General features: G+C 63.7%; 56 protein-coding genes and 1 other RNA gene (2 of these 57 cut by a window edge). 24 read left to right on the top strand and 33 right to left on the bottom strand.

The window, feature by feature from the left end:
- Positions 1-2328: the 5' portion of a DEAD/DEAH box helicase gene (locus tag OVA24_RS00545; RefSeq protein WP_267672437.1), read on the bottom strand. 222 nt of this gene lie to the left of the window's left edge; only the first 2328 of its 2550 coding nucleotides appear in the window; its start codon is at positions 2326-2328; the stop codon falls past the left edge of the window.
- A gap of 95 nt (positions 2329-2423) precedes the next feature.
- On the opposite strand from OVA24_RS00545, the gene rsfS reads away from it, so the two are divergent.
- The gene (gene rsfS / locus OVA24_RS00540; protein WP_267672435.1) at positions 2424-2780 is read left to right on the top strand and encodes a ribosome silencing factor; all 357 of its coding nucleotides are present in this window, start codon (positions 2424-2426) and stop codon (positions 2778-2780) included.
- 142 nt (positions 2781-2922) lie between these two features.
- Here the strand turns inward: rsfS and OVA24_RS00535 are convergent, their stop codons facing one another.
- Positions 2923-4353 (bottom strand): Gfo/Idh/MocA family protein, encoded by a 1431-nt coding sequence (locus tag OVA24_RS00535; protein WP_267672433.1) that lies wholly within the window; start codon positions 4351-4353, stop codon positions 2923-2925.
- A gap of 36 nt (positions 4354-4389) precedes the next feature.
- A complete protein-coding gene (locus OVA24_RS00530) occupies positions 4390-5244 on the bottom strand; it encodes a DUF6807 domain-containing protein (protein ID WP_267672431.1) in 855 nt (284 codons plus the stop codon).
- Between the two features lie 186 nt (positions 5245-5430).
- Here OVA24_RS00530 and OVA24_RS00525 point away from each other — a divergent pair, with 186 nt between their 5' ends.
- Together OVA24_RS00525 and OVA24_RS00520 are read left to right on the top strand one after the other, a co-directional pair.
- Positions 5431-5979: an RNA polymerase sigma factor gene (locus OVA24_RS00525; protein WP_267672429.1), complete on the top strand. Its 549-nt coding sequence runs from the start codon at positions 5431-5433 to the stop codon at positions 5977-5979.
- On the top strand, positions 5972-6877 hold the full coding sequence (locus tag OVA24_RS00520) for a hypothetical protein (RefSeq protein WP_267672427.1): 906 nt from the start codon (positions 5972-5974) through the stop codon (positions 6875-6877). The genes OVA24_RS00525 and OVA24_RS00520 overlap by 8 nt, the downstream gene beginning before the upstream one ends.
- Before the next feature lie 16 nt (positions 6878-6893).
- On the opposite strand, the gene OVA24_RS00515 is transcribed toward OVA24_RS00520, so the two are convergent.
- On the bottom strand, positions 6894-7184 hold the full coding sequence (locus OVA24_RS00515; protein WP_267672425.1) for a ribonuclease III domain-containing protein: 291 nt from the start codon (positions 7182-7184) through the stop codon (positions 6894-6896).
- A gap of 16 nt (positions 7185-7200) precedes the next feature.
- Positions 7201-7779 (bottom strand): RbsD/FucU domain-containing protein, encoded by a 579-nt coding sequence (locus OVA24_RS00510; protein ID WP_267672423.1) that lies wholly within the window; start codon positions 7777-7779, stop codon positions 7201-7203.
- 97 nt (positions 7780-7876) lie between these two features.
- On the opposite strand from OVA24_RS00510, the gene OVA24_RS00505 reads away from it, so the two are divergent.
- The 5 genes from OVA24_RS00505 (at position 7877) to ald (ending at position 12589) form a co-directional block, all read left to right on the top strand.
- A complete protein-coding gene (locus OVA24_RS00505) occupies positions 7877-9016 on the top strand; it encodes an MlaE family ABC transporter permease (RefSeq protein ID WP_267672422.1) in 1140 nt (379 codons plus the stop codon).
- Between the two features lie 3 nt (positions 9017-9019).
- Positions 9020-9793 (top strand): ABC transporter ATP-binding protein, encoded by a 774-nt coding sequence (locus OVA24_RS00500; RefSeq protein WP_267672421.1) that lies wholly within the window; start codon positions 9020-9022, stop codon positions 9791-9793.
- On the top strand, positions 9790-10797 hold the full coding sequence (locus tag OVA24_RS00495; protein WP_267672420.1) for an MlaD family protein: 1008 nt from the start codon (positions 9790-9792) through the stop codon (positions 10795-10797). The genes OVA24_RS00500 and OVA24_RS00495 overlap by 4 nt, the downstream gene beginning before the upstream one ends.
- A 27-nt stretch (positions 10798-10824) precedes the next feature.
- Positions 10825-11403 (top strand): PqiC family protein, encoded by a 579-nt coding sequence (locus OVA24_RS00490; protein ID WP_267672419.1) that lies wholly within the window; start codon positions 10825-10827, stop codon positions 11401-11403.
- 82 nt (positions 11404-11485) lie between these two features.
- A complete protein-coding gene (gene ald / locus OVA24_RS00485) occupies positions 11486-12589 on the top strand; it encodes an alanine dehydrogenase (RefSeq protein WP_267672417.1) in 1104 nt (367 codons plus the stop codon).
- Here the strand turns inward: ald and OVA24_RS00480 are convergent.
- From OVA24_RS00480 to OVA24_RS00415, 14 genes are all read right to left on the bottom strand, one after another.
- Positions 12574-13080 (bottom strand): hypothetical protein, encoded by a 507-nt coding sequence (locus tag OVA24_RS00480; RefSeq protein WP_267672415.1) that lies wholly within the window; start codon positions 13078-13080, stop codon positions 12574-12576. The two genes, ald and OVA24_RS00480, sit on opposite strands and share 16 nt — an antisense overlap.
- Positions 12987-14462: a M48 family metallopeptidase gene (locus OVA24_RS00475; RefSeq protein ID WP_267672413.1), complete on the bottom strand. Its 1476-nt coding sequence runs from the start codon at positions 14460-14462 to the stop codon at positions 12987-12989. The genes OVA24_RS00480 and OVA24_RS00475 overlap by 94 nt, the downstream gene beginning before the upstream one ends.
- Positions 14463-14580: 118 nt before the next feature.
- Positions 14581-15348 (bottom strand): hypothetical protein, encoded by a 768-nt coding sequence (locus OVA24_RS00470; protein WP_267672411.1) that lies wholly within the window; start codon positions 15346-15348, stop codon positions 14581-14583.
- Positions 15349-15509: 161 nt separating this feature from the next.
- Positions 15510-17039 (bottom strand): PhoH family protein, encoded by a 1530-nt coding sequence (locus OVA24_RS00465; RefSeq protein ID WP_267672410.1) that lies wholly within the window; start codon positions 17037-17039, stop codon positions 15510-15512.
- A gap of 152 nt (positions 17040-17191) precedes the next feature.
- Positions 17192-18310 carry an AMP-binding protein gene (locus OVA24_RS00460; protein ID WP_267672407.1) on the bottom strand — a complete coding sequence of 373 codons (1119 nt, stop codon included), beginning with the start codon at positions 18308-18310 and terminating at the stop codon, positions 17192-17194.
- On the bottom strand, positions 18292-19260 hold the full coding sequence (locus OVA24_RS00455) for an enolase C-terminal domain-like protein (protein WP_267672405.1): 969 nt from the start codon (positions 19258-19260) through the stop codon (positions 18292-18294). Before OVA24_RS00455 ends, OVA24_RS00460 begins: the two co-directional genes overlap by 19 nt.
- On the bottom strand, positions 19257-20171 hold the full coding sequence (gene menA / locus OVA24_RS00450) for a 1,4-dihydroxy-2-naphthoate octaprenyltransferase (RefSeq protein WP_267672403.1): 915 nt from the start codon (positions 20169-20171) through the stop codon (positions 19257-19259). The genes OVA24_RS00455 and menA overlap by 4 nt, the downstream gene beginning before the upstream one ends.
- A gap of 127 nt (positions 20172-20298) precedes the next feature.
- Positions 20299-21060 carry a hypothetical protein gene (locus OVA24_RS00445; protein ID WP_267672402.1) on the bottom strand — a complete coding sequence of 254 codons (762 nt, stop codon included), beginning with the start codon at positions 21058-21060 and terminating at the stop codon, positions 20299-20301.
- Positions 21060-21971, bottom strand: coding sequence for a HipA domain-containing protein (locus tag OVA24_RS00440; protein WP_267672400.1), 912 nt, complete (start codon positions 21969-21971; stop codon positions 21060-21062). The genes OVA24_RS00445 and OVA24_RS00440 overlap by 1 nt, the downstream gene beginning before the upstream one ends.
- A 93-nt stretch (positions 21972-22064) precedes the next feature.
- On the bottom strand, positions 22065-22880 hold the full coding sequence (menB, locus tag OVA24_RS00435; protein WP_267672398.1) for a 1,4-dihydroxy-2-naphthoyl-CoA synthase: 816 nt from the start codon (positions 22878-22880) through the stop codon (positions 22065-22067).
- A 41-nt stretch (positions 22881-22921) separates the two neighbouring features.
- Positions 22922-23503, bottom strand: a complete 582-nt coding sequence (locus tag OVA24_RS00430) for a hypothetical protein (RefSeq protein ID WP_267672396.1) — start codon at positions 23501-23503, stop codon at positions 22922-22924.
- A 7-nt stretch (positions 23504-23510) separates the two neighbouring features.
- Entirely contained in the window at positions 23511-24290 is a 780-nt protein-coding gene (locus tag OVA24_RS00425) for an alpha/beta fold hydrolase (protein ID WP_267672394.1), read from the bottom strand.
- A complete protein-coding gene (locus OVA24_RS00420) occupies positions 24287-25045 on the bottom strand; it encodes a GYF domain-containing protein (RefSeq protein ID WP_267672392.1) in 759 nt (252 codons plus the stop codon). The genes OVA24_RS00425 and OVA24_RS00420 overlap by 4 nt, the downstream gene beginning before the upstream one ends.
- Positions 25042-25611, bottom strand: a complete 570-nt coding sequence (locus tag OVA24_RS00415; protein ID WP_267672390.1) for a tetratricopeptide repeat protein — start codon at positions 25609-25611, stop codon at positions 25042-25044. Before OVA24_RS00415 ends, OVA24_RS00420 begins: the two co-directional genes overlap by 4 nt.
- A 178-nt stretch (positions 25612-25789) precedes the next feature.
- Here OVA24_RS00415 and OVA24_RS00410 point away from each other — a divergent pair, with 178 nt between their 5' ends.
- Positions 25790-27184, top strand: coding sequence for an efflux transporter outer membrane subunit (locus OVA24_RS00410; RefSeq protein WP_267672388.1), 1395 nt, complete (start codon positions 25790-25792; stop codon positions 27182-27184).
- 122 nt (positions 27185-27306) lie between these two features.
- On the opposite strand, the gene lpxD is transcribed toward OVA24_RS00410, so the two are convergent.
- Together lpxD and OVA24_RS00400 are read right to left on the bottom strand one after the other, a co-directional pair.
- On the bottom strand, positions 27307-28341 hold the full coding sequence (gene lpxD, locus OVA24_RS00405; protein ID WP_267672385.1) for a UDP-3-O-(3-hydroxymyristoyl)glucosamine N-acyltransferase: 1035 nt from the start codon (positions 28339-28341) through the stop codon (positions 27307-27309).
- A 32-nt stretch (positions 28342-28373) separates the two neighbouring features.
- Positions 28374-29030, bottom strand: a complete 657-nt coding sequence (locus OVA24_RS00400; RefSeq protein ID WP_267672383.1) for an OmpH/Skp family outer membrane protein — start codon at positions 29028-29030, stop codon at positions 28374-28376.
- 201 nt (positions 29031-29231) lie between these two features.
- On the opposite strand from OVA24_RS00400, the gene OVA24_RS00395 reads away from it, so the two are divergent.
- From OVA24_RS00395 to OVA24_RS00360, 8 genes are all read left to right on the top strand, one after another.
- Complete coding sequence (locus OVA24_RS00395; RefSeq protein ID WP_267672381.1) at positions 29232-29354, top strand: hypothetical protein; 123 nt, start codon at positions 29232-29234, stop codon at positions 29352-29354.
- Positions 29355-29427: 73 nt separating this feature from the next.
- Positions 29428-29586 (top strand): hypothetical protein, encoded by a 159-nt coding sequence (locus OVA24_RS00390; RefSeq protein ID WP_267672379.1) that lies wholly within the window; start codon positions 29428-29430, stop codon positions 29584-29586.
- A 205-nt stretch (positions 29587-29791) separates the two neighbouring features.
- Positions 29792-29941: a hypothetical protein gene (locus OVA24_RS00385; protein ID WP_267672377.1), complete on the top strand. Its 150-nt coding sequence runs from the start codon at positions 29792-29794 to the stop codon at positions 29939-29941.
- A 90-nt stretch (positions 29942-30031) separates the two neighbouring features.
- A complete protein-coding gene (gene leuC / locus OVA24_RS00380) occupies positions 30032-31456 on the top strand; it encodes a 3-isopropylmalate dehydratase large subunit (protein WP_267672375.1) in 1425 nt (474 codons plus the stop codon).
- A gap of 38 nt (positions 31457-31494) precedes the next feature.
- On the top strand, positions 31495-32436 hold the full coding sequence (locus tag OVA24_RS00375) for a TraB/GumN family protein (RefSeq protein WP_267672373.1): 942 nt from the start codon (positions 31495-31497) through the stop codon (positions 32434-32436).
- 14 nt (positions 32437-32450) lie between these two features.
- Entirely contained in the window at positions 32451-33050 is a 600-nt protein-coding gene (gene leuD, locus OVA24_RS00370) for a 3-isopropylmalate dehydratase small subunit (protein WP_267672371.1), read from the top strand.
- Positions 33051-33279: 229 nt separating this feature from the next.
- Complete coding sequence (locus OVA24_RS00365) at positions 33280-34029, top strand: HAD family hydrolase (protein WP_267672369.1); 750 nt, start codon at positions 33280-33282, stop codon at positions 34027-34029.
- A gap of 285 nt (positions 34030-34314) precedes the next feature.
- Positions 34315-35709 carry a hypothetical protein gene (locus OVA24_RS00360; RefSeq protein ID WP_267672366.1) on the top strand — a complete coding sequence of 465 codons (1395 nt, stop codon included), beginning with the start codon at positions 34315-34317 and terminating at the stop codon, positions 35707-35709.
- Between the two features lie 131 nt (positions 35710-35840).
- On the opposite strand, the gene OVA24_RS00355 is transcribed toward OVA24_RS00360, so the two are convergent.
- The 4 genes from OVA24_RS00355 to pyrE all read right to left on the bottom strand — a co-directional run bounded on the left by OVA24_RS00355 (position 35841) and on the right by pyrE (position 39906).
- Complete coding sequence (locus OVA24_RS00355) at positions 35841-37535, bottom strand: hypothetical protein (RefSeq protein WP_267672365.1); 1695 nt, start codon at positions 37533-37535, stop codon at positions 35841-35843.
- Positions 37528-39060 carry a hypothetical protein gene (locus OVA24_RS00350; protein WP_267672363.1) on the bottom strand — a complete coding sequence of 511 codons (1533 nt, stop codon included), beginning with the start codon at positions 39058-39060 and terminating at the stop codon, positions 37528-37530. Before OVA24_RS00350 ends, OVA24_RS00355 begins: the two co-directional genes overlap by 8 nt.
- A 123-nt stretch (positions 39061-39183) precedes the next feature.
- An RNA gene (gene ffs, locus OVA24_RS00345) (signal recognition particle sRNA small type) lies at positions 39184-39279 on the bottom strand.
- A gap of 60 nt (positions 39280-39339) precedes the next feature.
- Positions 39340-39906, bottom strand: a complete 567-nt coding sequence (pyrE, locus tag OVA24_RS00340) for an orotate phosphoribosyltransferase (protein WP_267672362.1) — start codon at positions 39904-39906, stop codon at positions 39340-39342.
- 112 nt (positions 39907-40018) lie between these two features.
- On the opposite strand from pyrE, the gene OVA24_RS00335 reads away from it, so the two are divergent.
- Genes OVA24_RS00335 through rsmI form a run of 7 tightly spaced genes read left to right on the top strand, consistent with a single transcriptional unit; the run spans position 40019 to position 44555 of the window.
- Complete coding sequence (locus tag OVA24_RS00335; RefSeq protein WP_267675265.1) at positions 40019-40711, top strand: MotA/TolQ/ExbB proton channel family protein; 693 nt, start codon at positions 40019-40021, stop codon at positions 40709-40711.
- The gene (locus tag OVA24_RS00330) at positions 40708-41145 is read left to right on the top strand and encodes an ExbD/TolR family protein (protein ID WP_267672361.1); all 438 of its coding nucleotides are present in this window, start codon (positions 40708-40710) and stop codon (positions 41143-41145) included. Before OVA24_RS00335 ends, OVA24_RS00330 begins: the two co-directional genes overlap by 4 nt.
- Entirely contained in the window at positions 41142-41939 is a 798-nt protein-coding gene (locus OVA24_RS00325; protein WP_267672360.1) for a hypothetical protein, read from the top strand. Before OVA24_RS00330 ends, OVA24_RS00325 begins: the two co-directional genes overlap by 4 nt.
- The gene (locus tag OVA24_RS00320; RefSeq protein WP_267672358.1) at positions 41920-42159 is read left to right on the top strand and encodes a hypothetical protein; all 240 of its coding nucleotides are present in this window, start codon (positions 41920-41922) and stop codon (positions 42157-42159) included. The genes OVA24_RS00325 and OVA24_RS00320 overlap by 20 nt, the downstream gene beginning before the upstream one ends.
- 56 nt (positions 42160-42215) lie before the next feature.
- Positions 42216-43463 (top strand): beta-ketoacyl-ACP synthase II, encoded by a 1248-nt coding sequence (gene fabF / locus OVA24_RS00315; protein ID WP_267672356.1) that lies wholly within the window; start codon positions 42216-42218, stop codon positions 43461-43463.
- Positions 43463-43867, top strand: a complete 405-nt coding sequence (locus OVA24_RS00310; protein ID WP_267672355.1) for an acyl-CoA thioesterase — start codon at positions 43463-43465, stop codon at positions 43865-43867. Before fabF ends, OVA24_RS00310 begins: the two co-directional genes overlap by 1 nt.
- Positions 43868-43874: 7 nt before the next feature.
- Entirely contained in the window at positions 43875-44555 is a 681-nt protein-coding gene (gene rsmI, locus OVA24_RS00305) for a 16S rRNA (cytidine(1402)-2'-O)-methyltransferase (RefSeq protein WP_267672354.1), read from the top strand.
- Between the two features lie 238 nt (positions 44556-44793).
- Here rsmI and OVA24_RS00300 read toward each other — a convergent pair whose 3' ends face one another.
- The 8 genes from OVA24_RS00300 to OVA24_RS00265 all read right to left on the bottom strand — a co-directional run.
- Positions 44794-46056, bottom strand: coding sequence for a DUF1552 domain-containing protein (locus tag OVA24_RS00300; RefSeq protein ID WP_267672353.1), 1263 nt, complete (start codon positions 46054-46056; stop codon positions 44794-44796).
- A 4-nt stretch (positions 46057-46060) separates the two neighbouring features.
- Positions 46061-48391 (bottom strand): DUF1592 domain-containing protein, encoded by a 2331-nt coding sequence (locus tag OVA24_RS00295; RefSeq protein ID WP_267672351.1) that lies wholly within the window; start codon positions 48389-48391, stop codon positions 46061-46063.
- A gap of 64 nt (positions 48392-48455) precedes the next feature.
- The gene (locus OVA24_RS00290; RefSeq protein ID WP_267672349.1) at positions 48456-49214 is read right to left on the bottom strand and encodes an exodeoxyribonuclease III; all 759 of its coding nucleotides are present in this window, start codon (positions 49212-49214) and stop codon (positions 48456-48458) included.
- A gap of 27 nt (positions 49215-49241) precedes the next feature.
- The gene (gene queA / locus OVA24_RS00285; protein WP_345783431.1) at positions 49242-50225 is read right to left on the bottom strand and encodes a tRNA preQ1(34) S-adenosylmethionine ribosyltransferase-isomerase QueA; all 984 of its coding nucleotides are present in this window, start codon (positions 50223-50225) and stop codon (positions 49242-49244) included.
- 2 nt (positions 50226-50227) lie between these two features.
- A complete protein-coding gene (locus OVA24_RS00280) occupies positions 50228-52315 on the bottom strand; it encodes a glycosyltransferase (RefSeq protein WP_267672346.1) in 2088 nt (695 codons plus the stop codon).
- Between the two features lie 57 nt (positions 52316-52372).
- Entirely contained in the window at positions 52373-53458 is a 1086-nt protein-coding gene (locus OVA24_RS00275; RefSeq protein WP_267672344.1) for a glycosyltransferase family 4 protein, read from the bottom strand.
- Between the two features lie 13 nt (positions 53459-53471).
- On the bottom strand, positions 53472-54266 hold the full coding sequence (locus OVA24_RS00270) for a glycosyltransferase family 2 protein (RefSeq protein WP_267672343.1): 795 nt from the start codon (positions 54264-54266) through the stop codon (positions 53472-53474).
- Positions 54263-54356, bottom strand: the 3' end of a protein-coding gene (locus OVA24_RS00265) for a glycosyltransferase family 4 protein (protein WP_267672341.1). 1028 nt of this gene lie beyond the right edge of the window; only the last 94 of its 1122 coding nucleotides appear in the window; the start codon falls outside the window, past its right edge; it ends in the stop codon at positions 54263-54265. Before OVA24_RS00265 ends, OVA24_RS00270 begins: the two co-directional genes overlap by 4 nt.

Here is a 54356-nt window from a genome sequence, read left to right as displayed (position 1 = left end):
CAGGCGCAGCAGCCTTTCATTGGTCCACGGCTTGCCATCGGAGTCGGCCGGTTCCACCAGGGAGAGGGCGGTCTCCGTCTGGTAGCGGGCCAGGGCGGTGACCAGTGTGAGGAGGTGGTTGCGGAGCTGGCGGCTGAAGGCGGGCTGGTCCTTCGTGTAGGGGATCTTCGCCTTGAACGCGCGGAGCTTTTCCTCCGCCGCGGAGTGGTCCTGCACGGCTTCCGGGTTTTTCAGCGTTTCCCATTCGTCCAGCAGGCTGGAGTCGGTGTGCCGGACGATGAGTTCGAGGAAGGACTCCACCTCATGCAGCGCCTCCGTCTTCAGGTGGTCCGGGACGGTCTGGGACAGCACCTTGTAGACTTCGGAAAGGTGGCGCAGCAGCACCGCTTCCGTGCGCTCCAGCTTGTAGGTCTTCACGTAGTCCTCGAAGGATTGGTAGTTCGCCACCATCTCGCGGGCCACGCACTTCGGACGGACGTTCTCGTTGGCCAGATAGGGGTGCCGGAGCTTGAATTCGTTGAAGGTGGCGTAGATGAACTCCTTCCCGGGCTTCGGCCATTCCACTTCCTCCAGCCGGGCGATGCGGTCGTCGTATTCCACGCCCTCGTCCTTCAGTTGGGCCATGAGTTCCGTCTTCAGCAGGTCCACCTGCTTGCGGAGGACGGCGTCCGGGTTCTCAAGGATGGCCTCGATCAGGGAAAGGACGTCCAGCGCGTAGTCGTCGGATTCGCGGTCGAGCTGCGGGATGGCATCCAGCAGCCACAGGCCGAGCGCGTGGTTGATGGAGAAGTCCTCCGGCAGGTCGATGTCCAGGATGACCTTGCGCGGGCCGGTGCGCTTCGCCGGAGGCAGGATGTGCAGGATCTTCGCGCCGACGAGACCCCGGAAAAGGGTGAACGCCTGCTTCCGCAGCGCGCGCTGGCGGGACGGGGTTTCATGGGAATCCGTGATGAGCTTTTTCAACGCGGCGCATCCATCCTCCTCCGTCCGTGACAGCACGTTCAGCAGGATGCCGTGGTTGATGTTGAAGCGGGAGACCAGCGGCTCCGGTGGCGAGGTGATGAGCTTGCGGAATGTGGCCTCCTCCCAGTGGACGTAGCCTTTCTCCGGCGGCTTCCGTTTGACGAAGGACTTCTTCTTGTTCGGGTTCGCGTTGGCCTTCTCCTCCAGCTTCAGGTTCTCGATGACGTGCTCCGGGGCCTGGCAGACCACGTAACCGATGTCGTCGAAGCCACGCCTGCCGGCGCGCCCCGCGATCTGGCGGAAATCCCGCACGGCCAGGATCTTCGTGCCGCGTCCGTCATACTTGCACAGGCCGGTCAGCATGACCGTGCGGATGGGGACGTTCACCCCCACGCCCAGGGTGTCCGTGCCGCAGACCACCTTCAGCAGGCCGCGTGCGGTCAGCTTCTCCACCAGCAGGCGGTACTTCGGCAGCAACCCGGCGTGGTGGATGCCCACGCCATGGCGCAGGATCTTGGAAAGCTCCCGGCCATAGGGACTGCGGAAGTCCGCCGCATCCAGCGCGCGGGCGATGGCGGTTTTCTCCTCCTTCGTGCAGAAGTTGGTGGAGAGCAGGTTGCGGGCGGTCTCCGCGCACGCGTTCTGGGTGAAGTGGACCAGATAGACCGGCGCGCGGCCGCCGTCCACCAGCTCCGCCACCATCTCCTCCAGCGGGGTGGTGGAGTAGGTGAACTCCAGCGGCACCGGCCGTTGGTCGGACTGCACCAGCACCGTGGGTGCGCCGGTCAGGTCCGTGAGCTGCTTTGAGAAAAACGAGGAGTCGCCCAGCGTCGCGGACATCAGCAGGAAGCGCGCCTTTGGCAGCGTCAGCAGCGGGATCTGCCATGCGGCCCCGCGGCTGTGGTCCGCGTAGTAGTGGAACTCGTCCATGATGACGTCGTCCACATGCGCCGCCGCCCCGTCCCGGAGGGCGATGTTCGAGAGGATCTCCGCCGTGCAGCAGAGGACGGGCGCCTTCGGGTTCACGGTGGAGTCCCCGGTCAGCAGCCCCACGTTCTCCGGACCCAGCACGTTGCACAGCGACAGGAACTTCTCGTTCGCCAACGCCTTGATCGGCACCGTGTAGTACGACCGCCTGCCCTGCGCCAACGACTTGAACTGCATGGCCAGCGCGACGAGGGATTTCCCGGATCCGGTGGGTGTGTCGAGGATCACATTCTTGTCCTGGAACAGCTCCAGGATGGCCTCCTCCTGGTGGGCATAGGGCTCCGTTCCGGTCCCCGCGAGAAAGTCGAGGAAGGCGTTCAGGATGTCATCCGGGGACGGATTCTCCGGGAGATCTGCGGTGGAAAGGGCGGACGGCATGAGGAGGCGCTGGGGCGGCCGTCTTCCGACGGGCCGTTTTTAGGGTGGTGCGCGGGACATCGTTGGCTATGGTGGCCGTCCCGCGAAGGGAAATTATGGCGATCCACGGAGAAGAATTGGCATTGGCGTGTGCGAAGGCGGCTGACGGCATCCAGGCGGAGAACATCCGCGTCTGGGACATGCGCGGCGTATCCAACCTGACGGACTACATGATCGTCTGCTCCGGCAACTCCATGCCCCACCTGCGTGCGGTCATCCGGGACATCGCCTCCGTGGTGGAGGAAAACAACGGCAACACCCCGTCCTTCACCGAAGGCAAGGCCGACACCCGCTGGGTCGTCCTCGACTACGTCGATGTCATGGTCCACGTCATGCACCAGGAAATGCGCGACTTCTACGCCCTCGAGGAGCTCTGGGCGGACGCGAAGGAAGTGGACTGGAAGTCCCGCTGATCCGCCGTCAACGCGGCGGCATCAGGAGGGGCGGCTGCTCTCCCCCGCTTTCCGGTGGCGGAGGCCCTCTTCCCCAAGCGACCCCAAAGAAAAAAGCGGACCGGTTGCCCGGCCCGCTTTTCCTGTGAATCCGTGAACCGTCTCAGGAAACCAGCTCGAAGCCCTTGCGGTAGCTGCCCTTGAGCAGGGCGTTGGCTTCCTCCGCGCCGGTGCCGTTGAATTTCTCGTTCGCGGTGTCCAGCGTCAGGGACTTGCCGACGGACAGCGGGGTCTTGGCGAGGTCCACGCCGTTGGCTTCCAGGTGGGTCACCATGCGGTCGAAGGCATCCTTCGCCGCCGGGTTGGTGAAGCCCGCATCCCCTTCCTTCAGGCCGCCCTTGGCGCCCAGCTTCCAGGAAATGTTGCCGATGTGGGCCAGCGCGGCGGAGAGGTGGCCGGACTCGACCTGGCGCTCCTTCGCGATCTTCCCGGAGTGGATGGAGTCGATGAAGTTCTGCATGTGCGGGGACGCGCCGTTGAACTCCTTGATCTTCTTGCCGTCCTTGTCGAACGCCGCGCAGGAACCACCGTGGCCGCCGGCGAGCCAGCCGCCTTCGCACTCGATGATATTGCCGAGATCGACACCCTTGTACTTGTCCATGCCGCCTTCCCAGTTGAGGCCCTTGGCCGGCAGGCCGCGGACTTCGAACAGGATCGGCGCCGGAGCGTAGTCCAGCCAGACGATCTGGGTGTTCGCCCAGTCACCGTCGTCCTCATAGCCGAGGCGGCCGCCTGCGGAGATCACCGACGCCGGAAGGAGCTCCGGATCCCCGATGAACATGCGGCAGACGTCGAGCTGGTGCGGGCCCTGGTTGCCCAGGTCGCCGTTGCCGTAAGGTTGCTGCCAGTGCCAGTCGTAGTGGAACCTTTCCCGGGAAACCTGGGCGATTTCACGCGGGCCGCACCAGAGGTCGTAGTTCACGTTGGACGGAGGAGCCTTCGGTGCGGCGACCTTGCCGATCGCCTTGCGCGGCTTGTAGCAGAAGCCGCGGGCGAGGGTCACCTTGCCGATGCCGCCTTCCTTCACCCACGCGGCGGCGTCCAGCCAGCCGGTCTCCGAGCGGCGCTGGAACCCGTGCTGGATGATGACCTTGTGCTTCTCCGCGGCGAGCGCGAGCTGGCGGCCTTCCCAGACGTTGTGGGAAACGGGCTTCTCCACATAGACGTGCTTGCCGTTGGCGGCGGCGGTGGAGGCGATGAGGGCGTGGGTGTGGTTCGGCGTGGCGATGACCACCGCGTCGATGTCCTTCGACTCGCAGCACTTCCGGTAGTCGTCGAACTTGGTGACCTTGACGCCCTTCTTGTCGAGCGCGTCGGCGGTCTTGTCGAGGACGCCGGAATCGACGTCGCAGAGGGCGACGACGCGGGCGCCCTTCGCCTTGAGAACTTGCTCAAGGAGCGCCTTGCCCCGGCCGTTGAAGCCGATGATGGCGACGCGGGCATCCCCGTTCGCGCCCTGGGCGCGGGCCAGCGGGGAGAGGAGCGAGAAGGTTCCGGCGAACGCGGAAGTGCTGATGAAACGGCGGCGGTTCATGGATGTGCGGGTTTGGTGGGTTTGTGAGCGTTGGGTTCAGTTTTTCGAGAAGGATTCCCAGAGTTTGCCGAGCTCGGCGGACTTCAGGTCCCCGTGGTGGACGACGATGCTGTAGCGGAAGGTCATGGATTCGCCCTTCTTCAGCGCGTGGTCGCCCAGGGTGGGCTGGTCCTTCTTGCCTTCGAAGTCGTGGATGCCGAAGGGGTTGGCGGAAACGAGACCGTAGTCCCGCACGTGCCAGTAGGTCGGGTAGCGGAAGTTCTTCGGGTGGTCGAACAGGGCGGCGACGACGGGTTCACCCTTCTCGTCCGGGCCGTGGTAGGCCACCCAGTCGGCGCGTTTGCCCCAGGTATCGGCGTCGGTGACACCCTTGCTGTCGATGATGTGGGCTTTCGCCTGCTTGCCCTTCAGGCGGAGCGTCCGGTCCATGCGGAACGCGAACATGCCTTCCTTCGTGTCGCCGAAGGTGACGTCCTCCGCGGCGGTCAGCGCGCAGGTGAACTCCAGCGCACTGGTGGTGGCGTTGATCTTGCGGACGGTGATGGTGCGCTTCTCGTCGATCAGCTTTTTCCCGTGTGCCTGCCATTCCAGGTCCGCGGTGAAGGTGACGCTGTCGGCGGCGGTCTTCGTCTCCGCTTCGAATCCCTTGTGGATGATGGTCGGGTTGCCCTCGCCCTTCATCGCCCAGAAGTCCGCGCCGTTGACCGCGCCGTGGCCCATCCACACGGATCGGTGGTGGGGGTGGTCGGTCGCTTCCTCCGCGATGCCTTCCTTCGTCGGCCAGTGGCGGGTCAGGTTCGCGCCGGAGGGCGAAAGAAGCGGATAAAGATAGGGGACCTTCCAGTCCGTGCGGTACTCGGTGATGAGCTTCCCATCATCGGTGACCTTCATCGAACCTTCCGATTTTTCGAGCTTCAGGTCGGCGTAAGAAGAGGCCGAGCATGCGAGAAAAATTGTAAGCAATCTTTTCATGAGTTTCCTGATACGTAGGGGTTGGGTGGAAATCATGCGAGAAAAGAGATGTTTTTCAGCGGAGATTTCCGGAATAGTTTCAGGAGTGGAGCGTCCCAACAGTCGATGAGTGAGTTCGCGGAATTGGTAGATTCCTATTATCAGGCGTTGTTCCGGTTCGGAATGTCGCTGACGCGCAACGCCGACCGCGCCGCGGATCTGGTGCAGGAGACCTTCTGCATCTGGGCGGAAAAAGGCGACCAGCTCCGGGACCGCTCGAAGGCGAAGACCTGGCTTTTCACCACGCTGCACCGGGAATTTCTCAGCCAGCGGCGCCACGCCGCGAAGTTTTCCGACACCGAGCTGAACGAGGAGATCATCTGCGAGGCGGAAGCCCCCCAAGGGGACGCGGAGCGGCAGATGGATGGTTCCCGCGCGCTGGAGATCCTCGGCACGCTGGATGAAACCTACCGCGCCCCGGTGGCGCTTTTCTACCTCCAGCAGCACAGCTACAAGGAAATCGCGGCGATCCTGGAGATCCCCATCGGCACGGTCATGTCCCGGCTTTCCCGGGGGAAGGAAATGCTCCGCAAGCAGATGACCGCGGAGCCGGCGAGCGCGCCGAAGAACATCCTGCAACTCGAACCGGAGGCGCTGGGCAAACGCCATGGATAAGGACGAGGCAAAATTCCTGCTGGGCAGCTTCCGGCCTGATGGTGCGGACGCGGGGGATGAGGACTTCGCCGCCGCCCTCCAACTCGCCGCGGAAGACCGTGAGCTGGGTGAGTGGCTGGCCGGTGAACGGTCGATGGATGCCGCCTTCGCGGCGGCCCTCGGCTCGGTCGCGCCGCCCGCTTCACTCAGGGACGATATCCTCGGCCTGGAGACCACCGGATTCGGCGGTATCCCGCAGGCGGAAACCGGGCTCGACGCCTGGATGATCGGCAGTCTGGCGTCCATGGCCGCCCCGGAGGGTCTCCGTGGACGGGTGCTGGCTTCGATGGCGACCACCGCGCAACCCCGCCAGCCGGGTGCCGGTTGGTGGCGGAAGGCGGCATGGCCTGTGGCGGCTGCCGCAGGTGTGGCACTGGCATTTCTCTTCACCATCGACCGGAGTGTCGATCCGCTGCCGACCGCGGCGATCATCCCGGCCTCCACGACGGTGCCGGTGGATGTGGTCCAGGCGAGTTTCATCCGGACTTTCGAGTCCCCCTTGTTCGGCTTCGACGAGCACCGGCAGCCTCATGGCGAGCTGGTCGAGATCCTGGAGAAAAAGAAGCTGCCCTGCGCGAGGCGCCTGCCCCCGGGATTGGTCGGCGTGCAGTGCGAGGGCTGCCGTGAAATGGTGATCGACGGGAAGCGCGGTTCGCTCGTCTGCTTTGATGATCCGGTCAACGGCCGGGTCCACCTCGTCATCTTCAAGCGGTCCGACGTCTGCGGCGAGCTGCCGACGAGGGACAATCCCGCACTGTCCCAAAATGGCCCGTGGGCGGTCGCCCGCTGGATCGACGGGGACCAGGTCTACGTCTTGCTGGGCTCCCGCCCGCTGGAAAAGCTGGCCACCCTGTTCTGAGGGTCGGCCTGGGAAATCACGGGCGCTTGGCGATCTGGCGGCGGAACAGAGGCACCAGCTCCGCGTCCATCCAGGCGAAGGCCGCATCCAGCCCGCCTTCCAGGAACAGCTTGCCGATGGAGGCTTCCACCCGTGTCGGGTTGCCGAAGGCGCTGAGGAACTCGTTGGACGTCATGCGGGTGAACCATTCGCCATCCATCATGTTCCGCTCCCGCAGGACGAACTGGCGGGCGAAAAGGGCCAGCACCGCATCACCGATCCAGGCATTGGCGCGTTCCAGGCGGATTTCTTCGTCTTTGCTGCTCACGCGGGAAGAATGCCGCTCAAGGAACGGGCCGCGAGATTTTTCGCATCCTTTCCGCATTCATGCGGTCCCGCAGGCGGGATTCGGAATCCGCGTCCCAATACCCCGGCTGGAGCTCGAGAAAAACCGAGGAATAGGGAAGGGCCGTCTGGGTGCGGATGACCAGCACGTCGAAGCTGCGGCTGGCATCCTCCAGCAGGGTCAGCAGGGACTGCTGCTCCAGTTCCGTGGTTTCGTGGCCATGGAGGGCCTCCTTCGTCCGTTTCCGCATCTCCTCGATGCCCGGCGCGAAGTCGTTTTCGACCGACCGCTGTTCCCTCGGCAAGTAGACCTGGGGCCGGACGTGCTGGGTCTGCTCCATCGCATTCAGCACATAGTCAACGGCTTCGGGGATCTCCACATCCGCCGTCACCTGACGGAAGCCATGACGGCTGTGGGCGGGGAACGAAGCCTCCGCGATAATGATCCAGTTCCGGTAGCCGAGCTGGCCCACCTGGCGGTTCACCGCGTCCTTCCACGTCGGTTGCTTCGGATACAACCCGCAGCCCAGTGATGAGAAAGCCATCACGCAGGTCAGGATCCATCGGCAGGCGCGCATCGGGAAGCAGTTAAGTCCCTCTCCGCAGGACTGTCAATGTATGGACCATGGGGTTTCTTGCTCCGGAGGATTCTTCCGGCTTTGTTTTGGCAGGAAAATGAACCAAGATGGCGGGACGATGGCCGCCAGTGATCCGAGGAAACCCACAGCCGTCTGGAAGGGCGGCGGGGTTCTGGAACTGGCTGGGGATTGGACCCGGAACGGACCGCCCGCCGAGGTTTCCGGAGAGGCTCCGGAAAGCGCTCCCGCTTCGTACGACACTTCCTCCCTGGGACGGTATGATTCCATGCTGCCTGCTTTCCTGTTCGCCCTTTACCGGGGGCTTCCAGAGGGTGCATCGCAGGAAAAACCTCCGCTCGATGGTCTGCCGGACGACCTCCGGGGCTTGATGGAACTCGCCCTCGCCGTTCCGGAACGGAGTGAGGCGAAGTCATCCGGGCGGGAGGAGTCGGAGATCGTCAAGCTGGGCAGGGTTTCGCTCAACATCGCCCGGGGCATCGGGTGCCTGACTGACTTTGTCGGGGAATCCGTACTGGCGCTGGGACGCTTCTTCACGGGCCGGGCGCGGTTCCGCTGGAGGGATTTCTGGGTAGTCGTCCAGCAGTGCGGGGCACAGGCCCTGCCGATCGTCTCCCTCATCAGCTTCCTCATCGGCCTGATCCTCGCGTTCGTTGGGAATGTCCAGTTGGCGAATTTCGGCGCGAACCTCTACGTGGCGGACCTTGTCGGGATCGCCATGGTGCGGGAGATGGGCGTGGTGATGACCGCCATCATCATGAGCGGGCGGACCGGCGCCGCCTTCGCCGCCAACATCGGAAGCATGAAGGCGAACGAGGAGATCGACGCGCTGAAGACCTTCGGCTTCGACCCGTTCGATTTCCTGGTGCTGCCCCGGCTGCTCGCGCTCATCATCATGATGCCCATCCTCACGGTCTACGCGAACGTGGTGGGCATCCTCGGCGGCATGCTGGTGGGGGCTGCGGTGGGCATCCCTCCCATCCTCTACTGGCATGAGACGCTCACGGCGGTCACCATCACCACCGCCTCCCTCGGCGTGTTCAAGAGCTTCTTCTTCGGTGCGGCCATCGCCATCGCCGGTTGCCTCCACGGCATGCGTGCCGGGAATTCCTCCGCGGCCGTCGGGGAGGCGACGACCAAGGCGGTGGTGGCGGGCATCACCGCGGTCATCGTCCTGGATTCCGCCTTCGCCGCCATTTTCACCCTTCTCGAAATCTGACCCATGGAGGCTCCCAACGCGAAAATATCCGTCCGCGGCCTGACCATGGCTTATGGTTCCTTCGTCGTGATGAAGGACCTCAACTTCGACATCAAAGACAAGGACATCTTCATCATCATGGGGGGGTCCGGTTGCGGGAAAAGCACCTTGCTGCGCCACCTCATCGGCCTGCGGGAACCTGCGGAAGGTGAGGTTTTCTATGACGGGAAGAACTTCACGCGGACCGATCCCTCGGAGCGCGGCGCGTTCATCAACCGCTTCGGCGTGATGTACCAGTCCGGCGCGCTGTGGTCGTCCATGACGCTGGCGGAGAACATCGCCATGCCCATCGAGGAGAACACGGACCTCGATCCGAAGTCGGTCGCGGATCTGGTTTCCTACAAGCTCGCGCTGGTGGGTTTGTCCGGTTACGAGGACTACTACCCGTCCCAGGTGAGCGGCGGGATGAACAAGCGCGCGGGCATCGCGCGGGCGATGGCGCTGGATCCGGACATCCTGTTCCTGGACGAGCCGGGGGCCGGTCTGGATCCGCTCAGCTCCCGCCGGCTGGATGACCTCATCCTGCGTCTGCGGGACAGCCTGGGGTCCACCATCGTCATCGTGACCCATGAGCTGGCCAGCATTTTCGCCGTAGCCAACAACTCCATTTTCCTCGATACTGCGACAAGGACACAAGGCGCCACCGGGAATCCGCGGGAACTCCGCGACCATTCCGACAACCCGGCCGTCCGTGTGTTCCTCAACCGCGGCGACGATCCAGAAGCCAGCAAGCCATGAGCAAGAAAGCCAATCCCACGGTCATCGGAGCGTTCACCCTCATCGGGTTGATCCTCGCGGGTTTCGCCGTCGTCGCCTTCGGTGCCGGGAAATACTTCGAGCGGACCCACGACATCCTCATCTTCTTCGAGAAGAGCGCGAACGGCCTGCTGGTCGGCTCGGATGTACGGTTCGGCGGTGTCCGCATCGGAAGTGTGAAGCGCATCAGCGTGCTGGTGGACTCCGACAACAACCGCAAGATCATCCCGGTGGTGGTGGAGCTGACGGACAAGGCCATCCGCGACATCGGCACCACCAGCGGCAGGCCCATCGACTTCTCGGATCCGGAACGGGTGGAGGACGCCGTGAAACGCGGTCTCCGCGCGGGGATGAAGCAGCAGAGCCTGCTGACCGGCCAACTCTATGTGGAGTTCGACATGCTGCCGGACTCGGAGGGATTCACCTACCAGCCGCGGAGGGATCCGGGGATGCCCATCGTTCCCAGCGTGGGCACGGAAATGGACGAACTCATCGCTGGCATCTCCAGCGGTCTGGAAAAGTTCAACTCCCTGGACCTGGAAGGCATCATCAAGGATCTCCGTGACACCATCGTGGTGGCGAAGCAGCAGGTGGCGGCGCTGAACATGAAGGAGATCAATGACAACGTCGTGGCCATCACCAAGGACATCCAGGCGATCACCGGCAACGACAAACTCAACAGCGCCATCGACAGCCTCGACGCGTCGCTCAAGGAGATCAACGAGCTCACCGCGAAGGTCAACGCGGGCATCGACCCGATGATGGCGGACTTTTCCGCCGTGCTGAAGCGGGCGGACGAGAGCCTGCAGAAAATCAACGAGACCGCGGCGGAGCTCAGCCATGTCAGCAATCCGCGCGCGCCGGTACTCATGCGCTTCCAGAACGTGCTGGAGGAGACCGAGCGCGCCTCCAGGGCCATCAAGGAGCTGGCGAACGACCTGAAGCGGAACCCGAACGCGCTGATCTCCGGCAAGGAGAACGAATAACGGGACAGCGCACGACCACCAATCATCATGAAAGCCCTCCTCTGCCTCCTCCCGTTCCTTCTTTTTTCCTGCAACGTGCTCCAGCCGGTGAAGGACACCTCCGTCACCTACCTGCTGGATCCTGCCATTCCGGATAGGACGCCGTCGGCTTCCACGCCGGCGGTGGCCATCAACCGGCCATCGCTGCCGAGCTATCTGGACCGCCAGCAGATCGTCACCCGGGTGAAGGCGGGGGAGCTGAAGATGAGCAGCTACCACCTGTGGGCGGAGCCGCTCGACACCGGCATCGCCCGTGTGGTCTCCATGAACCTGACCCGCCTCACCGGGTCAACGAACATCCAGCCGATCAACAACTTCGTCACCCTGGAATACACCTCGCTGGTGGAGCTACGCATCTCCCAGTTCGAGCCTGCCGACGGTGACCGGGTGGTGCTTGCCTGCACCTGGAAGGTCCAGCCCGTGCATGGCCGTCCGCTGCAACCCCGCAACTTCCGCACGGAGGTTCCGTTCACTCCGTCCGCGGACAAATTGGATCTCGCTCCAAGGATCGCGGCGATGAACGAGGCCCTCGCCCGTCTTTCACGGGTGATCGGGGGATCCCTCTGAAAGGGAGACCATCCTCCGGATCGTCACTCTTCAATCTTACCTCACCAACCCTTGGCAATTCGGAGAATTGCCTTCCTTTCCCATGAACATCGGCGTTCCCACTGAGATCAAGGCACAGGAAAACCGCGTGGCCATGACCCCCGGGTCGGTGGTGGAGCTGGTGAGGCGCGGGCACTCCGTGCTCGTCCAGCGTGGAGCCGGAGCGGGATCGAGCTATCCGGATGACCAATATGAAAAGGCAGGCGCCCTCCTCGTGGAGGACGCGCCCGCCGTCTTCGCGGCAGCGGATCTCATTGTGAAGGTGAAGGAACCGCAGCCGGGGGAGATTGCCATGCTGGAGCCCCGCCACCTGCTTTTCACCTACCTCCACCTCGCGGCCAGCAAGCCGCTTACGGAATCGCTGATGGCCAGCGGCTGCACCGCGCTGGCCTATGAGACGCTGGAGGTGAACCGCCACCTGCCGCTGCTGGAACCGATGAGCGAGATCGCGGGACGCATGGCCGCCATCGTCGGTTCCTACCACCTGGCGAAGCATGCGGGAGGGCGTGGCATCCTGCTGGGCGGCGTCCCGGGTGTCGCACCCGGACGGGTGGTGGTGCTGGGTGGTGGCACCGCCGGGGTGAATGCCGCCCGCGTCGCCACCGGCATCGGCGCGGACGTCACCATCCTCGAAGTGGACTTCGAGCGCATGCGCTTCCTGGACATCACCATGGGCGGGCACACGGTCTATTCGAACCAGGCGAACCTCGCCGACCTCCTGCCGCGTGCGGACCTGGTCATCGGCGCGGTCCTGGTGCCGGGCGCGAAGGCCCCGAAGCTGATCACCCGTGAAATGCTCCGCCTCATGCCGCGCGGCAGTGTGTTCGTGGACATCGCCGTGGACCAGGGCGGCTGCGCGGAAACCACGCGCCCCACCACCCATGACGACCCGACCTATGAGGAGGAGGGCGTTCTTCACTACTGCGTGGCCAACATGCCGGGCGCGTATGCCCGCACCGCCACCCAGGCGCTCAACAACGTGACCCACCCGTGGATCTCGCTCATCGCGGACAAGGAGCTGGCGGGTGCCTGCGAAGCCCGGCCGGAGCTCCACTCCGCGATCAACATCCTGGACGGAAAGCTGACCTGCAAACCGGTGGCGGAAGCGCACGGGCTCCCTGCCGGGGAGCTTCAGCCGACCGTGTGAATGACGGCCTGCGGCTGCTGGATACGGATCTGTTTGCAGATCGGCTTGTTCTCCTTCTCATCGCGGATGACGAGGATGTAGCCGTCCAGGTTCAGGCCTTCCACCAACCGCCGGAGGACCATCCGGACGTCGTTGTCCGAGGTGAACCTGTACCAGGGAAAGCGCAGGTCCACGGCCATCACGTAGTGTTTCCAGTTCGCGAACTCACGGTGCTCCTTGCAGACCAGCCATGCGCTGCGGACACTTTTCTCTCCGGCCAGGAGTTCACGGATCTCCCCGATCTTTTTCTCATCCAGGCCGTGCGGGAGGAAGGTGTCGCGCTTGGTCAGATTGTTGCGCGCGTGCATTGCGGAGGACATCCGCTCATCATGGAGGTCGGCCCGCCGTTTCATCTCCCTCACGGCGTCATGGTTCCCCTGCCGGTCATGGTAGGCGGCCATCGCGCCCAGGCACTCCAGCGTGTCCGTCGGATCTTCCGCCAGCCGTTCCATGATCCGCAGTCCGGATGGATCGTCATGTTCCAGCAAGTACTGTCCCGTGATGAATGACGCCGCCTTGTGGTCCGGATGGCGGATGGCGTAGTCCCGCAGAGCCGGGAAGACGGCATCGATCCCCTCCGTCTCCAGGCGGAGGATGATACGCTTCCACCCGGTCTCCCCGCTGTCACCGCCCTCCGTCGTGGGGGTGAGTTCCTGCAGTTTGCCCGGGACTCCGCGCGGCTCTTGTGGGTGGATTGCCAGTCGTCCAGGACGAATCGCTGCCACTCGCCGCTGAATGCTTCCCGCGCGCGGGCCGAGAGATCCGCGCCGAGGAGCGCGTCCGATGCATGGGCGCGCAGGGTCGGGAGTGTGCGTGAGTCCACCGGCATGCCCAGCGTCCGGACCCGGTCGCTCAGGCTCGGGTGCGTGTCGGACGTTCCCGTGGAGATGGAGAAAGCGTGGGACAGCCAGCGGGAAGCCGCCGCCGGTTCCGGATCGGTCCGGAGGAAATCCTTCATCTCGCCGAAGATCGCCGACGGAGGCTGCGGTTCGTCGGCCACCCGCAGGTTGATGTTCTTCCAGAACACGTCCTCGAGATGGCGGGCGCGGAGATCAATGCGCTGCAGGGCGCGGGCGGATGTGGCGGGGGAGGTCACCTTCGCCGCGAAGGCGTCCGCCTGATACTCGTTGGATCGGGAAAGGACGAAGGCCCTGGCGTTGAAACGCGGCCAGAACCAGACGAAGAACTTCTTGAGTGGCGCGATGAGGAATCCATCCTTCTGGAATATCCCTTCCGCCGCGCGTTCCCATGTCACACGGATGCGGTAGATCCAGTTGCCGGTGCTGCCGTCCTTGCTGGAAAGATGGCTGAACTCGTGGGCGAGCACCGCCTTGAACTCCTCCGGCTCCAGCGCGTCCATCAGCGGCAGGCCCAGGCTCAGGTAGTTCCGGTGCATGCCGAATATGCCTGCCAGCGGCAGTTGCACCACGGAGGCGTTGAGATCGTTCGTGAGGAGAACCTTGTGGAAGCGCACTCCTCCAGCGGCTTCGGAGATGTCATCGATCATCCCGAAGAGGGCGGGGGCTTCATCCCGCGTGATCTCGCGCCCTTGCGGCGGGTGCAGGCGGTTCCAGAGACTGCGGAACAGCGTCAGTGAAAGCGCGCCCGCCGCCACGCCCAGCACACCGCCGAACTTGATGGTGACCACGTTCGGATGGAGGATGATGAAGAACACGCAGCCCGCCAGCAGCGCCAGGCTGCACACGATGGCGACGGAAAGCACGACGTAGCCAAACAGCGCCCACCGGATGGAGGACCGGGTCAGCGCATCCCTCCGGCCACGGAATTTCTCCTCCAGCCCCTCCACCAGTTGGTCGAACTCCACGCGTGTCATGGCGCGATGGTCCGGGGGGGGGCGGAGGTCGTCAATACGGCAGGAGTGGAGAAACCGTTCGATTGGAAGAATCTCCGGCGCGGATCGCATGATCGTCGCGCCGGGGATGAATTCCATTTCAACGGTGACCCGTGTTGCGGGCCTTCCGCCGGAGGACCAGCAGCGCGGAACCCGCGATGCCCAGCAGGGCGGCGGATGGTTCCGGCACGGCGTTCACGGTGAAGTCGTCATAGCGCATGGTGTTCGCATGGCCGCCGCCGCTGGTTCCGGCGGTGTCATTGGCACCGGAAAGGAAGAGGCCCGCCGCGATCAGGTTGCCGCTGGGGAGGGCCTCGCCGAGGGTGCTGTCCGATACGGAGAGCGCGCTGGTGGTCACCGTCATGCTCCGCCAACTGGAGGCCGCCGTGGTGAAGGCCAGCTCCTTGAACTGCGCGCCGTCCGCCCAGACCCCTCCGGTTGTGGTGAAGAACGTGTCGGAAGCGAACCATTCGGTGAACCCCGCGACATCAATGGCGAGGACGATGCGGTAGCGGTCGGTGCCGGAACCGTTCCGGGCGAGGAAGGAGATGGTGGTGATGTCAGCCGTGGTGATGTTGTGGGAGATGACCTCCGTGGTGTAGGCGAGCCCGTAGGTGCTGTTGAAAGTCGTTTTTGCCCCATATCCGCCGCCCAGATTGCTGACGACGAATCCGCCGTTCGCGTTGTTGGTGGTGTTGGCGGAGCCATCCGTCGCGGATGTGCCATAGACAGCGGTCCAGCCCACATTCGAATGGCTGAGATTGCCACTGTTCGGTTGCGGAAAGTTCTCCTGATAGGTGGAGGCGGCCTGGGAAATGCTTGCGCACACCAGCCAGCAAGGAAGCAGGTGATGGAATGGGAATTTCATGGGTTTTCTGTTTGGAACAGACGGGTGCATGAACCCGCCATTATCCACAAGGCGGCGAAGCCGGAAAATTGGACAAAAAAATTCCCGCTTCTCCTCTTGGAACGAAAAAGCGCGCGATCCCCGGGGGACCGCGCGCTTCGATCAGGAGGGTCAGGCGGATTTCACATCAACTGCGCGCCGGCCTCCGCCAGCTCCGACCGCTCGCCGCGGTTGAGCGCGACGTGGGCGACGAACGGCTGACCCTTGAGCCGGTTGCGCGTATAGACCAAGCCGTTGCTGCGGCTGTCCACATAGGGATTGTCGATCTGGGCGGGGTCGCCGACGAGGACCAGCTTCGAGTCGCGGGACATCCGGGTGACCACCGTCTTCGCCTCCTGCGGGGTGAGCTGCTGCGCCTCATCCAGCACGAAGAACCGGTTCGGGATCGAGCGTCCACGGATGTAGCAGAGCGCTTCGATCTCCAGGATGCCCTGCTCCATCAGCAGCTCATAGGGCTTCTTGGCCGGTGGCGCGCCGGGGTTCGGCTTCTGCTGCTTGCGCTTCGGTCCCAGCGGGACGTTCGGACGCATCAGCAGATCCAGCGCGTCATGGATCGGTTGGAGCCACGGGCGCATCTTCTCATCCAGGGAGCCGGGCAGGAAGCCGAGCTGGTCGCCCATGGCCACCACCGGGCGGCTCACGGTGATGCCGTTGTATCTCCGGTTGAACATTTCATGGAGGCCGGCGGCGACGGCGACCAGCGTCTTGCCCGTGCCGGCGTGGCCGTAGCAGGTGACCAGCGAGATGTCCGGATTGAGCAGCGCGTCGATGAGGAAGCGCTGGCCCAGGTTGAGCGGCTTGAGCGTCTGCCCGTCGGGGATCTTCAGCACCTCCGGGATGTTGAGTTTCACGAAGCGGCCGTCGGCATGCAGGCGGGCGGGGATGGTCTGCTTTTCCCCGGCGCCCAGCAGCAGGTATTCGTTGGTGGCCAGACCGGCGAAGCGTTCGGGTGAAATGAGCAGCTCCCCGGTGCTGGAGAAGCGGTGCAGCTCCATCGGGTCCACCTCGATACGGCGGACCTCGTAGTTGGACACCTCCCGCGCATCCACCTTGTCATTGAGGTAGTCCTGGCAGTCGATGCCCACGGCGCGGGCCTTGAGCTGCATGTTGATGTCCTTGGTCACCAGCACGACGGGGCTTTTGTTGTGCTGCATCAGCAGCAGGGTCGCCGCCAGGATGCGGTGGTCCACACGTTCCCGGTCAGGGAAGATGCGGTGGAAGCTGTCGAGCTGGCTGGAGCTCTTCGGGCACGACTCCGGATCGTAGATCACCAGGCGGATGGTGCCGCCCTCGGCGGTGTCCACGCCCCGCGTGACCTTCTGCGCGCAGGAGAACATCTCCGTCAGGCGGCGGTGGACGCGGCGGGCGTTCGCGCCCCGTTCCGTCTGCTCCGACTTGAACTTGTCCAGTTCGGAAAGCACGTCCACCGGGATGCAGAGGTGGTTTTCCTTGAACCGTTCCAGCGCCGCCGGGTCATGCAGCAGCACGTTGGTGTCGAGGACGTAGTTTTTGGCGGTTTGGTTGGGGGCGGTGAGGCCCAGTTCCGTCGGTCGCGGTCGAGAGGTCACTGGCTGGTTCCTGGTGGTTTTGATCTTTGGAAGGGTTTCCTCTTCGTTAATCAATGCCTGTGACTCATCGGTACGGTTGATCATGATTCAATGGGTGGAAACATGGCGGGTAAGGGGGTGCATCCGCCGGCCCGCCACCGGTGATCGCGTAGGCCACTTTTGTTGAGCGGCCATTTAATACGGCTTTTCAAAGTAATGGCAGACTCTCTGGAATTTACGGAGATGACAACAACTTTTCAGCCGCCGGCCAACTTTCGTAGATCGGCCCGGAGTATTTTTCCAAGCGGGCTGCAAGGAAGCGATTCGGTGAACACGGGTGGCTGGAGGCGGCGGTATCCTGGTGCATGGATTTCATACTCCTTTAGCAGGTTGAGGACCAACTCCGGCGGGATCGGATTTTTGAAAACGGGGACGAGCCGGTGCTCCGCCCGCGCATCCGGGACGGGAACAACGGCGAAGGTCCCGGGCGCGAGGATCCCACAGGAGATCGCGGTCAGCTCGCGCTCGATCTCCTCCGGATCCACCAGTTCCCCCAGCACCTTGACGACCTGGTCGGCGCGGCCGAGCGGCGTGAGGTGGCGTTCCCGTAACAGCACCCTGTCGGAGGTGCGGTGCCATTCACTACTGCGTTCCTCGTAGATCCAGCAGCCTGCCTCGTCCTTGCGCAGGCTGCCGGAGAAAAGCGCCGGTCCGGAGATCTCCAGGATGCCGTCGTCCCCCGCGCGGGCGTCCCAGATGTCGAGCAGCGGGATGCCGCCGGTTTGATACGGGAAATTCAGTAGCTCCGGGGATTGCGTGGCGATCTGCGAGCTGGTCTCCGTCATGCCGTAGCTGGCCAGGACCGGCCAGCCGAGATCCCTTGCCGCCTGTCCGGTCCGTTCATCCAGCCTGCCGCCGCCCACCACGATGGCCCGGAGGGCGGAGGGTGCCGCCAGATTGGACGCCACCAGGTCATGGACCTGCGTGGGCACCATCGAGGTGTGGGTGATGGCCCTTTCCGCCGCCCACTTCCGGAACTCCGCTGCGTTCCACTTTCCCGGATAGGTGGAGCAATCGCACGCCGCCTCGAAACAACGCGCCGCCACGCCGAAGCCGCCGACATGGTGGAGCGGCAGGGTCAATCCCCAGCGGGAGTCCTCCGTCACGCCGAGGTGGCGGTTCACGCAGGCTGCGGAGAGCAGCAGCGCGGACTTGGAAAGGGCGATCCATTTCGGCGTGCCGGTGCTGCCGGATGTCTGGAACAGGACATGCCCTTCCAGTTGCGGCAGTTCCGGCAGGGCGCGCCGGTCATCCCCCGGCGCGAATGGCCGCGGGTCATCCCAGAACGATGGGTCGGTCAGTAGAGCCGCGTCCATGGCAGCGCTTCGAGTTGGTCGTCGAATCCGAGGCCCGTGCCGGATGGCGGGGTGAAGTCCGGCGACCATGGGCCGAGCGCCTCGCTGAATTCGTTCGCATCGAAAAGGTGGTGCGTCTGCAGGCCGCAGGCGCCGGTGATGCCGGGGAACTGCAGTTCCAACCGCGCCGCCTCCCACGCGGCGAACGCCTGGCCGAAGGGATGGTCCATGTAGCTGGTCAGCACCACCCGCTGCCGGTGGGCGATGGCCGCCTCCGCCAGCAGGAACGGCTCGTCGATGGCGGGCTTGATGACGCATACCTGCGCGCCTTCGCGGTGCGGCCCGGCCTCGCGGTCGATCGCGAGCGGCACCCGCGTCTTCCGGTAGAGCGCGGGCCACGCGGTCTCCGAGAACGGGCAGGGATCCTCGATGAAATCAATCGCGCCGCGCACCTTTTCCGGCAGCCCCATCAGAAAGGCCTCCACGGTCTCCGGGGTGAGGGACTCGTTGAAGTCGATCCGCCATTTCAGGGCGGGGAATTCCTCCACCGCCTCCAGCAGGAACGCGCGTTCCTTTTCCGGATTCCGGCCGCCCTTGATCTTGATGACGTTGAAGCCAGCTTCCACCGCTTCCTGGATCGCCGGGAGCTTCGGGTCGGTGACCGTGGCATGGCTTTTCGGCACCTCCATTTCCTCGAACAGGGACTCGTCGCGGCTGCGCGCGGCCTCGTCATATTCGGCGCAGCGTAGCGCACGGCGGACGATGGGCCAGCGGCGCGGTCCTTCCAGATCCGCGAGGCATTTGTCGAGCGTGGGGTCGCCCAGCTCCGGCCATGGATGGATGCAGCCGAAGCCGCCGCCGACGCGGATCAGCACGCCCTCGAACTCACGGCGGCCGGAGATGGCGTTGAGAAAGCCACGGCTCCGGATGCGGTAGCGGGCGATGAGCGGCTTTTGTCCGGTGGAGATCATGGTTTCAGAACGGCTGCGAGGTGGTAGGCCGCCGCGAACATGATGAGCTGGATGCCGCCCATGGCAAGGTAGCGGTTGTAGGCGGGACCGGGTGGCGTGCTGATCAGCCCCCAGATGATCCGCAGCCCCATCAGCAGCACCGGCGCGCTGGCGATGGCGAGATACGGATAGCCGAAGGCGACCCAGCCCAGCCCGGCGAAGGCGGCCAGCTTCACCTGCAGCCAGATGAACATCACCGCGAACTTCGGCCCGCAGCGGACGGCCAGCGTGTGCTTGCCGGTGGAGGCGTCCTCCTCACGGTCGCGCAGGTTATTGATGGAAATGAGCACCGCAGACAGCAGGCCGACCTGCCCGCCCAGCAGCAGCGCCTCCTTCGGCCACGCGCCGGTCTGCACGAACACCGTGCCCGTCACCGCGATGAAGCCGAAGAACAGGATCACGAACAGCTCGCCCATGCCGCGGTAGGCCAGCGGAAAGGGTCCTCCGGTATAGCCATAGGCCAGGAACAGCGACGGGATGCCGATGGCCAGGATCGGCCAGCCGCGCGCCTCGATGAGGAACGCGCCGAACAGCGACGCGGCGATGAGGAACCCTGCCGCCCATTTCATCACCTTCCCGCGGCTCATCAGGCCGGAGGCCGTCACCCGCTTCGGCCCCAGCCGTTTCGCCGTGTCCGCGCCCTTCGCGTGGTCGATGGCGTCGTTGAAAAAGTTCGTCGCGATCTGGATGGCGACTGCCCCGCCCAGCGTGCAGATGGCCAACCAGAGGTTGAAGGTGCCGGTGAGCTTCCATGAAAGGATGCAGCCCGCCCACACCGGGACGACGGCTGCGGGCAGCGTCTTCGGACGCGCGGCGAGGAGGATGGGTTTGAACGAAGTGCCGGGCACGGGGGAGTGAAACTGTTGACTCATTGGGAAACCACATGAATCGATCAGACAATCGGATGATTTCATCCTCGGAATAAGGATTCCGTGCAAGAGAGCATTTCGCTGACGGGATCCGGGTAAATCAGTCGAGGGAGGCAAATGGGCATAAGCCTCACCCAACAAGTGGGAAAAGATCCAGCGAGGACATCAGATCGTGGTTGGCAGGAGCTTTTCCGGAATACTCTACCAGAATGGCTTGGTTTGGCGGGGCATGTCCTTGATTGATTTTGACAACTGTCACTTCAATCTGCGGAGCATTCCCGATGCACGTCACAAGATCGTCCACCAGGTAACGGGGAGCCCAGCCGATCATCGTGTAGTCTTCGGTATGCAAAGTGACAGCCAATCGGGTCGCGGGATTATTGACTTCGATCATAATCCGTAGCTTGGCTCCGGGTTGGAGCGTCATCGCTTTTTCCTTTGATGAACTGTTTAGGTAACGCAAGCCATGAACAAAGAAGCGGAGTTGGAAACTTCCATCCGGTTCCGCCTCGACTTTTGGGAAAGTTTGAAGATTGTCGGTAAGTCGAAGACCTTGAGATACAGAGAGGATGGAGATGGGGTCGGCTTGTTCCTCGGTTAGCCCCAGCCAGTCGATGTATTCTGGGAAATCCGGCCGTTTTGGTGAAAGAACGCGATTCTGGAAAATCGGGAAAAGTTTCTCAGAGCGGTAATCGACCTTAAAGTGGGGAAAGGAAACGAGAGGCTCGAAGCCCACTTCGCGATGAGCTCGTTCCGCACCGTGCGTATAGCGGAATCGGCAGGATGAGATGCGGGATTGCTGCACTTCGGCATCCAAGCGCCCAATCGGGAACCATGCTCTGCTTTTTAGGCAGCCTTCTGGAGCCTGCCATGCAAGGAAAAGACTTTTCATTAAATTGCCAAGATCAGGTTACGGGATTCCTTTAGCAAAGCGAGGACGAATTGCACGCTTGCTTCAGACATGCAAGAACGGGGGATTCCCAAGACGATGTCCTCGGCAAATTCTTCTCCGAGATCTAAAATCCGTTTTTGCCATGGTCTGAATAGCTCTGGATACCTTGTGGCGATGAGTTCGGCGAGAGCAATGGGGGGAAGCCCCTTCTTGGCGTGGCTGTCCAAGAAAATGCCTCCTGTTCCTTTGCGTATATAGCGCTGTATCCCTGTCGCTTGTTCCAGAATCATTTGCTTTCTTTCGTCGAGAAGCTCCCTTCCGAGGGAAGAGCCATGATCAAAAGTGGGAGCCAGACGAGTTCGAAGCGACAATCGTAGCCGATCTGTTTCAGGGTTTTGGCTAATTTCGGTTTTCTGAACGACTCCCCAGTTCTCGTGATGTCGATCAGTATTGCCTACCAAAGCGTCAAACACGAGATAGCCTACAAACCGGATTGATACCCGCATGCGGGTTTCTGGGGAGGGGAAGCGGCTTTCAAGTGCACACACAATATTGTTGAAATGGTGATCCGCCTGACCTCGCTCCTTGTGTTTGTCGTAACCATCTATCGTCCCTGCCATTAGCTCATTGCCGTGAATGAGGGTTTCATTTTTTTCGAGGAAACTCAAAACGGCGCACCCAGGATCTCCTTCAAATTTTGCCAATTCGACTTTGTGAGTGGGTAAGCCCAGCTTGAAAGCGATTTCGGAAGCTATTTTTTCTGCCCAGTGCTCGCCAGTATTTAGGCGAGCCTGTTTGTAGAGCCACATCCGTTCTTCGTGCCTGAACCAGAATTTCCGTTTGCTACCCATGTCCTCGCCGCTGCGCTTCCATGAAGGATCGATCTCAAGAATAGGATATTCCTTTGGCATCGAGAGTGCAGCTGATCGTAGTTTGAGATGGGATTGGGTGGAGTGTTTCTGATCCTATCGTTGAGGAGGGTGTAAATCCGAGGAGGCTCGTGGCTACGGCACCCGCGGGAACTTCGAGAAATCCGGCTTCCGCTTCTCGATGAAGGCCTGTTTGCCCTCCTTGCCCTCCTCGCTCATGTAGTAGAGCAGGGTGGCGTTTCCGGCGAGATCCAGCAGGCCCATCTGGCCGTCGCAGTCCGCGTTGAGGGCGGACTTCAGGCAGCGCAGGGCGAGCGGGGAGTGGGCGAGCATCTCGCGGCACCATTTGAGCGTCTCCGTCTCCAGTTCGGCGAGTGGGACGACGGTGTTGACCAGTCCCATGTCGAGCGCCTGCTGGGCGTCATACTGGCGGCAGAGGTACCAGATTTCGCGGGCTTTTTTCTGGCCGACGATGCGGGCGAGGTAGCTGGAACCGAGGCCGCCGTCGAACGAACCGACCTTCGGGCCGGTCTGGCCGAAGCGGGCGTTGTCCGCGGCGATGGTCAGGTCACAGACGATGTGGAGCACATGCCCGCCACCGATGGCGAATCCGGCGACCATGGCCACCACGGGCTTCGGCAGGCTGCGGATTTTTTTCTGCAGGTCCAGCACGTTGAGACGGGGGATGCCGTCCTCGCCGATGTAGCCGGCGTGGCCGCGCACCTTCTGGTCGCCGCCGGAGCAGAAGGCCATGTCGCCTTCGCCGGTGAGGATGATCACGCCCACCTGCGGGTCCTCATGCGCCAGGTCGAAGGCTTTGAGAAGCTCCGCGACCGTCTTCGGGCGGAAGGCGTTGCGCACTTCCGGCCGGTTGATCGTGATCTTGGCGATGCTGCCGTTATCGGTCGTTTCGTAACGGATGTCCTCGAATTCGCGCTGGGTGGTCCACATGACGGCGGCAGTCTGGGTGAGAGATGGGGATGCCGCAATGCTTAGCTGCCCCGGCGGGAAGAACGGCGGGGCGCGGCGTAACGGGCGACGAGTTCCTTGCGGGTGGTTTCGAAGGTCCAGAAAAGCCGGCCTTTCTCGGTCCTCTGGCCGAGCGGGTTCGTGGTGATCTGGATGAACGGTGTCTTGGACAGTTCGAGCAGGATCCTCGCCTGGTCGGTGGGGATGTCGAAGATGACGTAAGGAGAGCCCGGATCGCGGTATTTCGGCCGGTGCCTGACATCAGGCTTTCCAAGGAGAATGAGCCGGTTGTGCGATTTTCTGCCGCCGACACCGAAGATCCGGTGCCAGGTCCACCGGGTGGTGGAAAGCGGGCGGGTGTTGTCGATGCTGGAGCAGTCGGACGCCTTGACCTCCAACTGCCAGCTTCCGACTTCGATGTCGTGTCCGGCGTTGTGTTGGGTGAACGTCCCGCCGAGGAGCTTTCTGAGGAATTCCTCCCCCGTCTTTGCGGTTTGGGTGCTGGAATGCCGCTGGTGGAAGGCGAGGGCTTCCCTGAGGGACGCGACTTCGCTTTTCAGTTCCGCGATTTCCTGTTGGAGCCGTTCGATGGTCTGGCGGGACATGGAGGGATCAGGAGGCCGTTTTCAGGAAACGTGAGAGTCGGTCTGCGAACCACGACGGATTTTCCCACGGCACGCGGTGACCGGCCTCCGGTGCGACGGCCAGAATGCCGCGGGGCGTCAGACCCGCGGCCCGCTCCGCGATGGCGGTGTATTTTCCATCCCTCTCACCCGCCACCCACAGCACGGGGATGGAGATTGAGGAAAGGCGTTCCCACAGTGGCTCCTGCGCCCCCACCGACCAGTCGAGGAAGCTGCGGGAAATCTCCCTGCGGCGGGCGACCAGTCGTTGGGTGGCTTCCGGCTCGCGGATGTCCCCGCCCAGCATTGGCTGCGCGTTCCATTGGCTGGTGAAGTCCTTCCAGTCCCCGGCGAATGCCTTCGCCGCCCACGTGCTGTCGGCGGCCTTGCGTGCGGAACGCTCAAGTTCATCTTCCAGGCCGGGATGGGCGGAAACGATGACCGCCGCCTGCCAGGGATGATCTTTCTCCAGCAGGGCATGGAGGGCCAGGCGGCCACCCATGGAGTAGCCCAACAGGGAGCGCCCGGTGCCGCGGAAGGTTTCACCCTCCGCGTCCTCGTTCAGCGTGGCCCCGGATTCGCCGATAGGGAGGGGGCCGGGTTCCAGAAACCGCCACAGGTCCACGGCCCGCGAGCCGATGCCGCCCTGGGCCAGCGCCTTCGCCAGCGCGCGGAAATCCGATGCCGCCCCCACGGAACCATGCAGGCACCAACATTCGTGGGAGCCGGCCTCGCGGCGCTCGTCCGTTTCCTTGGAGTAGCGGATCATTTCGGGGCGGCTTGCGTCTGGGCCTGGAGTTGTTCCAGGAACTCTTTCACATGCTGCTGGATCTCAGGGCTGCCTGCGGCTCCGGCGAGAACGGCGATGAATACCGTCACGATGGCGACCAGCGAGAGCAGCCACAGCCAGTAGAGGATGGCCAGGAAGATTCCCGCGCCGTCCATCTGCTTGTGGACGGCATAGCCTTCCGGGCAGGCAAAGCTGCGGTAGGCGGTCCAGAAGCTGAGAAGCGGCACGAAATGCGCGAGGTACCACCAGCGGCTCATCCCAAGGTTCGCGAACCGCTGGATGCCGGTATAGACCATCAGGATGAGAAGCACCACAGGACCGACCATCTCAGCTTTTGCGAGGATGTCGGGAGAGATCATTCCGGAAAAAGAGGTCTTCACCGCACTGAGCAGGAACACCACCAGTGCGGGCAGGATGAGGTGGACGAAGATGAAGGAACGCCGCCGGCAGCCACCGAAGCTTCCAAGGCTGTATTGGGAGTCGCCTGCCGTCAGGGCCGCCTCCAGGGAAGCGGCATCCGGTTCCGGTGGCGGAGGCGCCATTTCACGGCGCTCGAACAGGCCGTCGATCTGCCCGATCTGGACCCAGTCGCTCATGCCTTCCTTCCAGACGAGGTCGGTGCGCGGCTTCAGCAAGCCTTCGTCGGCCTTTTCTTTCAGGTCGGCATAGGTGAGCGGACCGCTTTGCTGGCCGTCCCGTGAGAAATACCAAGCGTCGCCGGAGGGCAGGTTCATCGGCTCCCGTTAACGGAATCCCCGGGGGATGTCAAACCGGGGCCCGAGACGGGTTCAATGACCACCGCATGTTCGTCGAAGATGGCCTTCGCATAGCCTTGGGACAGGATGTAGTCGAGGATCGCCTTGGCGGGAACGGACTTGAGCTGGAAGGTCACGGAAGTCTTGTCGAGCTTCCTGTCCGGGTCCTTGAGGACGAAGTTCGGGGACACTTCCCCGTTGGACACTTTTTCCATGGAGACGCGGAGTGCCTCCAGGGATTCGGAGACGGTCGCCCCCTCGATGTTCATCTGGGGGATGATGAGGCTGCCGAACTTCCTCTCCCGCGCTTTCGCGGCAAGCTGGCCGCGGTCCATTTTCAACTGCCCCAGGCGGAAGCGGGCGTCCGCCAGATGCGGATTGAGCCGCAGGGCCTGGGTATAGGCGGTCCTGGCACCTGCAACATCGCCGGCCTGCTCCTGGGCGATACCTTGCTGGTAGAACTGTTGGGCCTGCTGGGCTGCGGTGGGATTCTGGGCGGAAGCGGCCAATGTCCCGCCGATGAAAAGTATGAGGATCGAGCGCATTTATCAGGGTTTTAGGGTTCTTCCGAAGATGGCTGGAATTTTCCGGGAATCAAACCTGAAATTGCCGCCTCCCACCCCGGCTTGGGCACATTTCCCCAACATTTCATCGTCTCATTTCGGAAAATCCGCAACTTTCGTTTGCGAGGTTCTTAAACGATGGTTCAATTCCGCCACTTCCATGTCCCCGAGATCTCTAGCCACCGTCCTGCCCCTGTCCTCCGTGATGCTGATCGCGGCTTGCAAGCCACTGGGGCCCAATCACGAAACGCCGGAGATGAAACTCCCCGCATCCTTTTCCAACGGAGGGGTGAAGTGGAAGAAGCAGTCTCCTGACTCCCTTCCGAACCCGCGCGCGTGGTGGAGATTGTATGGTGACGGGACCCTGAACTCGCTGGTGGACCGCGCCCTGGGCAACAACCAGGAGCTCGCGGGAGCCTCCGCACGCGTGCGGCAGGCCCGCTCGCTGAGTGCGGCGGCACGCGGCAGGTATTTCCCGAGCATCGACCTGAATCCTTCCTCAAGCCGGTCGAAGACCCGCGCACAGGGCATTTCCACCGTGCAGAACAATTTCTCGGTCCCAGCCGACCTTTCCTACGAGCTGGATGTCTGGGGTTCCGTCCGCCGCCAGGTGGAGTCCGCGGATGCTTCCGCAGACGCGCAGCAGGAAAGCTTCAACGCGCTGAAGCTCACCATCGCCAGCGAAGTGGCGCAGACCTATTGGGCCCTGCGGGCCGTGGACGCGGACCGCGCGCTGCTTTCCCGGGCGGTGGAGCTCCGCCGCAAGGCCTTCAGCCTGCTCAAGGAACAGCGGGATGCCGGCGCCATCAGTGGCCTCGACCTCTCCCGGGCCGAAGTCGAGGTGGCCACCGCGGAGGCGGACAAGATCCAGCTCGACCAGGATCGTGTCGAACTGGTGAACGCCCTCGCCGTGCTGGCGGGTGCCTCCGCCACCGGATCCTCCGTCCCCGAGCGGTTTGACCTTCCGTCCCCTCCCTCCATCCCCGTTTCCGTCCCCTCCGAGGTCCTGCGCCAGCGGCCGGACGTCCGTGCGGCGGAACGCCGGGTGGCGGCTGCGAACGCGGAGATCGGCGTGGCGATGGCCGCCTATTATCCGTCCTTCACCATCGGTGGCAGCGGTGGTTTCTCCTCGAACACCGCCAGCCAGCTCTTCAAGTCCTCCAGCCTGATCTGGTCCATCGGGCCGAACATCAACATTCCCATCACCCAGCAGAAATTCCTGCGTGACCGGAAGGATGCCGCCGTCGCCGCCCATGAGGCTGCGAGCGCGGACTACCGCCAGATCGTCCTGGAATCCATCCGTGAGGTGGAGAACGCCCTGCAGGCCTCGTCGATCATCGTGGGGCGCCAGCAGGCACAGGACAAAGCCGCAGCCGCCGCTAAAAATACCTTCGACCTGTCCTCGAAACGCTTCGATGCCGGTTTGGTCAGCTTCCTGGATGTGGTGGATGCGGAACGGACCCGCCTGGACGCGGAGCGGCGCTCCAACTCCGTGCGGGCGGAACGCCTCGCGCTGTCCGTCTCCCTGGCGAAGGCCATCGGCGGTGGATGGTGAACAGTGGCTCTGTGGCGGAAGTCGTGAGACTTCCGGCTGCGGGGAAGTCCGTGAAGAACCTGCGCCATCCGCCGGGTGACGTCCGCCCCGCCGGATCTCTCACGAGATTCGCGTGGGATACGTTACTCTCCGCCCAGCTTCTGCTCCAGTGCCTTGACGCGCTCGATCAGCCGGACCAGCCGCCTGAGCTGTGCCTGTTGCTTCATCTCTTCCCGGACCGGAAGGGCGGGTTTCCCCGCATAGGTGGCCCCGCCGGGGATGCTGGCGGTGACGCCGGTCCGCGCGGTCAGGATGGCCTTCGCGCCGACAGTGACATGCCCGCCGACTCCGGCCTGGGCGGCCACTGTCACGTAGTCCTCCAGCTTCGCGCTGCCGGCGATGCCCGATTGGCTGACGACGAGGCAGTGTTTCCCGATCACCACGTTGTGGGCGATCATGACGAGATTATCGACCTTTGTGCCTTCACCGATCACGGTCTTGCCGAAGCGGGCGCGGTCGATGGTGCTGTTCGCGCCGATCTCCACGTCGTTGCCGACCTCGACAATGCCGACCTGGTCGATCTTCACGTGTCTTCCGCCGGAAAATTCATAGCCGTATCCATCAGATCCGACCACGCATCCCGGCTGGAGGATCACGCGGTCACCGATGACGCAGCGTTCGCGCACGGTCACGTTGGCCATGATGCGGCAGTCCGCACCGATCACCGCCTCCTCGCCGATGACGGAGTTCGGCCCCACCTCGGTGCCATCACCGATCCGGGCGCCGGGCATGATCACGGCTCCGGCGTGGATGCGGACCTTCGTGGGATCCAGCACGGCTCCGGGTTCCACCACGGCGCGCGGGTGGATGCCGGGTTCCAGGGTTTTGGCGGCCGCAGCGAAGTGCCGCACCACCGTGGCGAAGGCCAGTGATGGATTCGCCACCGTGATGAGGGCGCACGTGTCAGGGCCTCCGGTTTCACCGGTGGCGGCGATGACGGCGCCCGCGCGGGTCTCCAGAAACTGGGACCGGTATTTGTCGTTGCCGAAGAAGCTGGCTTCACCCGGTCCGGCCACATCGAGCGCGGCCACACCAGCCAGAGACGGAGCGAGCCCGCCCCGGACGATGTTGCCATCGACCAACTGGGCGAGCTCGGAAAGGGAGAGGGCTGTTGCCACCCGTTTCTTGAATTGTAGGGGAACGGGACGGGTTACTCAGCCGCAGGAGCCGGGGCGGGCGTGGTCTCCGGAAGTTCTGGGGCAGGCTCGCCGGGAGTCGGCAGGGACTCGGCCGGTGCGTCCTTGTTCAGGTCCTTGAGGAGGCCGGCGGTGATGTCCGTGGCATCCTTGGTGTAGAGGAGGAAAGGAACCTGGGAGGTGCTGAGGCCGGACTTGTCGAACACATAGTCGAAGTCATCCTTCTTCGCCTGCTCTTCGACCAGCTTGCGGATCTCCTCGAGGATGCCCTTCATGCGCTGCACCATCTTCTCATTGAGGGCCTGGTTGCGGCGTTGCAGGAACTCGCGGCGTTCGCGGTCCAGGGCGATGCCTTCCTGCTGCTGCATCTGCCAATCCTTGAAAAGCTGCTGCTTCTTGGACTCGTTGATCGTCGGGTCCTCGAGCTGCTTGCGCAGGCCGCCCAGCGTGCCTTCCAGCTCGCGGATGCGGGCCAGACGCTCGTTGTTGTCCTTCTGGATCCGCGCGCGCTCGACGTTGATCTGCTTCTGCGCGTCGTTGGTCTTGTAGTATTGCTTGAAAAGCTCCTGCATATCGACCGTGGCGATCTTGAGCTTCCCATCCTGGGCGGATGCGAACGATACCATGGCGGCCGCGGAGATGACGGCGAGAAAACGGCGGATGATGGTCATTTGGGGAATGGCTGTTGGTTCCTCGGCTAATGGCGAGTCGGGGACGCAACTTGGACGGAAACTCCCCCCCCGTCAACGCTCATCATTTCATGCCCGGACCAGCTTTCTTTTCCCTTGCAGCAGCCTAACCGAACGCTAACCTGATCATCACTGGTCACTTGTGGGCCGGTGATTTCGAAAACAGCAACCCATCCAACCAATATGACAACACTCAAATTCGCCCTTATCGCCGGTGCCAGCGCTGCAGCCCTGCTCGCCGCTTCCTGCTGCCCGTCCGCCGCTCCTGAGCCTTCCCGGCCGACCTATCAGGCTCCTGCGAAGTAATGTTCTTGAAAGCGGGCCGGTTTTCGTGTGAAAGCCGGTCCGCCACTTGTAAAAAAACTCCAACCTCCTCTCCATGATCCGTTTCATCTCCGCCATCGCCGTCACCGCTTTCGCGCTCATTTCCGCATCGTGCTGCTGCACCAGCGAGCCAAAGGCTCCGCCTCTCCGCCCGCTTCCGCAGTTCCAGGAGATTGAAACGACCACCGTCTCGGAAGTGCACGCTGAGAAGTAATTTTCCGGCCTGCTGAAATAAAATTTTTCCAAAGCGTCTTCCCCGCTCCAGGGGGAGGCGCTTTTTTGTTGACGAACTGGCATGGAGTGCATTATGCGATTTGGAAACCCAACCCCCCTGAATGAATCAAACCCAGCGACTTCGCCCGGGCCGGCCTAATCCCCTCCGCTATCAAGGCAGCCTTTGTCACTATCACGTGGCCCCCATGAAAAGACGTGTCCACCGTGGGCAGCTTTCGGGTGAGGCGCGCTCCCGCCGCAGCAAGTCATTCTGGCCCGGAGCGGCGGCCGCCGCAGGGGTTCTGGCTGCCTTCGGGGCCATCCTCGGCGGGATCTGGATCGGCATCGGCGGCTGATCGGGAAAGGCCGGGTGAGATGCGGCTTTGACATTTTTCCCGGGCTTGGCCATTTTCCCGCCCCGCCGCGAACCACGGCTGATCATGAACATGGGCAAGAGCCTCTTCCAAAAAGTCTGGGAATCCCACACCGTCGGCACGCTGGCCGATGGCCGCACGCAACTTTTCATCGGCACCCACCTCATCCATGAGGTGACCTCGCCACAGGCATTCGGCATGCTGCGTGACCTCGGCCTGAGCGTGAAATTCCCGCAGCGCACGTTCGCGACCGTGGATCACATTGTGCCCACGGTGGATCAGGACGCACCGCAGGATCCGCTTGCCGCGGAGATGATGGAGGCCCTGCGGAAAAATGCCGACGACTTCGGCGTGACCTATTTCGACCTCGCTTCCGGCAAGCAGGGTGTCGTCCACGTGGTGGGTCCGGAGCAGGGCATCACCCAGCCCGGCACCACCATCGCCTGCGGTGACTCCCACACCGCCACCCACGGTGCCTTCGGCGCGATCGCATTCGGCATCGGCACCACCCAGGTGCGCGACGTGCTGGCCTCCCAGACCCTCGCCGTGGAGCCGCTCAAGGTCCGCCGCATCGAGGTGAACGGAAATCTCCGCCCCGGCGTGTATGCGAAGGACGTCATCCTCCACATCATCCGCCTGCTGGGCGCGAAGGGTGGCATCGGCTACGCCTACGAATACGCCGGTGACGTCTTCGAGCGCATGTCCATGGAAGAGCGGATGACCGTCTGCAACATGTCCATCGAAGGTGGCGCCCGCTGTGGTTACATCAACCCGGACGCGAAGACCGTCGCCTACCTCAGCGGCCGTCCCTATGTGGACATGTCCGACTTCGACACCACCGCCGCACGCTGGCTGTCCTTCGCTTCGGATGCGGACGCCCATTTCGACGATGTCGTGACCATCAAGGCGGAGGACATCGAGCCGACGGTCACCTGGGGCATCTCCCCGGACCATGGCATCTTCGTTTCCGAGAACATCCCTGACCCCGCCGATGCGGAGTCCCCGGGCGAAAAGGCGACCATCGAGGAAGCCCTCGCTTATATGAAGCTGAACGCCGGCGCCCCGATCAAGGGCGTGAAGATCGACGTTGCCTTCATCGGCTCCTGCACCAACGGCCGGATCTCCGACTTCCGCGAAGTGGCGAAATATATCCAGGGCCACCGCGTCGCCCCGCATGTGAAGGCCATCGTGGTGCCGGGCTCCCAGGTCGTCGCCATCCAGGCGGAGCAGGAAGGGCTGCCGGAAATCTTCCGCGCCGCCGGCTTCGAGTGGCGCGGCGCCGGTTGCTCGATGTGTCTGGCCATGAACCCGGACAAGCTCGTGGGTGACCAGCTTTGCGCGTCCTCCTCGAACCGGAACTTCAAGGGCCGCCAAGGCTCCCCGACCGGCCGCACCGTCCTCATGTCCCCCGTCATGGTCGCCGCCGCGGCCATCAGCGGGCACATCGCGGATGCCCGCGAGCTCTTCGAGCTGGAGCCGGAAGCCGCCGTCGCCTGACGCCTTCCCGGTCCCGGAAGCCCGATTTCCCCATTCCTATGAAACGCTTTGCATGGATCTGTCGTGCCGCCCTCGTCATTGCGGGTGGACTGCTGTCACAGCCGCTTCGCGCCATTGAGGAAAAAGGGCATCCGGCCAAACCACTGCTCTGGAAGATCGAAGGGAACGGCCTGGAAAAGCCTTCGTATCTCTTCGGGACCATCCACGTTTCCACGCCCGCCATCGCGAATCTCCATCCGGCGGCGGAGAAGGCCTTCGTTTCCGCGGATGCGGTCTACACGGAGATCCCGATGGATGCGGACAGCCAACTGAAGATGATGCCGCTGTTGCTCCGCAAGGACGGCAAGACCCTCACCGAATCCATCGGCAAGGAACTCTCGGCCGAGCTGGATGCGGAGCTGAAACTGATCAACCCCCAGCTTGATGCCACGCCGTTCCAACCGTTGCAGACCTGGGCGGTCACCATGGCCCTCCCTCTCCTGAAGTATCAGCTCCAGGGCGCGAAGGCTGTCGATCAGATCATCTCCGAGCGCGCCATCAAGGAAGGAAAGGAAGTCCGCGCCCTTGAGACCGTCGAGGAGCAGATGGGGCTGCTGGGCGGGTTCAAGGAAGAGGAGAACATCATCATCCTCAGGGAATCGCTCCGCCAGATGAAGGAGGACCGCGCGAACGGCATCGACGGCATCGAGGTCATGCTCGGCGCCTACGCCGCCGGGGATGATGGAAAGCTGGAGAAGGAGATCGACCGGATGAACCAATCCATCGCCGAGAGCGAGCACAAGGAGCTCGGCACGCGTTTCATCAAGAAGCTCTTCGAAGACCGCAACCTGAGCATGGCCGCCACCATCGGCGGATTCCTTGGAAAAGAAGGCGGAAAGGTCCATTTCTTCGCGGCCGGTTCCGGCCATTTCATCGGCAAGGACAACATCCGCGACCACCTGGCCAGGAAAGGCTACCGCATCACCCGCATCGAAGACTGATCCACTCTATTCCCATGGCCCTCGAACCTGTCAAACAAGTCACCGGCACCGGCGTTTTCATCCCCGGCGCGGACATCGATACCGACCGCATCATCCCCGCGCGCTTCATGAAGTGCGTCACCTTCGACGGACTCGGTGAGTTCGCCTTCTACGACGTCCGCTTCGACGAGCACGGCAACAAGACGAACCACCCGCTGAACGACGCCCGCTTCGACGGTGCCTCCATCCTCGTCGCCGGTGTGAACTTCGGTTGCGGTTCCTCCCGTGAGCACGCGCCGCAGTCCCTGCGCAAGTATGGTTTCAACGGCGTCATCGCGGAGTCCTTCGCGGAGATTTTCTTCGGCAACTCGACGGGCCTGGCCATGCCATGCGTGATCGCCACCGCCGCCGATATCAAGGCGCTTGCCGCCGTGATCGAGGCCGACCCGAAGGTCGCCATCACCATCGACGTCGAGGCCCTGAAGGTCCGCACATCCGGCGGCCTGGAGTTCTCCGTGACCATGCCGGACTCCGCCCGTGAGGCGCTCGTGTCCGGCCGCTGGGACCCGATCCAGGAGCTGCTCGACAACGACGCCGCCATCGACGCGAAGGCGAAGGAGCTCCACTACGTCTGACAGCTTTTGGAAGAACCGTGGCTGCCGCGTCCCGCGGCAGGCTGTGGTCGTGGCGTCCCGCCGCGACGGCGTTCATCCTGAAGTCTGATCCGGCAAATCCATCACCTGCAATGCCTCTGACCTTGGCTCACACGCATCATCGGCGGGACGCCGATGTCACGGCCTGCTGCGGGACGCAGCAGCCACGCGCGCCGCTGCCATCCCAAAGGACTGCCAACAGACGCGCGTTTTGAGCCTCCCTGCCGAGCCACCTCCGGGCATCGCCCTGTTTGACCTCGACGGGACGCTCATCCCGTGGGACTGCCAGCTCCTGTTCCGCCACCATGTGGTCCGGCGGGAGCCATGGCGGCGGGTGTATCTGCCCGTCTTCCTGGGGCTGCTCCCGTTCTACCCCATCCTGAAGACGGAGGGGATGAAGCGGGTGTTCCTCAGCTACCTGCGGGGCATGTCACCGGAAAAGGTGGCGGAGCATGCGGAAAGTTTCGCCTCCTCCGTCATGCCTGCGATCTACCCGGGGGTGCGGGCGGAGATCGAACGCCACCGCCGGGCCGGACATCTGGTGGTGCTGACCTCCGCCAGCCCGGAATTTTACGTCTCGGAGATCGGCCGCTTGCTCGGGTTCGACCTGGTGCTCGGCACCGTCGTGACGCCCGGCGAATTATTTCCTGACCTGGAGAACCACAAGGGCGCGGCAAAGGTCGCACGTCTGCGGGCGCTGCTGCCTGCCGCCTACTTCGACGGCGCGCAGCTACGGAACTGCCACGGCTACACGGACAGCACCGCGGATCTGCCGATGCTGGAACTCTGCCAGCAGGCCACCCTGGTGAATCCGAAACCGGAGCTGCTGGAGATCGGCACGCGGAACGGCTGGCAGGTCGTCCGTCCCGCCCGGCCGTGGAAGGCGAAAGCGGATTTCATCATAAGGTCGCTGAAGCTCCTCTTCGGGATCGGCGAAGACCCCGGCGGGTTGCGTGGCTAGCGGGTTTCCTGCATGGGTGGGAAATCCAACCACAGATGAAAAGGATGGACGCAGATTAATAGGAGATCCCTTTCCCCATTCTCCGATTCAGACGAAAGCCTGCCGGTCGGATTCGCGATCTGAGATCCGTTCTGACTTTCATCTGCGTACATCCTGTTTATCTGCGGTTGAAGAAATGCGACGATCAGGGAGTTCTCCTGCCTGATGCAGGGACCTAGCGGAGAGTCCCTTGGAAGCCTCCGGGTTATGCGATTGACAGGCCATTCCCCTGAAATAGGAAAGGTCATGGGTTGGAAACTCGGACACGGGAAATCATCCGCGCTGCTGCTCGCGGGCGGATGGATGGTCATTTCCTCTCCGCTCCATGGGCAGGAGCCGCTGCAAGAGATCCGGAAGTCCGCGGCCACCCAGGTTGAGGAGTCCGAACTCAGCGCCCTTTTCAAGGAGGCGGAGCTTTCCACCCGCTATCTCGCCGCGCTCGATGCCTTGGAAAAGAAACTCGCCGCGGAGGGGAACCTCGACCTGATCGTCCGGCTTAGGGAGGAGCGGGACGCGATCAAGAAATCCGGCACTCCCACCGCCCATGCGGACAAGGAACTGGCCGGGCTGAGGGAGAAATACCTGGTCGCGCGGAAGGGCATCCGCGATGAGCTGGCTGCGGCCAACGCGAAGGTGGCCGAAGAGGTCACCCGGAAAATTCGCGCGGAGGAACTGGTGCTGACCAAGGCCGGGAAAGTTGATGAAGCGCTGGCGCTGCGGAAAGAAGGCGAAAGGCTGCTGCTGGAGCTGGTGCCGGAGACCTCGTCAGCGGCGGAGATCCCTTTCGGCGAAGATCCCAAGGCGGCGGGTCCGCTGGAACTGAAGGAACTGCCCGCCATCACGGTCCCGGGCGACCAACCGCCGGTGAATGCCAACATTTTTTCGACCAAGGGTCGCTGGCTCGAATCCGTGACGGTTCCCGCCATGAAGCAGCGGGTCCGTGAGCGGATCGTCATCGGGGACCGCAGCGCGAAGTCCTCTCCGGTCGTGGTGGTTGCGCCCGGCAATGTCTGGTCCTCGTTGGACGGTGCCAGCGTGGAGTTGTCGGCCGGCAGGCTGGTGGCCACCCGGGCGCGGTTCGAGAAGCTGACCTTTCTGGCGGACCTCAACTGCATTTTCCATTTCGTCAATTCCACCCTCGAGGATTGCGGGATCCGCAAGGGCGGGAACCGGGTGGGGCCGGACCACGCGGCGAAGTTCCATTTCGACCGTTGCCTGGTGAAGGGGACTCTCGCCGGTTTCCTCAACATCGACCACCACGGCATCCGCGCGCAGTCCACCGTCTTCCAGGGCATCGAGTTGCCGGGCGTGGATTTCAAGGGCAAGCAACCGGCCAGTTTCGCGAACCATCCGTGGATGCGGATCGTGAACTGCCGCTTCGTCAACTGCACCATACCCGCCAGTTTCCTCACCCTCACCCGTGACTGTATTTTCGAGGGCTGCACCTTCGTCGATGACAAGAACCCCATGGATCCCGCGAAGCTCACCCGCCCCATGGAGATCCCGCTCTACGTCAGCAACTGCAAGTCCCGCATCGCCGGTCTGTCCCCCAACCTGAAGTTCATCGAGAAACCCGCCGCGGAACTGAAGGGGGTGACGATCCCGACGCTGGAGTCGATCTCCTCCATGGTGTCACCGTGATGAAGGAGTCCCCGGCGATGGTGTTCTGGCCCTTCGCGCGGCTTGTTGGATGTGGTCGGGCCATCTCGGCCCGATGGAGCGCGGCGAGATGGCGGTCCTGATCTCCGGGATACGCTCCGGAACAGGACGGCCTAGTCGTTCGCGTGGACGGTGCGGATGTGGTGGATGACCTGTTCGGCGGCTTTGCGGTCGGCCGGCTCCAGCCCGGACATCCATTGCTCCGCTTGCTCGGGACTATCCGCATGCATGTGGGCGGTGATGCCACGGATGGCGAGATCCCTGCCGCTGCCTTCCGGCATCTGGAGAGCCCATCGGGTCGCGTTGGACGGGTTCCGCTGGGCGAGCTGGAAGCCGACATTCGCATACTTGAATTCATTGAAGGATGCCTTCTTTTTTGCGGCCTCCGCGAGGACGGCAGCGTGGAACTCGAGCGCGGCTCCACCGTTGGAGCGATCCAGCAGATCGTTGAAATTCTCGAGCTGGCCGGTGGTGAGGGAGGGCAGGGTCTCGATGGCCTGCGCCATTTCCTCCCGGCTCCAGCGTGTGATGAATCCGGTGTCGGTGACCTTGCCGGTCTCTCCCATCTGCCTGATCGCGTCCGCCGGAGGCACCGGAAAGTTCAGCGGCGCGCCCTGGGACCTCGGGGTGTGGGTCATTTCCTTGGCGTCATCCCCCAGGATCTTCTTCCATTCTTCCAGCACCTCGCCACCCATCGCCTCGAACCCACGGTGCATCTCCCGGACCATGGATTTGAACATCCATGGCTCTCCGCCGCGGTCCGGCAGGCCGTGGAGTTTGATGGCTTCCAGAGCCTTCCTCGTGTCGACGAAGGTGAGCCGCTGCATCGCGCTGAAGCGGACCATTTTCGCCTGTTCCGCGGTGAGGCCCGCCTTACCCTCATAGTCAAAGGAGATCCAGTCATCCAGATACTCCCCACGTTTGGTGGCGCCCGCCAGGACGGTCTGCATCAGCTCCGGGGAAAGGGTGCCCACCTTTCCCAGGACACCGGACGGGGTGAGTTCCTGGCCCCGGAGGCCATAGGTGAGCAAGGCCCCCGCGTCTTCCTGCTGCTTGGCCCAGGAGAGGGCCGCATTGAAGTCTTCATTCATCCAAGCGCGCGCGACCGCCTTTCTGGTCATGGAGCGTTGCGTTTCCTGCCGGGGGTGGTCCGCCCAATCGAGCACCATCTGGCGGTTGGCTGCGCCGAACGCGGCGATCACATCATCAAGCGGGACGTAGGATTCCTGCTCCCGTTCCAGGGTGGCGAGAACCGCGGCCGGGTCCGTCTTTGCCTGTTCGCGCAGCCCGGCCTCCAGCATGAAGTTCCGGTGGTTCCGGTCGGCGGTTTTGGCCGCCAGCGCCAGCACCGCCGGGTAGTCGGTTGCAGCCCATCTCTGCAGGTGGGGCCTCAGGCCACTCCCTCCCGACTTTGTCATGGCGACCGCACATTTCGCGGGATCGATGGCGGAGTAGCGGCCGAACAGGATGCTGCGGAAAAACGCGACCAGAGCCGGGTTCTCGTCTTGCCGGAAGAGGTTTCCGGACAGCCATTTTTCCACATCCTCGTCCGGGATGGAGTGGGCCAGATCGTAGGTGAGCTGCAGCCTGTCCTTGGTGGTGGTGGCCTCACGGATCCTGTCCAGCGCGCCCTGGTAGGCGGGATCGGCGTCGGCCTGTGCCCGGGTCAGTTTCGGAGGGGTCCGCGGAGGGATGGCGGAGGCATCCGCCTTCCGCGGTTCCGGGCTGGGGGCGGACGGGGACGCGACCATCCACGAGATGGCCGCTGAAGCGGCGAACGCGACGGAGAGGGGAATGGCCTTATTCATTGGGAGTGGTGGTGAGCAGCTTGCGGATGGTGTCCCTATGGTCCTTCGGCAGATTTTTGTCGTTCAGGTAGGCTTCGAATCCGGATGAGTCGCCCTCCTGCCATTCCCCGATGGTGTTGTTCAGGGCCTTGTTCCGCAGGCCGGCATCATTGATGGAGAAAGCCCAGCTCATGCTGCTGGGATAATCGTTCTTTCCGGCCTCGATGCTGGAGACGAGATTTTCGGCCAGTCTTTCCACCCATTTGTCCTTCTCGCCGGACGCCGGTTGCGCCGCGAGGAACTCGGAAAAGCCGTAACGGTCGCGGCCCATCCAGTGTTCCACCACCGACATCCGCAGCTTGGGCCTGTCATTTTCGTTGGGGACGGAGGCCACCAATTCGAAAGCCTCTTTCGGGCGCTGGTTGGAAAGCTCCTCCAGGAGTTTCCATGACGGTTCCATCTGGTCCATGGTGGTGTGGTTGCGCTCGTCGATGTAGATGCACACACGCCGGTAGGTCACCTGGCCGTTGTTGGCGGCGTATTCCCTGTAGAGTTCCGCGGCGGTGTCCCAGTCCGTGTTCGCCAGCTTCCCGGCGAGTTCGATGCTCAGGGTGTTGCGCGCCTTCATGTCCTGCTGGCTGCGGACGAAGGTGAGCGCCTGCCGCGGGTCCTTCTCCACCAGGCTGGCGATCCGTTTCCTGCCGAACTCCAGCTTGGTTTCCGTATCAGGCAGGATGGCGATCAGCTCGTTGGCCTGGTCCGGATACTCGGCGAGGAACGTCTCATAGACGGTCTCCCGGTTCATCGGGTGGATGTAGGGATGGTCGAGACACCAGCGCATCGCCGCATGGGGATCCTCCTTCGCCCATTGCCGCAGCTCGGGGGTGACGGAGTACGTGCCGAAGCGGAACTTCAGGTCCAGAGCCTCGCGGTATTTGCCTTCCTTCGCATACTGCGCGGTGATGGAGCCGATGACGAATGGCGCCAATGTCGTGTCTTCCGCGATCATCTGCAGGGCACGTGCCGGGTCATTTTCGGCGATGCCTTTGATGACCCATTCGACGGAGCGCCGGCGGCCACTGGCCCTGGCCGCGGCGAGCGCTTTTTCCGGATCATGCTTTGCCCAGGCGGTCCAGGCAGGGCCGGTGCCGACCATTTCATTGCCGAAGGCGCGCACCGCGCCTTCCGGGTCCAGCTCCACCCAGCGGGCGAGCAGGACTTCATCCAGTGATGGCATCCCCGGAAGGTAGTTCCCGGGGCGGACGGATTCGGTCCAGAATCTCCGGATGTCCTCCGCAGATGCTTCCGTCGCCCAGATGGCCATTTGCGCATAGTATTCCGGGGACATGGGGTCCGCCGCCTCCGCAGGCAGCGGGCGGGAATAGACCGGCATGGTCTTCACTTCCGTGGAGGAAGGGGATTTGTTCTGGCCGGTGGCCGGATGGCCGGGGTTTTTCCGGGCCAGGATGAGGGAGCCTCCCCAGCCTGCGGCGGCTCCGGCCACGATCACGGCGAGGTAAGGGATGAAGGAAGTTCTGGAGGTCAAGCCCAACGCTTGGCGGAAAGCGGGGCGTCAGTCAAGGAAGCGGGACCGGTCCTCTCCGGGAAATGCCCCTTTGTATCCTCCGGTCCATCAGGCGAAGGCACCCCAAGGGAGGGCAAAAAAAAGTGCTGCCAGGGAATCCGCGGCAAGCCCGGACAAACTACCGTTGCTCCGATCAAGGCCTGGCGGGGTTCGCTTGCCGGACCTCCACGGCCCCTGACAGCGCGGCAAAGAGAAACCAGCACACCGGTTTCCGCAATGGAAATGTGAGCGGTTGCCGGATCAGCCCAGCAGGGTGCTGCGGCTGAAGAGGGGGATGACGTGGATGCCGCGGGCCTCGATGGCTTCGCGGCCGCCTTCTTCCCGGTCCACCAGCACGACGGCGAAGGCGACCTTGCCGCCCTCGCGCTCGATGACGTCGATGGCCTTCAGGGTGGAACCGCCGGTGGTGATGACGTCATCGACGACGATCACGGTGTCCCCGGACTTGAAGTTGCCCTCGATCTGCTTGCCCGCGCCGTGGCCCTTCGGCTCCTTGCGCACGGTGAAAACCTGGAGCGCCTCGTCCGGGTGGGACTTGGCGGAGGCCATGCCGATGGCGAGGGAGATGGGGTCCGCGCCGAGGGTCATGCCACCGATGGCGGCGATGTTGAGGTGCTCCGAGTGGATCTTCGAGCGGACGGCCTGCCAACCGAGCTCGCCGATGAGGTTCGCGCCGAAGGGGTCCAGGGCGGTGACACGGCAGTCGATGTAGAGGTCGCTCTGCTTTCCTGATGCGAGCGTGAAGGTCCCGGTGCGGACGGATTTTTCGAGGAGGAGGGCTTTGAGGGCGGCGGTGGCGGCGTGCATGGCGGGGGTGATGCTGGAAACCGGAGGGCGCGGAGGCAAGCGCGGGGTTTTCGTCTGGCCACGGGGACGGGGGGAGGGGTATTTTCCGGGCCGGATGATCTTGGGACAGTTGATGGAACCTTCGGGCCTGATCGAGCAGGGCGGCCCCCTCGTGTGGGTGTTGCTGGGCCTCGGATTCATCGGCAGCGTCTGCATCGTGGAGCGGTTGTTCTTCTTCCATCGGGCGAGGATCAATGTGGGGGACCTGTTGGTGGGGCTGTCCCACCACGTGCGGCGGCGTGCCTTCGCGGAGGCACTGCATGAGGCGGCCCGGGCGCCGGGACCGGTGGCACGGGTGGCCCACGCCTCCCTGCTGCGCTACTACCTGAACCGGGCGGAACTGCGCGAGGTGGCGCGGGAGGCGGGACAACTGGAGGTCCCCCGGATCGAGAAAAACATCCGCGCCATCCTCGGTGCGGCCCTGCTGGCGCCGCTGGTGGGCATGCTGGGCACCCTGCTGGGCATGGTGGAGATTTTCCAGAGGGTCAGCGAGCACGGCGGGGTCACCGGTCCGGCGGAGCTTTCCAGCGGAGCGTTCACGGCACTCATCACCTCCGTGGTGGGGCTGGCCACGGCCATCCCGCTCTACCTCTTCTACCTCTACTTCCTGGGCCGGGCCACGCGCCTGGTCCACCGGCTGGAGCGCACCGGCATCGAGATGGTGAACATGATCGCGGATGCGCGGGAGGAGGAGGAATTCCATCCATTCCAGGGTGAAGTCAGCTCCGGGAAGAAATCGAAGGCGAAACCGACCCCGGTGCCATGAAACTGGAAATGACGCTGCCTGAGCGCCCCGGCTTCCTGCATGCGGTGCCGGTGCTGAATCTTTTCGCGCTGCTGCTGCTGTTCCTGCTGCTGGGGCCTTCGTTCGTGATGCACTCCGGCATTTCCGTGGAGATGCCGCCGTCCCGCTTCCAGATGGAGCGCTTCCGGGATTCGCTGGTTGTCACGTTGGGACCGGGCCGCCTTCATCTTGGGCGGGACTCCATGACGTTGCCGGAGTTGCTTGAACGGCTGGATGAGATCCATGGCCAGGACGGCATTGCGAAGACCATCGTGCTGATGCAGACGGATGCCGGGACCCCTGTGGGGGTGGAGCGGGAGGTGACCGAGGCCATCCTGGCGAAAGGCTTCCGGATCGCCTACGTCGGCCAAGCCATCCCTAGCGCGGTGCAACCCATCGACACGCCGGCGGAATGAAAAGCCCGGCCGTCATGGTGAGGGATCGCCTGCATGCCACCCGGCGGTGGATTTTCCGCTGGCGGGGGCTGGATGGCACGCCTTTGCGGGGCTTTCTGGCGTTGTTGATCACCGGCGGCTTGTTCGCGTTGTTCGCCGCCACGGTGAGGATCCGGGTGAGCGCGCCGCAACAATGGGTGGAGAAGAAAGCATCCATCATCCATCTGCCCGCGGACGGCGCCGGCAGGACATGGGCGCTGCGGGCGCAGGAGGGCGGGCCCTATCCTGCCCGTTTCGATGTGGGTGCGTGGGAGAAAAGCGCCGGGATGGAGGACTCCCTGATCAGTGCCACCCGTTTGTCCATCGGCGGTTATGAACCGAAGTTGAAGGAGCTGCCTGCCCGGGAAGAGATTCTTCCGGTGTATCTGGCGGACAAGGATGAACGGATATTCCCGAAGCACGCGGCGAAGTCCGGCCCGGACGCCCCTCCCGTGGCTTCGATTCCGGTGCCGGTGCTTTATCCCAGGTCCGGCATCACATCGGAGGAACTTCCTGCCATCCTTCCCGTTTTTGATCACGCCGGACTCAAGGAAGTCGCGGGGGAGTCCGCGCCACGGGAGTTCCTGCTGGAACTGGACCGGAGCGGCAGTGTGCTGTCCTGCACGGATCTCTCTGGCGGTGACGGGGTTCCGGCCATCCGCAACTGGTTGGGCAAGATCAATTTCGGTCCGGCGGTCGCCGGAAAGTCCCCGACGCTGGCTGTGGCGGTGGGGTTCACCAACATCGCCGTTCCGGATGGACCTGACCCTCGCTGACTTCGTTCTGTTCCTGTTGCTTGGAACTTCCGGGTTGGTCGTGGTGTTTTCCGTGATCTCCCGGACCCTGCACAACCGGACGGAGGCGCGGGCGTTGTCCCGCCGGGTGATCTGCCGCCTCTGCCTCCATGCGTTCGAGACCCAGGAACGCGGAAAGGTCGTGGACTGCCCGCACTGCGGAGTGGCCAACGAGCGTGGCCGGAGCCGCCGTCTGGGATGACCGGAGATGAGGGCTTGCGCCCATCCGCCGCAGCGGCCAAAGTTGCCCGACAAACTATGAGCGAACGACGCGTCGTCATCACCGGAATCGGCTGTCTCAGCCCGCTTGGCAATGATCTGGAGTCCACCTGGGATGGGCTGAAAAACGGCCGCAGCGGCATCAAGCGCATCGCGCAGATCGACCCGGAGCCGTTCGAGTGCAAGATCGCCGGTGAGGTCAAGGACTTCAACGCGGACGGATATTTCAACGTGCCGAAGGACGCCCGCCGTGCGGACCGCTACGTGCAGTATGCCGTGGCCGCCGCGAAGATGGCCATGGATGACTCCGGCGTGGACGTGGAGAAGATCGACCGCCGCCGCTTTGGCGTGATGGTCGGCAGCGGCATCGGCGGGCTTTCCACCCTCGAGCGCGAACACGGCACCTACATCGCCAAGGGACCGAAGCGGGTTTCCCCGTTCACCATCCCGATGATGATTTCCAACATCGCCAGCGGCATCATTTCCATGGAGCACGGCCTGCTCGGCCCGAACATGGTCATCGTCACCGCCTGCGCGACGTCCAACCACAACATCGGTGAGGCGTGGCGCATCATCAAGTTCGGCGATGCGGATGCCTTCCTCTGCGGTGGCGCGGAAGCAGCCGTCCTGCCGATGGGCCTCGCGGGTTTCTCGAACATGAAGGCGCTCAGCACCCGCAACGACGAGCCGGAGCGTGCCTCCCGTCCGTTCGATGTGGACCGTGATGGTTTCGTCATGGGTGAAGGTGCCGCCGTCCTCGTCATCGAGGAACTGGAGCACGCCAAGAAGCGCGGCGCGAAGATCTATGCGGAGCTGACCGGCTACGGCATCAGCGCGGACGCCCACCACCTCAGCGCGCCGACCCCGGACGGATCCGGCCCGGCCTACGCCATGCAGATGGCGATGAACCACGCGAAGGTGAACCCGACGGACGTGCAGTATCTCAACGCCCACGCGACCTCCACCGGCCTCGGTGACATCGCGGAAACCAAGGCGATCAAGCTGGCCTTCGGCGACTACGCGAAGAACGGCCTGGCCGTGAGCGCGACGAAGTCGATGACCGGGCACATGCTCGGCGCCGCCGGCGGCATCGAGCTCATCGCCTGCATCAAGGCCATCCAGGAAAGCGTCATCCCGCCGACCATTAACGTGGAGAACCAGGACCCGGAGTGCGACCTGGACGTCGTCCCGAACGTCGCCCGCGAGACCCCGGTGACGGTGGCCCTCAGCAACGGCTTCGGCTTCGGCGGCCACAACGCCGCCGTGCTCGTCCGGAAATTCGAGTGATGGAAAACCCGCGGCACCGCCAGACGCTCGAAGTCGCCTTCGGGGATACGGATGCCAGCGGTTGGGTCCATTTCCCGAACATCTTCCGCTACGTGGAGATCGCGGAGCACGCGTTCCTCAGTTCCCGGGGTATCATCGTCTTCGCACGCGACGGCGGTGGCTGGCCGCGGGCGGGCGTCTCCGCGGACTTCAAACGTCCGCTGCAACTGGGTGACCGCATCGAAGTGCTGCTTGGCATTTCCCGTGTCGGCGGCGCGTCCGTGACCTGGGAGTTCGAGGTCATCGGCAAGGACGGGGAGCTTTCGGCATCCGGCAGCATGACCACCGTAAGGGTGGGGTCGGATGGGAAACCGAGGATCCTTTCCGACGATGAGCGGGCAAAGCTGGAAGGCGGCAACATCTGAATCATCCATGGAAACCGGCCGCGTCATCCTTGTCCCCACGCCCATCGGCAATCTTGCCGATATCACGCTGCGCGCTCTGGAGATCCTCAAATCCTGCGACCGCATCGCCTGTGAGGACACCCGGCATTCCGCACCGCTGCTCGCGCACCATGGCATTTCCGGAAAGCCGCTGGTCGCCCTGCACGAACACAACGAAGCCCGCCGCGCGCCGGAACTGGTGGCGGCGGCGAAGGCGGGCGAGATCATCGCCGTGATCAGCGACGCGGGCATGCCCGGCATCTCGGACCCCGGTTACCGGCTGGTGCAGGCATGCCTGGAGAATGAAGTGCCCATCGAAGTGCTGCCCGGTCCGTCCGCGGTCATCACCGCGCTCATAGGCTCCGGGTTTCCGTGCCATGCGTTCCGTTTCGGCGGCTTCCTTTCAGTGAAGTCCGGCAAGCGCCGGTCCGCCCTGAGTGCCGCGCTGGAGTCCGGTGAGACCGGCATCTTCTTCGAGTCCCCGCACCGCATCGTCTCCACGCTGGAGATTCTGGCGGAGATCGACCCGGAGGCACGGACCTGCGTCGCCCGGGAGCTGACGAAGAAGTTCGAGACGTATCACCGCGGCACGTCGGTGGAGGTGCTGGCGCACTTCAAGGCCCATCCGCCGAAGGGGGAGATCGTTCTTCTAGTGCACTGCAAGGAGTAAGGAGGACGGACATTGCGGCAGAGCCGCTATGTCCGCTTCGCTCCCATTCCTGTCCGTCGGCGGCATTGGCGAATCATGAAAGATTTACCGCAGAGTCGCAAAGGCCGCGAAGGATCGCAGAGAGGAAGAAATGGAGTTCAGCTTTTTCCTTGCTGAAAACCGAACATTGAGAACTTCTCCTTCCTGATTCGCCAATGCCGTCGGTGGACAAGAGTGTCCACCCTCCTTACTGGTAGACTTACACCATCTCCAGGCCACGCATCGTGCCGCTGTGGCCGCCGAAGCTGTCCTTCTGGACGCCGGCGCGCTGCATCATGGTGATGAAAAGATTCGAGAGCGGGTAGTTGTTCTTCGTGTCGAAGCCGAGGTGCTGCCCGTGCTTGTAGCCGCCGCCCGCCAGCAGCAGCGGGAGGTTGTTCGTCTGGTGGCCGCTGGCATTGCCCAGGTTGCTGCCCAGCAGCACCTGGGTGCGCTCCAGCAGGTTCGACTCGCCTTCCCGGAAGCCACGGAGCTGCGTGAGGAAATCGAAGAACACCTTCATCGTCGCGCGCTCGACGATCTCCAGTTGCTTCAGGCGGTCCGGATTTTTCCCGTGGTGGGAGAGCGTGTGGTAGCCCTGCGCCACGCCCTCGATCTTCGGCACGGTGCCGATGGCGGTGCCGCCGAGCGTCAGCACGCGGGTGGAGTCCGTCTGGATGGCCAGACGCATGACGTCGAAGTAGGAACGGTAGGCGGCCACCACGTCCTCGGCCTCGAACTTGCCCGGCGGCTTCTCGTCCACCTGTGGCTTCGGCGTCTTTTCCCACGCACCGGCTTTTTCGAGACGTTGCTCCGTCTCCCGGACGGCGGTGAAGTATTGGTCGAGCTTTTCCCGGTCGGCTGCGCTGGCGTGCCGCTCGATGGTTTTCGCCTCCTCCATCACCAGGTCCATCACGCTGCGGCCATCGCGCAGGTCCGCCTCGCGGGAGGCAATCTCCTGCGGTGTTCCGGACATGAACAGACGGCGGTAAGCGGTACCCGGCATGCCGATGCGCGGGACGACCACGCCGTTTTCGGAGACAGCCAGGCTGTGCTCGCCCAAGGTGATCGACGAGAAGCGGGTTTCCGCACCGATGGCCTTGGCGATCACCTGATCGACGGAGACGGAGTTCCTGAAACTCCGAGCCGCGGGGTGGTGGGCGGCGGTGAGGAAGGACTTCTGGGTTTCATGCCCGCCATCGACACCCGGGTGGCTGACGCCGGAAAAGACGGTGAACTGGTCCTGCAGCGTGCCACCGATTTTGAGGTAGGGGCTGGGGTCATAGCCCACGCCCGCTTTCTCCGGGAAGAAGTTCTCCGACAAGAAGCCGAGCGGGATGTTGATGGCGATGAACCTGCGGGGAATGGTCTGTGCCGCGGCGGCCCGTGCGGAGAGCGGCACCATCGCCTCCAGGAACGGCAGCGCGAGGGAGACACCGGTGCCACGGAGGAAGGTGCGGCGGGAGAGTCGGGCTTGTTTCATGGCATCAACGGTTGGAGAAGGTTTCGCTGGAGACGATGAGGTGGACCAGGGTGCGCAGGCCGTCCCCCTTCACGGAGGACTCATTCATGATCCGGGCGACGGCGGGACGGTCCGAGAATCCAAGCTCGCGGCCGAGGCCGTAGGTCATGAGCTTCTGGGTGAGACAACGCCTGAAATCATCCCGGCCTGTCGCGAGCAGCAGCTTTTTGAATCCGGCGATGCCGGAAAAGGTGCGTCCGTCCGTGAGCACGCCGGTGGCATCCACCGGTGGGCCGTTCACCAGCCTGCCCTTCTCCTTTTCCCCGTCGCCTGCCTCGTAATTCACGTAGTGGGTGCGGAACGCGCCCGTGGGATCGAAGTCCTCAAGCGCGAATCCCGGCGGGTCGATGTGCTGGTGGCAGGACGCGCAGCTCGAGTCCTCCCGGTGCTTTTCCAGCAACTGGCGCATGGTCGTCGCCCCGCGGATGTCCGGCTCGATGCCATTGATGTTCGGTGGTGGCGGCGGGGACGGGCGGCCGAGGATGCTTTCCAGCACCCATGCCCCACGGACGACCGGAGAGGTGTAGCTGCCGTTGGCGGTGACCTTCAGCACGCTCGCCTGGGTCAGCACGCCGCCGCGCACGCTGTCCTTCGGCAGCCTCACCGGGCGCAGGGCCATGCCCTCCACGCCGGGGATGCCGTAGTGCTGCGCGAGCCGGCCGTTGAGGATGGCGAACTGGGAGTCGATGAAGTTCACCACCGGCAGGTCCCGGTTGAGGATCTCCCGGAAGAAGGTGCGGCTCTCCTCCACCATCGAGTATTGGAGCAGGTCATCATAGTCCGGATAAACCTTCGCGTCCGGGGTGGTGGCGTTGATTTCCCGCAGGTGCAGCCATTGGCCGGTGAAGTTGCGGACGAACTGCTCCGACCGCTCATCGGCCAGCAGGCGCTCCACCTGGGCGTGCAGCACCTTCGGGTCGCGGAGCTTGTTGGCGGCAGCCAGCTCCAGCAACTCCGCATCCGGCATGGAACTCCAGAGGAAGTAGGACAGCCGGGAGGCCAGTTCGGTGTCCGTCACGCGGGCCTCTCCGGGACGCATATCCTCCCGCAGGTAGAGGAAATTCGGGGAGCAGAGGACGGCCAGCATCCCGGCGCGCAGGCTTTCGGTGAATGACGCGCCGGCCTCCATCCGTGCGGAAACCAGCGCCAGATAGCGGTCGGTCTCGCCCGGTTGCAGCGGCCTGCGGAAGGCGCGGGCCATGAATTTCTCCAGCACGGGCAGGGCATCCGGCGCGGTCGCTTTGGTGACATCCAGCTTTCCAAGTACCCGGGTGTACGACGCCGGCGGCCAGACCGGGGCGAGCGGTCCGGTCATCTCCACCTTGCCGAAGGCGATGCCGGGGTTGGCCGCTCCCTTCGCCTTGTCCGGCAGGTAGGGCAGGCCCATGGCGAAGAACTGGATGGGCGAGTAGGAGCCCATATCCATCTCGAACTCGAAGGTCTTCAGCTCCGGTCCCACCTCCAGGTAGCCGGGATTCCCGCTGCCGCTGGCGGAGCCGTAGTTGCGGATGGCGAAGACGAGGTCCTTGGTCGTGTTGAGCGCCTTTGCCTGGAACTTGAACCGGTAGCGGCCCGCCTTTTTCGTCACGTTCTGCCGGGTGGCGATCTGGGAGTAGGTGCCGCGCTCCGTCCGGAAGGTGGCGGCCATCCCATCGACGATGGCGTAGCTGTTGGTGGGATATTTCGTGATGTGTTCCAGCAGCTCCGGTGCGGGATCCACCACCACCTTGTGGGTCACCGGCTTCTCTCCCGGTTTCAGCGCCTGGTCCAGTGCCACGGACGCGGCGGTGAGGTAGGCCTCCATCTGGTCGGCGGAAATGGCGAGCGCCTTGCCGTTGTTGTCGAAGCCGCCCGCTTTCTGGTCCTCCGGCAGCGTGCCGGAGAAATCCCGATCCACACCCAGCAGGTCGCGGATCGTGTTCCGGTATTCGGTCCGGTTAAGGCGGCGGAGATACACCTCGCGCTGTTGCTGATCCGCCTGGGCGAGCCGCGGCTCGATCCATTTGAGCAGCCCCTGGATTTCCTCTGGCTCTGGACGGTTCTTCCGTTTCTTCGGTGGCATCTCGCCGGACTTCACCCGGTCGTAGATGTTGGTCCAGAGGTCGGTGTGTCCGGCCATGTCCGGGCCGATCTTCGTCAGGTCCAGCCCGCCTTCTTTCGTTTCCGAGTCATGGCAGTCCGTGCAGCGGTTCGCGAAAAACTCCGCGGCGCGTTCCGTGAAGCCGCCATCGTCCGCCGCATGGGAGCTGGCGGCGCAGAGCAGGGAGAAGGCAAGGATCGTACGCGGAAAAGGCATGTCGCAGGGGCACCGGATACGTGGGATTCCCGGTGTTTTTGCAAAATTGCCGGATCTGGCGGCCTCAGGCAAGGGTGATCCCGACCGGGCAATGGTCGGAGCCGGTCACCTCCGGCATGATGACCGCGTCCTTCACCCGGTCCATGAAGGGCTGGGAGACGCCGAAGTAGTCGATCCTCCAGCCGACGTTCCGCGAGCGCGCGCCGCCACGGAACGACCACCAGGAATAGGCCCCCCGCTTGTCCGGGTAAAAGTGGCGGAAGGTATCGGTGAAGCCCGCGCCGAGCAGTTCGCCGAAGCTGGCGCGTTCCTCGTCGGAGAAGCCCGCGGAAAGGCGGTTCTCCTTCGGCCGGGCGATGTCGATCTCCTGGTGGGCGACGTTGAGGTCGCCGCAGAAGATCACCGGCTTCGTCTTCGCAAGTCCGGAGACATGGCGGCGGAAGGCGAGGTCCCAGGTCAGGCGGTAGGGCAGGCGGCGCAGGCCGTCCTGGGAGTTGGGCGTATAGACGTTCACCAGATGGAAGTCCGGATACTCCAGTGTCAGCACGCGGCCTTCCTTGTCATGTTCATCCATGCCCAAGCCCATGCGGACGTCGAGCGGTTGCTCCCGGGTGAAGACGGCCACGCCGGAGTAGCCCGGCTTCTGCGCCACATCCCAGAAGCCATGGTAGCCGTCCAGTTCCGGTGGCAGCGGCACCTGCTCCGGGCGGGCCTTGGTTTCCTGAAGGCAGAGGATGTCCGGTTTCGAGGCGGTGACGAAGTCGCCGAAGCCCTTGCCCAGCGTGGCGCGGATGCCGTTCACATTCCAGGAGATCAATTTCATCTCCCGGGAGTTTCCACACCACGCCGCTCAAATCAACAGCATGCAGTCCCCGTAGCTGTAAAAACGGTAGCGACGCTCCACCGCCTGACGGTAGGCGTCCAGCACCAGCTCCCGCCCGGCGAAGGCGCTCACCAGCATGATCAACGTGCTTTCCGGAAGGTGGAAGTTCGTCAGCAGGCCGCCGATGACGCCGAACCGGTAGGGCGGGTGGATGAAAATGTCCGTCTCCCCGCGCTGGTCATCCTCCGCGATCCTCCGGCCGTCGTCCGTGCGCAGGGACTCCAGCACCCGGGTGACGGTGGTGCCGACGGCGATGACGCGGGAGGCGGCGTTCACCCTGGCGGCGGTGTCCCGGGTGACGGCGTAGCGTTCCGAGTGCATCACGTGTTCGGAAAGGTTCTCCACGCTCACCGGCCGGAAGGTGCCCACGCCGACGTGAAGGGTGAGGAACGCGTGCTGTATCTCCGCCAGCAGTTCCGGGGTGAAATGCAGGCCGGCGGTGGGGGCGGCGATGGCCCCTTCCTCGCGGGCGAAGACGGTCTGGTAGCGTTCCCGGTCGGACAGATCGTCCTCCCGGTTCATGTAGTGGGGCAGGGCCAGGTGGCCGTGCTTGTCCAGGTCCACCGGGGTGTCCCAGCGGATCAACCGGTCGCCGTTTTCGAAAACTTCCACTACGGTTCCAGTAGTTCCTCCGGTGGTGACGGTCCTGCCCTCGCGCATTTTCTTCCCGGGGCGGACCAGGCAGCGCCACTCGGTCGGGGAAAGCCGGTCCAGGCAGAGCATCTCGATCTTCCCGTCGTCGGAGAACACGCGGGCGGGGATGACCTTCGTGTCATTGAGGACCAGCAGGTCTTCCGCGCGGAGATACTCCGGGAAGTCCGTGAACATGCGGTGCTCGATGACGCCGGTTTCCCGGTGAATCACCATCATACGGGAGGCGGAGCGCTCTGCCAGCGGCTTGGAGGCGATCAGTTCGTCCGGCAGGTGGTAGGAAAAATCTTTCGTCAGCAGGCTCATCGGCGTTTCCGGTTCACGCCCATGTAGAGCATCAGTTGCTCCGCCGGTCCCCAGATGCGGAAGAGGATGACGGGCTTGTGGTTGCGGTATTCCGTGGCGAGCAGGACGCGGGTGCCGTTCTTCTCGACATCCCATTCGTCCGTGTCACCCCCGGGCTTCCAGCGGCGGTCCATCAGGAACTTGAGGAAAAACTCCCGGTCCTGTCCTTCCTTCGGCTGGATGCCGAACTCGTCGGTCGGGTCCTCGGCACGGTGCTGTTCCGCCGCCCCGCTCCGCAGGACGATGCTGTGGGTCCTGCCCCAGGCGCGGAGCCGTGGCTGGATGAACGTGATCAGGTCCAGGGCCAGGCGGGTCACCACCGTGTCGTGGCGTTCGTCCAGTCCGCGCAGCGGCAGCATGCGGTTCATCACGCGCTGGTAGCCCGCGGTGCCCATTGGTCCGTGGTAGATGATGGAGTCACGCGTGGCCCGCACTGGTCCCCCGCCATAGACGAAGCCCTCCCAACGGGCACCGCCGCGTTTCGAGAAGCGGCCGGGATGTTTCGCGATGAGCAGGCGCTCCGCCCTGGCGTAGCCCTGCTGCTGGCGGAAGAACGCGCTGAACGACGGCCGCCGCCAGTGCCAGACGAACGCGCCCGCAGCGAAGCCGAGCCGGTAGCCCGCCTCCCGCAGACGCCAGCAGAAATCGACGTCATCCCCGGCGGTGCGGAACTGAGGGTCGAATCCACCCACCGCCTTGAACGCTTCCTTCGTGACCGCGATGTTGCAGCCGGGAAGGTGTTCCGCCTCATCATCCGTGAGCATCACATGACTGGGCGCTCCGGGGGCGGCGCAGACCACCGCCTCACGCCAGTCCCTGGGCGGTGGCGGGAGGTTCGGCCCGCCTGCGGCGGCATATTTCCCGTCATGGAAGACCCTCCTCAGCCGCGCCACCCACTCGATGTCCGGCTCGCAGTCGTCATCGGTGAAGGCAAGCACTTCTCCGCGGGCCGCGGCGGCACCGGCATTCCTCGCGGCACTCAGTCCGCCAGCTTCCAGCCTCAGCAGACGGACGCCGGGGAACCGTGTGGCGACCAGGTCCGCCGTCCCATCCTCCGAGCCATCATCCACGACGATGGTTTCAAATCCTCCGCCGGCCATGCGTGAGGCAGCCTCCAGGCAGGCCTCGATGCGCTTGATGCCATTCCGCGTGCAGATGATGACCGAGACGAAAGGGGATGAAGGGAACTCCGTCCTTGTGAAAAGGGAGGCATCCCACCGGAGCAGCGCCTCTTTAGGCTCGCCGCGGCGGTCGGTCATGCCGAAGTCCCAGTCCAGGATCTCCTCACCACCGGTGGCCCAGAGGTCGCTCCAGGCATAGACGGTGAAACCGGCGGCCTCTTCCTCGCGGGAGATGGCGGCCCCCCAGCGCAGGACCTCCGCCTGCGTTTCCCGGCTGTTGCGGTGGGTATCCAGGCCGAACTCGGAGATCACCAGCGGACGGTCGCCTGCGATGTGGTGGAGACGCTTGAGGTAGGCACGGTAGTCGTCCTCCTTTTCCAGGTAGATGTTGAAGGCGGTGAAGTCCGCGTTTGCAGGTTCCAGGTACTCCGTGCTGGGATAGTTCGCGTAGGCGAAAAGCAGGTGGGGCGCCGCCCGCCTGCCTTCGGTGATCAGTTGCTCCAGCACTCCACGGACAAAGTCCGGTCCCATCCAGCGCACCAGGTCGGCGCGGATCTCGTTGGCTACATAGACACCGGCCATGGCGGCATGGTCCCCGTGTTCCTGGAGGAAATTCGCCAGCTTCACCAATGCCTGGGTCACGAGAGCCGGACGCTTCCTGAAATCCGCCGGATAGCCCCACTCCAACCCGGCGAAGACCCGCAGCCCATGACGGTGGGCGGCGTCCAGCAGCTCCGTTCCCGGCAGGGTGTAGGTCCGCACGGCATTGAACCCGGCCGCCGCGATGCGGGCGAAATCCGCGTCGGCGGAGGCAGCGTGATTTTCCGGAAAGGGACCGTAGGTCACCGCCAGCAAGGGAACACGCTCCGTTCCCTCACGGAAAAACTTTCCGTCAGTACGCAGGGGTTCGCTGGCGTGGGGCATGGGCACCCCGCAGGCTAGATGGCTCAGGGCGTGTTCCGGAACAGAAAAAACGCGGCATCATAGATTGAGGAATCTCCGCAGGGACTCCCCCATGTGATCAACGGAACCGCAGGCATCAAACGTGCGTTCCGCTTCCATCCCGAGGGTTGCCGCAAACCGGTCGTCATCCAGCAAACGGGCGAACGCGTCCGCCATGGCCTGTGGATCGGCGGGAGGGACAAGCAGGCCGTTCACTTCATGGCGGACGATGTCGGGAATGCCTCCCACCGTGGTCCCGACGAATGGCTTCCCACAGGCGAATGCCTGCAGGGCGGACTGTGGAACCCCTTCGCCACCGGTGCTGGCCAGGGTCATGATGTCCGCCGCCTGGAACCATGGATAGGGATCCTCCACATGTCCGGTGAAATGGATCCGGCGGGAGACTTCCATGGCCCCTGCCTTTTTCCGGAGTTCCGTCCCCATGTTGCCATCCCCGACAATGACGAGGTGGAGATCCGGGCGCCCGGCGGCGGCCAGGCCGAAGGCATCCAGCAGATGGACGTGCCCTTTCCAACTTCTGAGGATGGAAACCTGGCAGATGATCCGCGCATTCCGTGGCAGGCCGAGACGGGAACGGATCTCATCGTGTGCGTTGTGGTCCTTCGGCGAGGATACCACCCCGGTAGGGACGGAGCGGATGGCGTCTTTCCGGAGTTTGAAGCCGCGGTAAAGCTCGTCGGAGATCGATCTGGAGGTGGTCACCACCCCCGTGGCAAAGCGACGGTAGATCACCTGGTTCCAAGGGGATGTCCGGACGGGGATGCTCACGTGCCGGTAGCGCACCCTTCGTTTCACGCCGGCTGCGGTGGCGGCAGCCAGGGCAACCCGGCTGTCGATGTTCGAGTGGGTGGCCACGAGGGCCGGTTTCAGCTTCCGGAAGATCCGGAGGCAGGCCATGAAATCCCGGAGTTGGGAGCCCCGTTTGAAGGGAACCGGCAAGACGTCGAAGCCTTCCCTCCGGAAATGCTCCGCCAGAGGCGAGTCACCTTTTGCCAGCAACAGGCACCGGAAGCCCTGGGCCCGGAACCACCGGCACTCCGTGAGGATCCGCATTTCCTGCCCGCCCCAGCCATGCGAGGCTTCGGTATGGATGATGGTGTCCATCTACGGAGATCCTTCACGCCTCTCGCTGCAGGTGGGTGCCGACGGCACGTCGGCCGGGGGCGAGTGCGGCGTATTTCAGCCAGACTTCCTTCGCGCAGGAACCGGCGATCCTGGCGCCGAGCACTCCACCCATCACCCCTCCTTTCAGGATGTAGTTGCGGAAAAACCTCCAGCAGGAGCGTGCGGCGGCGGACGCCAGCGTGCATCCCCGGCCTGCCGAACTCTCCTGCGCCGCCCAGAGCTGCGCATAGCGGGCGATCCTGAGGGTCCGGTCCTTCCAGCCTTCGTAAGAGAAATGCGGCAGCTCGGAATCCAATCTTCCGGTCGTCCCGTCGATCCGGACCGACTCATGGACTTCCTTTTTCTCGATCGACCAGGAGTCCGCCCGGAACAAACGGGTCACCCGGTCCGGATACCAGTCGCCGAACCGGATCCACCGGCTCTCGAAATACATCACGCGGCTGATCCTGTATCCCGCGTGGTCCGGTGCGCCGTTGGCAAAGAGGCCGCGCAGTTCGTCCACGATTTCGGGTGTCACGATTTCGTCCGCGTCGATCCACAGGATCCACGGCTGGCTGGCCATCTGGAAATGCTCCCTACGGGTTTCGGAGTATCCCGCCCAACGGGTGGTGCGTACGGTCGCTCCGAGCTGTCCGGCCCTGGCGACGGTGTCGTCGCTGCTGCCGGTATCGAGGACGATCCATTCGGCGAATTCACCGATTTGCTGGAGGGCGGATTCCATGCGGTGGCCTTCGTTGAGGCACATCATGCACACGGAGATGGGCAGCGGGTTCCGGTTTTGGATCATGGCGTGGCGGGTTCGGGGATTGCGGTTCGGATGAATTCGATGGTCGCGGTGACGTTCCGGGAAACGGTGTGATGCCCGCGGATGCGGGAC

This window comes from Luteolibacter sp. SL250, assembly GCF_026625605.1.
Taxonomy (GTDB): domain Bacteria; phylum Verrucomicrobiota; class Verrucomicrobiia; order Verrucomicrobiales; family Akkermansiaceae; genus Luteolibacter.
This window is presented reverse-complemented; position numbering and strand designations above follow the sequence as displayed.

Excerpts from the sequence above, each read along its gene's own strand:
- rsfS (WP_267672435.1), top strand. The coding sequence starts at position 2,424 with ATGGCGATCCACGGAGAAGAATTGGCATTGGCGTGTGCGAAGGCGGCT.
- OVA24_RS00535 (WP_267672433.1), bottom strand. The coding sequence starts at position 4,353 with ATGAACCGCCGCCGTTTCATCAGCACTTCCGCGTTCGCCGGAACCTTC.
- OVA24_RS00530 (WP_267672431.1), bottom strand. The coding sequence starts at position 5,244 with ATGAAGGTCACCGATGATGGGAAGCTCATCACCGAGTACCGCACGGAC.
- OVA24_RS00525 (WP_267672429.1), top strand. The coding sequence starts at position 5,431 with ATGAGTGAGTTCGCGGAATTGGTAGATTCCTATTATCAGGCGTTGTTC.
- OVA24_RS00520 (WP_267672427.1), top strand. The coding sequence starts at position 5,972 with ATGGATAAGGACGAGGCAAAATTCCTGCTGGGCAGCTTCCGGCCTGAT.
- OVA24_RS00510 (WP_267672423.1), bottom strand. The coding sequence starts at position 7,779 with ATGCGCGCCTGCCGATGGATCCTGACCTGCGTGATGGCTTTCTCATCA.
- OVA24_RS00505 (WP_267672422.1), top strand. The coding sequence starts at position 7,877 with ATGAACCAAGATGGCGGGACGATGGCCGCCAGTGATCCGAGGAAACCC.
- OVA24_RS00500 (WP_267672421.1), top strand. The coding sequence starts at position 9,020 with ATGGAGGCTCCCAACGCGAAAATATCCGTCCGCGGCCTGACCATGGCT.
- OVA24_RS00495 (WP_267672420.1), top strand. The coding sequence starts at position 9,790 with ATGAGCAAGAAAGCCAATCCCACGGTCATCGGAGCGTTCACCCTCATC.
- OVA24_RS00490 (WP_267672419.1), top strand. The coding sequence starts at position 10,825 with ATGAAAGCCCTCCTCTGCCTCCTCCCGTTCCTTCTTTTTTCCTGCAAC.
- ald (WP_267672417.1), top strand. The coding sequence starts at position 11,486 with ATGAACATCGGCGTTCCCACTGAGATCAAGGCACAGGAAAACCGCGTG.
- OVA24_RS00480 (WP_267672415.1), bottom strand. The coding sequence starts at position 13,080 with ATGGAACGGCTGGCGGAAGATCCGACGGACACGCTGGAGTGCCTGGGC.
- OVA24_RS00475 (WP_267672413.1), bottom strand. The coding sequence starts at position 14,462 with ATGACACGCGTGGAGTTCGACCAACTGGTGGAGGGGCTGGAGGAGAAA.
- OVA24_RS00470 (WP_267672411.1), bottom strand. The coding sequence starts at position 15,348 with ATGAAATTCCCATTCCATCACCTGCTTCCTTGCTGGCTGGTGTGCGCA.
- OVA24_RS00465 (WP_267672410.1), bottom strand. The coding sequence starts at position 17,039 with ATGATCAACCGTACCGATGAGTCACAGGCATTGATTAACGAAGAGGAA.
- OVA24_RS00460 (WP_267672407.1), bottom strand. The coding sequence starts at position 18,310 with ATGGACGCGGCTCTACTGACCGACCCATCGTTCTGGGATGACCCGCGG.
- OVA24_RS00455 (WP_267672405.1), bottom strand. The coding sequence starts at position 19,260 with ATGATCTCCACCGGACAAAAGCCGCTCATCGCCCGCTACCGCATCCGG.
- menA (WP_267672403.1), bottom strand. The coding sequence starts at position 20,171 with ATGAGTCAACAGTTTCACTCCCCCGTGCCCGGCACTTCGTTCAAACCC.
- OVA24_RS00445 (WP_267672402.1), bottom strand. The coding sequence starts at position 21,060 with ATGAAAAGTCTTTTCCTTGCATGGCAGGCTCCAGAAGGCTGCCTAAAA.
- OVA24_RS00440 (WP_267672400.1), bottom strand. The coding sequence starts at position 21,971 with ATGCCAAAGGAATATCCTATTCTTGAGATCGATCCTTCATGGAAGCGC.
- menB (WP_267672398.1), bottom strand. The coding sequence starts at position 22,880 with ATGTGGACCACCCAGCGCGAATTCGAGGACATCCGTTACGAAACGACC.
- OVA24_RS00430 (WP_267672396.1), bottom strand. The coding sequence starts at position 23,503 with ATGTCCCGCCAGACCATCGAACGGCTCCAACAGGAAATCGCGGAACTG.
- OVA24_RS00425 (WP_267672394.1), bottom strand. The coding sequence starts at position 24,290 with ATGATCCGCTACTCCAAGGAAACGGACGAGCGCCGCGAGGCCGGCTCC.
- OVA24_RS00420 (WP_267672392.1), bottom strand. The coding sequence starts at position 25,045 with ATGAACCTGCCCTCCGGCGACGCTTGGTATTTCTCACGGGACGGCCAG.
- OVA24_RS00415 (WP_267672390.1), bottom strand. The coding sequence starts at position 25,611 with ATGCGCTCGATCCTCATACTTTTCATCGGCGGGACATTGGCCGCTTCC.
- OVA24_RS00410 (WP_267672388.1), top strand. The coding sequence starts at position 25,790 with ATGTCCCCGAGATCTCTAGCCACCGTCCTGCCCCTGTCCTCCGTGATG.
- OVA24_RS00400 (WP_267672383.1), bottom strand. The coding sequence starts at position 29,030 with ATGACCATCATCCGCCGTTTTCTCGCCGTCATCTCCGCGGCCGCCATG.
- OVA24_RS00395 (WP_267672381.1), top strand. The coding sequence starts at position 29,232 with ATGACAACACTCAAATTCGCCCTTATCGCCGGTGCCAGCGCTGCAGCC.
- OVA24_RS00390 (WP_267672379.1), top strand. The coding sequence starts at position 29,428 with ATGATCCGTTTCATCTCCGCCATCGCCGTCACCGCTTTCGCGCTCATT.
- OVA24_RS00385 (WP_267672377.1), top strand. The coding sequence starts at position 29,792 with ATGAAAAGACGTGTCCACCGTGGGCAGCTTTCGGGTGAGGCGCGCTCC.
- leuC (WP_267672375.1), top strand. The coding sequence starts at position 30,032 with ATGGGCAAGAGCCTCTTCCAAAAAGTCTGGGAATCCCACACCGTCGGC.
- OVA24_RS00375 (WP_267672373.1), top strand. The coding sequence starts at position 31,495 with ATGAAACGCTTTGCATGGATCTGTCGTGCCGCCCTCGTCATTGCGGGT.
- leuD (WP_267672371.1), top strand. The coding sequence starts at position 32,451 with ATGGCCCTCGAACCTGTCAAACAAGTCACCGGCACCGGCGTTTTCATC.
- OVA24_RS00360 (WP_267672366.1), top strand. The coding sequence starts at position 34,315 with ATGGGTTGGAAACTCGGACACGGGAAATCATCCGCGCTGCTGCTCGCG.
- OVA24_RS00355 (WP_267672365.1), bottom strand. The coding sequence starts at position 37,535 with ATGAATAAGGCCATTCCCCTCTCCGTCGCGTTCGCCGCTTCAGCGGCC.
- pyrE (WP_267672362.1), bottom strand. The coding sequence starts at position 39,906 with ATGCACGCCGCCACCGCCGCCCTCAAAGCCCTCCTCCTCGAAAAATCC.
- OVA24_RS00335 (WP_267675265.1), top strand. The coding sequence starts at position 40,019 with ATGGAACCTTCGGGCCTGATCGAGCAGGGCGGCCCCCTCGTGTGGGTG.
- OVA24_RS00330 (WP_267672361.1), top strand. The coding sequence starts at position 40,708 with ATGAAACTGGAAATGACGCTGCCTGAGCGCCCCGGCTTCCTGCATGCG.
- OVA24_RS00325 (WP_267672360.1), top strand. The coding sequence starts at position 41,142 with ATGAAAAGCCCGGCCGTCATGGTGAGGGATCGCCTGCATGCCACCCGG.
- OVA24_RS00320 (WP_267672358.1), top strand. The coding sequence starts at position 41,920 with ATGGACCTGACCCTCGCTGACTTCGTTCTGTTCCTGTTGCTTGGAACT.
- fabF (WP_267672356.1), top strand. The coding sequence starts at position 42,216 with ATGAGCGAACGACGCGTCGTCATCACCGGAATCGGCTGTCTCAGCCCG.
- OVA24_RS00310 (WP_267672355.1), top strand. The coding sequence starts at position 43,463 with ATGGAAAACCCGCGGCACCGCCAGACGCTCGAAGTCGCCTTCGGGGAT.
- rsmI (WP_267672354.1), top strand. The coding sequence starts at position 43,875 with ATGGAAACCGGCCGCGTCATCCTTGTCCCCACGCCCATCGGCAATCTT.
- OVA24_RS00300 (WP_267672353.1), bottom strand. The coding sequence starts at position 46,056 with ATGAAACAAGCCCGACTCTCCCGCCGCACCTTCCTCCGTGGCACCGGT.
- OVA24_RS00295 (WP_267672351.1), bottom strand. The coding sequence starts at position 48,391 with ATGCCTTTTCCGCGTACGATCCTTGCCTTCTCCCTGCTCTGCGCCGCC.
- OVA24_RS00290 (WP_267672349.1), bottom strand. The coding sequence starts at position 49,214 with ATGAAATTGATCTCCTGGAATGTGAACGGCATCCGCGCCACGCTGGGC.
- OVA24_RS00280 (WP_267672346.1), bottom strand. The coding sequence starts at position 52,315 with ATGCCCCACGCCAGCGAACCCCTGCGTACTGACGGAAAGTTTTTCCGT.
- OVA24_RS00275 (WP_267672344.1), bottom strand. The coding sequence starts at position 53,458 with ATGGACACCATCATCCATACCGAAGCCTCGCATGGCTGGGGCGGGCAG.
- OVA24_RS00270 (WP_267672343.1), bottom strand. The coding sequence starts at position 54,266 with ATGATCCAAAACCGGAACCCGCTGCCCATCTCCGTGTGCATGATGTGC.